55 protein-coding genes, 1 pseudogene and 1 riboswitch (1 of these 57 running past the window's edge) are annotated in these 57,671 nt (G+C 36.6%); of the genes and pseudogenes, 19 read left to right on the forward strand and 37 right to left on the reverse strand.

The annotated features are described in order from the left end of the window. Positions 1–420: 420 nt before the first annotated feature. The 3 genes and pseudogenes from KS419_RS07325 (at position 421) to KS419_RS07340 (ending at position 4,858) form a co-directional block, all read left to right on the forward strand. The gene (locus KS419_RS07325; protein ID WP_217065478.1) at positions 421–3,117 is read left to right on the forward strand and encodes a winged helix-turn-helix domain-containing protein; all 2,697 of its coding nucleotides are present in this window, start codon (positions 421–423) and stop codon (positions 3,115–3,117) included. A 352-nt stretch (positions 3,118–3,469) separates the two neighbouring features. Continuing rightward, positions 3,470–4,138 (forward strand): annotated as a pseudogene (locus tag KS419_RS24825) (DUF4386 domain-containing protein). A gap of 3 nt (positions 4,139–4,141) precedes the next feature. Further along, a complete protein-coding gene (locus KS419_RS07340; protein WP_217065483.1) occupies positions 4,142–4,858 on the forward strand; it encodes an NAD(P)-dependent oxidoreductase in 717 nt (238 codons plus the stop codon). 375 nt (positions 4,859–5,233) lie between these two features. Here KS419_RS07340 and KS419_RS07345 read toward each other — a convergent pair whose 3' ends face one another. The 3 genes from KS419_RS07345 to KS419_RS07355 form a co-directional block, all read right to left on the reverse strand. After that, positions 5,234–5,434, reverse strand: a complete 201-nt coding sequence (locus KS419_RS07345; RefSeq protein ID WP_217065484.1) for a cold-shock protein — start codon at positions 5,432–5,434, stop codon at positions 5,234–5,236. A 203-nt stretch (positions 5,435–5,637) separates the two neighbouring features. Then, positions 5,638–5,817, reverse strand: coding sequence for a hypothetical protein (locus KS419_RS07350; RefSeq protein WP_217065485.1), 180 nt, complete (start codon positions 5,815–5,817; stop codon positions 5,638–5,640). 51 nt (positions 5,818–5,868) lie between these two features. Beyond that, complete coding sequence (locus KS419_RS07355) at positions 5,869–7,314, reverse strand: DEAD/DEAH box helicase (protein WP_217065486.1); 1,446 nt, start codon at positions 7,312–7,314, stop codon at positions 5,869–5,871. A 134-nt stretch (positions 7,315–7,448) separates the two neighbouring features. Between KS419_RS07355 and KS419_RS07360 the strand changes: the two genes are divergently transcribed. Then, positions 7,449–8,177 carry a YqcI/YcgG family protein gene (locus tag KS419_RS07360; protein ID WP_217065487.1) on the forward strand — a complete coding sequence of 243 codons (729 nt, stop codon included), beginning with the start codon at positions 7,449–7,451 and terminating at the stop codon, positions 8,175–8,177. A 274-nt stretch (positions 8,178–8,451) separates the two neighbouring features. Here KS419_RS07360 and KS419_RS07365 read toward each other — a convergent pair whose 3' ends face one another. The 4 genes from KS419_RS07365 to KS419_RS07380 all read right to left on the reverse strand — a co-directional run bounded on the left by KS419_RS07365 (position 8,452) and on the right by KS419_RS07380 (position 12,440). Continuing rightward, positions 8,452–9,405, reverse strand: coding sequence for a GGDEF domain-containing protein (locus KS419_RS07365; protein ID WP_217065488.1), 954 nt, complete (start codon positions 9,403–9,405; stop codon positions 8,452–8,454). An 18-nt stretch (positions 9,406–9,423) separates the two neighbouring features. Further along, positions 9,424–10,257, reverse strand: coding sequence for an EAL domain-containing protein (locus KS419_RS07370; protein ID WP_217065489.1), 834 nt, complete (start codon positions 10,255–10,257; stop codon positions 9,424–9,426). A 247-nt stretch (positions 10,258–10,504) separates the two neighbouring features. Continuing rightward, the gene (locus KS419_RS07375) at positions 10,505–11,350 is read right to left on the reverse strand and encodes an MBL fold metallo-hydrolase (protein WP_217065491.1); all 846 of its coding nucleotides are present in this window, start codon (positions 11,348–11,350) and stop codon (positions 10,505–10,507) included. A gap of 784 nt (positions 11,351–12,134) precedes the next feature. Continuing rightward, positions 12,135–12,440 (reverse strand): DUF4405 domain-containing protein, encoded by a 306-nt coding sequence (locus KS419_RS07380; RefSeq protein ID WP_217065493.1) that lies wholly within the window; start codon positions 12,438–12,440, stop codon positions 12,135–12,137. Between the two features lie 315 nt (positions 12,441–12,755). Between KS419_RS07380 and KS419_RS07385 the strand changes: the two genes are divergently transcribed. The 3 genes from KS419_RS07385 (at position 12,756) to KS419_RS07395 (ending at position 15,274) form a co-directional block, all read left to right on the forward strand. Further along, on the forward strand, positions 12,756–13,481 hold the full coding sequence (locus KS419_RS07385; protein WP_217065495.1) for an AAA family ATPase: 726 nt from the start codon (positions 12,756–12,758) through the stop codon (positions 13,479–13,481). Positions 13,482–13,610: 129 nt separating this feature from the next. Beyond that, entirely contained in the window at positions 13,611–14,624 is a 1,014-nt protein-coding gene (locus KS419_RS07390) for a phosphotransferase (protein ID WP_217065496.1), read from the forward strand. Positions 14,625–14,662: 38 nt separating this feature from the next. Next, positions 14,663–15,274: a YczE/YyaS/YitT family protein gene (locus tag KS419_RS07395; RefSeq protein ID WP_217065497.1), complete on the forward strand. Its 612-nt coding sequence runs from the start codon at positions 14,663–14,665 to the stop codon at positions 15,272–15,274. A 56-nt stretch (positions 15,275–15,330) separates the two neighbouring features. Here the strand turns inward: KS419_RS07395 and KS419_RS25455 are convergent, their stop codons facing one another. Continuing rightward, positions 15,331–16,260: a CobW family GTP-binding protein gene (locus tag KS419_RS25455; RefSeq protein ID WP_217065498.1), complete on the reverse strand. Its 930-nt coding sequence runs from the start codon at positions 16,258–16,260 to the stop codon at positions 15,331–15,333. 368 nt (positions 16,261–16,628) lie between these two features. Between KS419_RS25455 and KS419_RS07405 the strand changes: the two genes are divergently transcribed. The 3 genes from KS419_RS07405 to KS419_RS07415 all read left to right on the forward strand — a co-directional run bounded on the left by KS419_RS07405 (position 16,629) and on the right by KS419_RS07415 (position 19,113). After that, positions 16,629–17,237 (forward strand): flavodoxin family protein, encoded by a 609-nt coding sequence (locus KS419_RS07405; protein ID WP_217065499.1) that lies wholly within the window; start codon positions 16,629–16,631, stop codon positions 17,235–17,237. A gap of 227 nt (positions 17,238–17,464) precedes the next feature. After that, positions 17,465–17,722: a hypothetical protein gene (locus KS419_RS07410; protein WP_217065501.1), complete on the forward strand. Its 258-nt coding sequence runs from the start codon at positions 17,465–17,467 to the stop codon at positions 17,720–17,722. A gap of 686 nt (positions 17,723–18,408) precedes the next feature. Next, positions 18,409–19,113 (forward strand): DUF1104 domain-containing protein, encoded by a 705-nt coding sequence (locus tag KS419_RS07415; RefSeq protein ID WP_217065502.1) that lies wholly within the window; start codon positions 18,409–18,411, stop codon positions 19,111–19,113. A gap of 394 nt (positions 19,114–19,507) precedes the next feature. Here KS419_RS07415 and KS419_RS07420 read toward each other — a convergent pair whose 3' ends face one another. The 3 genes from KS419_RS07420 to KS419_RS07430 all read right to left on the reverse strand — a co-directional run bounded on the left by KS419_RS07420 (position 19,508) and on the right by KS419_RS07430 (position 20,908). After that, complete coding sequence (locus tag KS419_RS07420) at positions 19,508–19,732, reverse strand: hypothetical protein (protein WP_217065504.1); 225 nt, start codon at positions 19,730–19,732, stop codon at positions 19,508–19,510. 281 nt (positions 19,733–20,013) lie between these two features. Continuing rightward, entirely contained in the window at positions 20,014–20,313 is a 300-nt protein-coding gene (locus KS419_RS07425; protein ID WP_217065506.1) for a MazG-like family protein, read from the reverse strand. A gap of 31 nt (positions 20,314–20,344) precedes the next feature. Further along, complete coding sequence (locus KS419_RS07430; RefSeq protein WP_217065508.1) at positions 20,345–20,908, reverse strand: LOG family protein; 564 nt, start codon at positions 20,906–20,908, stop codon at positions 20,345–20,347. A gap of 216 nt (positions 20,909–21,124) precedes the next feature. On the opposite strand from KS419_RS07430, the gene KS419_RS07435 reads away from it, so the two are divergent. Further along, entirely contained in the window at positions 21,125–21,331 is a 207-nt protein-coding gene (locus KS419_RS07435) for a hypothetical protein (protein ID WP_217065509.1), read from the forward strand. 343 nt (positions 21,332–21,674) lie between these two features. On the opposite strand, the gene KS419_RS07440 is transcribed toward KS419_RS07435, so the two are convergent. The 12 genes from KS419_RS07440 to KS419_RS07495 form a co-directional block, all read right to left on the reverse strand. Beyond that, positions 21,675–22,040 carry a hypothetical protein gene (locus tag KS419_RS07440; RefSeq protein WP_217065512.1) on the reverse strand — a complete coding sequence of 122 codons (366 nt, stop codon included), beginning with the start codon at positions 22,038–22,040 and terminating at the stop codon, positions 21,675–21,677. 200 nt (positions 22,041–22,240) lie between these two features. Continuing rightward, positions 22,241–22,678, reverse strand: coding sequence for a GNAT family N-acetyltransferase (locus KS419_RS07445; RefSeq protein WP_217065514.1), 438 nt, complete (start codon positions 22,676–22,678; stop codon positions 22,241–22,243). A gap of 481 nt (positions 22,679–23,159) precedes the next feature. After that, on the reverse strand, positions 23,160–24,275 hold the full coding sequence (locus tag KS419_RS25460) for an NAD-dependent deacylase (RefSeq protein ID WP_343215035.1): 1,116 nt from the start codon (positions 24,273–24,275) through the stop codon (positions 23,160–23,162). 19 nt (positions 24,276–24,294) lie between these two features. Next, positions 24,295–24,738, reverse strand: a complete 444-nt coding sequence (locus KS419_RS07455; protein ID WP_217065516.1) for a hypothetical protein — start codon at positions 24,736–24,738, stop codon at positions 24,295–24,297. A gap of 89 nt (positions 24,739–24,827) precedes the next feature. Further along, positions 24,828–25,532: a DUF1643 domain-containing protein gene (locus tag KS419_RS07460; RefSeq protein ID WP_217065518.1), complete on the reverse strand. Its 705-nt coding sequence runs from the start codon at positions 25,530–25,532 to the stop codon at positions 24,828–24,830. A 151-nt stretch (positions 25,533–25,683) separates the two neighbouring features. Next, complete coding sequence (locus tag KS419_RS07465) at positions 25,684–26,997, reverse strand: DUF4139 domain-containing protein (RefSeq protein ID WP_217065520.1); 1,314 nt, start codon at positions 26,995–26,997, stop codon at positions 25,684–25,686. Positions 26,998–27,077: 80 nt separating this feature from the next. Then, a complete protein-coding gene (locus KS419_RS07470; RefSeq protein ID WP_217065522.1) occupies positions 27,078–28,082 on the reverse strand; it encodes a helix-turn-helix transcriptional regulator in 1,005 nt (334 codons plus the stop codon). Between the two features lie 255 nt (positions 28,083–28,337). Then, positions 28,338–28,652 (reverse strand): hypothetical protein, encoded by a 315-nt coding sequence (locus KS419_RS07475; RefSeq protein WP_217065524.1) that lies wholly within the window; start codon positions 28,650–28,652, stop codon positions 28,338–28,340. An 87-nt stretch (positions 28,653–28,739) separates the two neighbouring features. Further along, the gene (locus KS419_RS07480; protein WP_217065526.1) at positions 28,740–29,396 is read right to left on the reverse strand and encodes a PDDEXK family nuclease; all 657 of its coding nucleotides are present in this window, start codon (positions 29,394–29,396) and stop codon (positions 28,740–28,742) included. Positions 29,397–29,486: 90 nt separating this feature from the next. Then, positions 29,487–29,834 carry a hypothetical protein gene (locus tag KS419_RS07485; RefSeq protein ID WP_217065527.1) on the reverse strand — a complete coding sequence of 116 codons (348 nt, stop codon included), beginning with the start codon at positions 29,832–29,834 and terminating at the stop codon, positions 29,487–29,489. Positions 29,835–29,902: 68 nt separating this feature from the next. After that, a complete protein-coding gene (locus KS419_RS07490) occupies positions 29,903–30,265 on the reverse strand; it encodes a hypothetical protein (RefSeq protein ID WP_217065528.1) in 363 nt (120 codons plus the stop codon). A 628-nt stretch (positions 30,266–30,893) separates the two neighbouring features. Beyond that, the gene (locus tag KS419_RS07495) at positions 30,894–32,033 is read right to left on the reverse strand and encodes a DUF4362 domain-containing protein (RefSeq protein WP_217065529.1); all 1,140 of its coding nucleotides are present in this window, start codon (positions 32,031–32,033) and stop codon (positions 30,894–30,896) included. A 477-nt stretch (positions 32,034–32,510) separates the two neighbouring features. Between KS419_RS07495 and KS419_RS07500 the strand changes: the two genes are divergently transcribed. Next, complete coding sequence (locus KS419_RS07500; protein WP_217065530.1) at positions 32,511–33,425, forward strand: HD-GYP domain-containing protein; 915 nt, start codon at positions 32,511–32,513, stop codon at positions 33,423–33,425. Between the two features lie 222 nt (positions 33,426–33,647). On the opposite strand, the gene KS419_RS07505 is transcribed toward KS419_RS07500, so the two are convergent. The 10 genes from KS419_RS07505 to KS419_RS07550 form a co-directional block, all read right to left on the reverse strand. After that, on the reverse strand, positions 33,648–34,436 hold the full coding sequence (locus KS419_RS07505; RefSeq protein ID WP_217065532.1) for a type II secretion system F family protein: 789 nt from the start codon (positions 34,434–34,436) through the stop codon (positions 33,648–33,650). Between the two features lie 150 nt (positions 34,437–34,586). Continuing rightward, positions 34,587–35,552, reverse strand: coding sequence for a type II secretion system F family protein (locus KS419_RS07510; protein ID WP_217065533.1), 966 nt, complete (start codon positions 35,550–35,552; stop codon positions 34,587–34,589). 5 nt (positions 35,553–35,557) lie between these two features. Next, positions 35,558–36,901, reverse strand: a complete 1,344-nt coding sequence (locus KS419_RS07515; RefSeq protein WP_217065534.1) for a TadA family conjugal transfer-associated ATPase — start codon at positions 36,899–36,901, stop codon at positions 35,558–35,560. Positions 36,902–37,030: 129 nt separating this feature from the next. Further along, positions 37,031–38,227 carry a CpaE/TadZ family protein gene (locus KS419_RS07520; protein ID WP_217065535.1) on the reverse strand — a complete coding sequence of 399 codons (1,197 nt, stop codon included), beginning with the start codon at positions 38,225–38,227 and terminating at the stop codon, positions 37,031–37,033. After that, entirely contained in the window at positions 38,224–38,778 is a 555-nt protein-coding gene (gene cpaB, locus KS419_RS07525) for a Flp pilus assembly protein CpaB (protein WP_217065536.1), read from the reverse strand. Before cpaB ends, KS419_RS07520 begins: the two co-directional genes overlap by 4 nt. Positions 38,779–38,817: 39 nt before the next feature. Beyond that, entirely contained in the window at positions 38,818–39,714 is an 897-nt protein-coding gene (locus KS419_RS07530; RefSeq protein ID WP_217065537.1) for a TadE/TadG family type IV pilus assembly protein, read from the reverse strand. Between the two features lie 2 nt (positions 39,715–39,716). After that, entirely contained in the window at positions 39,717–40,100 is a 384-nt protein-coding gene (locus KS419_RS07535; RefSeq protein WP_217065539.1) for a TadE/TadG family type IV pilus assembly protein, read from the reverse strand. Beyond that, positions 40,097–40,588 (reverse strand): A24 family peptidase, encoded by a 492-nt coding sequence (locus KS419_RS07540; protein WP_246593704.1) that lies wholly within the window; start codon positions 40,586–40,588, stop codon positions 40,097–40,099. The genes KS419_RS07535 and KS419_RS07540 overlap by 4 nt, the downstream gene beginning before the upstream one ends. A 73-nt stretch (positions 40,589–40,661) precedes the next feature. Beyond that, positions 40,662–40,829 carry a Flp family type IVb pilin gene (locus KS419_RS07545; protein WP_246593705.1) on the reverse strand — a complete coding sequence of 56 codons (168 nt, stop codon included), beginning with the start codon at positions 40,827–40,829 and terminating at the stop codon, positions 40,662–40,664. 56 nt (positions 40,830–40,885) lie between these two features. Continuing rightward, positions 40,886–41,053 (reverse strand): Flp family type IVb pilin, encoded by a 168-nt coding sequence (locus tag KS419_RS07550; protein WP_217065540.1) that lies wholly within the window; start codon positions 41,051–41,053, stop codon positions 40,886–40,888. 83 nt (positions 41,054–41,136) lie between these two features. Continuing rightward, positions 41,137–41,220: riboswitch (cyclic di-GMP riboswitch) on the reverse strand. Between the two features lie 309 nt (positions 41,221–41,529). Here KS419_RS07550 and KS419_RS07555 point away from each other — a divergent pair. The 3 genes from KS419_RS07555 (at position 41,530) to KS419_RS07565 (ending at position 46,233) form a co-directional block, all read left to right on the forward strand. Next, on the forward strand, positions 41,530–41,883 hold the full coding sequence (locus tag KS419_RS07555) for a DUF192 domain-containing protein (RefSeq protein ID WP_217065542.1): 354 nt from the start codon (positions 41,530–41,532) through the stop codon (positions 41,881–41,883). 488 nt (positions 41,884–42,371) lie between these two features. Further along, positions 42,372–43,508, forward strand: coding sequence for a glucosaminidase domain and LysM peptidoglycan-binding domain-containing protein (locus KS419_RS25620; RefSeq protein ID WP_217065545.1), 1,137 nt, complete (start codon positions 42,372–42,374; stop codon positions 43,506–43,508). Between the two features lie 298 nt (positions 43,509–43,806). Further along, positions 43,807–46,233 (forward strand): sensor domain-containing protein, encoded by a 2,427-nt coding sequence (locus tag KS419_RS07565; RefSeq protein WP_217065547.1) that lies wholly within the window; start codon positions 43,807–43,809, stop codon positions 46,231–46,233. Positions 46,234–46,586: 353 nt separating this feature from the next. On the opposite strand, the gene KS419_RS07570 is transcribed toward KS419_RS07565, so the two are convergent. Then, entirely contained in the window at positions 46,587–48,839 is a 2,253-nt protein-coding gene (locus KS419_RS07570) for a bifunctional diguanylate cyclase/phosphodiesterase (protein ID WP_217065549.1), read from the reverse strand. Between the two features lie 307 nt (positions 48,840–49,146). On the opposite strand from KS419_RS07570, the gene KS419_RS25165 reads away from it, so the two are divergent. The 3 genes from KS419_RS25165 (at position 49,147) to KS419_RS07585 (ending at position 52,930) form a co-directional block, all read left to right on the forward strand. Continuing rightward, positions 49,147–51,330, forward strand: coding sequence for a muramidase family protein (locus tag KS419_RS25165; protein ID WP_217065550.1), 2,184 nt, complete (start codon positions 49,147–49,149; stop codon positions 51,328–51,330). A 307-nt stretch (positions 51,331–51,637) separates the two neighbouring features. Beyond that, the gene (locus KS419_RS25170) at positions 51,638–51,736 is read left to right on the forward strand and encodes a DUF771 domain-containing protein (RefSeq protein ID WP_343215037.1); all 99 of its coding nucleotides are present in this window, start codon (positions 51,638–51,640) and stop codon (positions 51,734–51,736) included. 120 nt (positions 51,737–51,856) lie between these two features. Continuing rightward, a complete protein-coding gene (locus tag KS419_RS07585) occupies positions 51,857–52,930 on the forward strand; it encodes a GGDEF domain-containing protein (RefSeq protein WP_217065552.1) in 1,074 nt (357 codons plus the stop codon). A 333-nt stretch (positions 52,931–53,263) separates the two neighbouring features. Here KS419_RS07585 and KS419_RS07590 read toward each other — a convergent pair whose 3' ends face one another. From KS419_RS07590 to KS419_RS07600, 3 genes are all read right to left on the reverse strand, one after another. After that, the gene (locus KS419_RS07590; protein ID WP_217065554.1) at positions 53,264–53,851 is read right to left on the reverse strand and encodes a GNAT family N-acetyltransferase; all 588 of its coding nucleotides are present in this window, start codon (positions 53,849–53,851) and stop codon (positions 53,264–53,266) included. 113 nt (positions 53,852–53,964) lie between these two features. Further along, a complete protein-coding gene (locus KS419_RS07595; protein ID WP_246593706.1) occupies positions 53,965–56,070 on the reverse strand; it encodes a glycoside hydrolase family 36 protein in 2,106 nt (701 codons plus the stop codon). 305 nt (positions 56,071–56,375) lie between these two features. Further along, entirely contained in the window at positions 56,376–57,401 is a 1,026-nt protein-coding gene (locus tag KS419_RS07600; protein WP_217065556.1) for a LacI family DNA-binding transcriptional regulator, read from the reverse strand. A 210-nt stretch (positions 57,402–57,611) separates the two neighbouring features. Between KS419_RS07600 and KS419_RS07605 the strand changes: the two genes are divergently transcribed. Continuing rightward, positions 57,612–57,671, forward strand: the start of a protein-coding gene (locus KS419_RS07605; RefSeq protein WP_217065558.1) for an AraC family transcriptional regulator. It continues 852 nt past the right edge of the window; only the first 60 of its 912 coding nucleotides appear in the window; the start codon lies at positions 57,612–57,614; its stop codon lies beyond the right edge, outside the window.

Genomic DNA, 57,671 nt, shown 5'->3' on the forward strand with positions numbered 1-57,671 from the left:
GCACCGAGGAGGCTCCCGAACCGCCCGCGGCTAAGAAGACACTGCGAAGAATGAGCAGATGTCGCACTTGTGCCAGTGGTGAAAGGGAGTGAATTCCGCAAAAATCAACATTGAACGATAACAGAGCCTTATTAAAAGAAGTAATATACTGGCTATTTTACAAACAAATGTTTCAGCATATTCCTTTGCCAGGTAATGACCCTACACCACATATTGATAAAATAGTAGAAAATCACTCATTAGACAAGTGGAAATCAGGTTGGATTAGTTATAAGTGTTTTGAAGGAGTTTTTAACATAGAATTGTGGGAGTTGCGAAAAAGAACGAAGTAATGCAGGATTGTTTATGTAGAATAAAGAATAGTGGTTCATATGACTAATATCCAGTCGGATATAATATGGTATGAAAAGAGGAAAGGGAATGACTACTCCAATTCTAGTTACTAAGCTTAATATGCCACACAATCCAACAAAGCTGGTACTACGACCTAGATTGTTAGAATTGATGAATGAGGGTTTAAACAGAAAACTTTCCATCATATCTTCGCCTGCTGGTTTTGGGAAAACAACTCTCGTGACAGAGTGGATCACAAATAGTAAAGTTTCTGTAGCGTGGTTATCTCTAGATGAAAAGGATAATGACATAACACAATTTATAACTTATTTAGTTGCATCCTTGAGAACACTTAAGGTGGGCTTATTTGAAGAGTTTTCGGAAGCATTTCAAAATCTGAAAACACTCGGCCTAGAATCAGTTTTGACTTTATTAATTAATGAAATAGCAACTGTTTCTGAGAGGTTCATGCTTATTCTTGATGATTACCATGTCATCCAAAATAAATTGGTGAATGATTCTATTATATATATACTCAATCATATGCCAGCCAATATGCATATAGTTATGACAACCCGCGAAGATCCGCCTTTGCCCATTACAAGTCTTAGGGCTCAAAATCAATTGATAGAAATACGCACGAAGGATTTACGGTTTACATATTCAGAAGTATTAGAGTTTATTAATGGGGTAATGAGTCTAAACTTGGCTGATAAGTATATTTCTATTTTAGAAGCACGTACTGAAGGATGGATTGCAGGGTTACAGTTGGCCGCTATTTCAATGAAAAGACGAAAGGATATTGTAGGGTTCATTGAATCCTTTACCGGCAACCACAGTTTTATAGCTGATTATCTTTTAGAAGAAGTTCTTAAACAACTTGATCCGAAGATACAATCATTTTTATTGCAAACCTCCATAGTAGATCGATTATGCGGATCCCTATGTGATGCGCTTTTCCTAGACAAGAGAACTTCTGGACAGGAAAACCTAGAATATCTTCACAAGGCAAATTTATTTGTTATTCCTTTAGATGATGAACAGGAGTGGTATCGCTATCATCATCTATTCGTCGATTTTCTTAGAAAAAGACTAACAAAAAATTACTCTAATAGTACTTCTATAGAAGGCAGAAGTGTTGCTACACTACATGTTCGTGCAAGTCAGTGGTTTGAAAATAATGGCCTGACAAGTGAAGCTATTTATCATGCATTGGCTGCAAAAGATTTTCAAAGAGCGTCTATCTTAATCGAGTTATCATGGTCAACGATGGACAAAAGCCTACAAGCAACAACATGGCTTAGTTGGGTGAAAAAGCTACCTGATGAAATGATTAAAAATAGACCAGTCCTTAGCGTAGGATATGCCTGGGCCCTTCTTGATACAGGTGAAATGGAAGGATTTGAACAAAGACTTCAAGATGCTGAGAGATGTTTGAAAATAGCATCTGATGAAATGAAGGGTGAAGGAGATATTCAGGATATTGTTGTTTTTGACCATGAAGAATATAGTATTCTACCTGCTACAATTGCTACAGCACGTACTTACTATGCAGTGGTTAAGAGTGATATGGAAGCTACAATAAAGTATTCGCAAGAAGCATTAGATTTCATCCCTGAAAAAAATAATGATAAGAAAGGTATTATTAGTGTTTTGCTAGGCTTGGCACAATGGGCAAAGGGAGAATTGGAGACTGCCTATACTACAATAACCAAAAGTACCGTGGATCATAGAATGTTGATAGTTCTTTTAGCAGAGATTCGGGTAGAACAAGGTAAACTTTATGAGGCTATGAGGCTATATGAGAAAGGGTTACAGACTTCCATTAAGAGCCAAGGAATTACGCTCAGTCATTATTTCTTAGGTCTAAGTAAATTGAAGCATATGATGGGTAATTTAGGTGAAGCTAAACGGTACCTTCAACAGAGCTTAGAGGAGGGTAAAAATAGAGCTTTACCAGGTTGGCGATATCAATGGTATCTTCAACAAGCACAATTATTGGAAAGTAATGGTGAATTTGACAAAGCCCTAAATAATTTTCACGAAGCTGAAAAGTATTATATAAAGGGTCCTATCCCAGATATCCAGCCACTATATGCATTAAAGGCTAGGACACTAATAAAACAGGGAAACATCTATCAGGCGAAGGAATGTATTAGAGAAAATGGTCAGTCTATAGAAGAAGAATTCTGCTATCTCGAAGAATTTAAGCATATCACCTTAGTCAGAATTAAAATTGCGTCTTTTAGACAATATAGAAAAAGAAAACTCTTCATTGAGACAATTGAATTGCTAGAATCCTTACTACTAGAAGCTGATAGGGGTAACAGAATAGGAAAAATAGTGGAAATCCTTATTTTACAGGCTCTTGCTTATGAGGCTAATGATGATGTAGAATCAGCAAAGGTAAGCCTTAAGAAAGCAATCAACCTAGCAGAGCCTATGGGGTATTTACAGGTTTTTGTGGACGAAGGGATGTCTATTTACAAGTTATTATTGGAGCCATTAGTCTATGAAACAAATCCAGATTTTGTAAGTAGATTACGATTGGCCATAGAAGCCTCTTCTTCTCAATCGGCCCCAAAATTACTGGAACCATTAAGTGAACGTGAACTAAAGGTATTAAAGCTAATTGCTGAAGGCCTCTCTAATCAAGAAATTGGCGATAGGCTGTTTTTAGCATTAAGTACAGTGAAAGGATATAATCAAAATATATTTGGGAAACTCCAAGTTAAAAGAAGAACGGAAGCTGTTGGGAGAGCTCGCGAGTTGGGATTATTATAATAGATAGGTTGTTTTTTATTTTGGTGCCTCTATTACTTGAGGTACCTTATTTTATTACATAGAAGGTTTTCTGTATTACTATAAGATCTTTCAACAATACTTTTATTAGTACTTAAGTATCTAATGATTTTTGACTTTACTTGATAAATTAGTATGCAGGGAGTAGCTTTTTATTGTGACTGGATGTTTAATTCATCGTCCACTTTCAATTCGATAGATAGTACTCAAATGTTTCATTATCTATTTGAATCAATTAAAAGAATGTTGAAAGAAACATAAAGCCCTTCGCGTTAGGACTAACTTGTTTTTAAAAAAAGGAGTGAATATCATTAAATCGGACAGAAGAACAGCTATGATTCTAGGGGTATTATTAATATTAAGTTTTGTATTTGGAATACTTAGTTCAGTTACAGCGTTAGAATCTCCAGATTACCTAGCAAAATTATCTGAACTAGAAATGCAAGTATTGATTGCAAGTTTTTTTCAGGCAGCAATGTCCTTGGTATATGTATGTATAGCAGTATTATTCTATCCAATACTAAAAAATTACAATGAAAATCTAGCGACAGGATACTTAGGCTTAAGACTAATCGGGGCCGGGTTTCTCTTTGCTGGCATAGGACCACTTCTTCTTATATTAGGTTTGAGTTAGAATTATGTAGTTTCCAGTGAGGTTAACTTATCTTATTTTTATACATCAGGTGAATTACTAAGACAAGGCAGAGACTTTCTAAATCATATAGTTATGATTTTGCCATGGAGCATAGGTGGATTGATACTCTATTATTGTCTATATAAAATTAGAGTTATCCCAAGATGGTTATCGATATGGGGTATACTAGGTTCTACATTTACTCTCCTAGCTACGTTAATGTTAATGTTAAACATCATAGAATTAGTGAGTCCAGTCTACTTTATTCTAAATGCACCATTAGCTTTTGGTGAGCTAATTCTAGCTATATTTCTAATAGTCAAAGGGTTCAACCGCCCTACAATTACATTTAAAGAAAATGAGGGATAGACGATGAGAGTATTAGTTCTTGGAGCAAGCGGCGCTACCGGTAAACTAGTAGTCAAACATTTAATTGAAAGACAAATTACTACTCGGATTCTCATTAGAAAAACGGCAGTTCTACCACAAGAAATAAAAGAAAATTCATTAGTGGAAATGGTAAAAGGGAATATTAACGACTTAAAGGAGTCTGAGCTCAATGATCTTATCCATGAATGTAATGTGATTATCTCGTGTCTTGGTCACAATGGTACGCTTAGAGGGATGTTTGGTAAACCTCGTTATTTAGTATTCGATGCAATTAAAAGAATAAGTGAGACAGTTAAAGACAAGGCCAATCAAAAAGTAAAGCTCATACTTATGGGGACAACAGCGTATACGAACACCTTATTAGGAGAGGTAAATTCAATGGGGGAAAAAATAATCCTTACTTTATTGAAGCTTTTGATCCCACCTCATCGAGATAACATCGAGGCCGCAAATTATCTGATTACCGAAATAGGTAAAAAGGAAGAAAATATAGAATGGGTAATAGTACGACCCGATACATTAATCAATCAAGATGAAGAAAATCCATATAAAGTATGTGAATCTCCTGTAAGAAGCCCTATATTTAATGCAGGTGAAACTAGCAGAATTAATGTAAGTCATTTTATGACTGAACTTGTCACGGATGGTGAAACATGGAAAGATTGGCATTTTAAAACTCCGGTAGTTTACAATAAGTAGTGATCGCAGTTTCTTAATCAGGACGCATTTCCCACTACTTAAAATTTTATTAGGTTTTTTGGCGAGTACATGGTATGCTCTATCTAACCATTTAATACCTGTATCATGTTTTCTCTGAGGCTGGCTAATATGTCTAATCCATTAAATACGAAAATATAGACTTTCATTCGTCTATTTTAGTATTAAATAGGATACGGCATTCATTAGTCAGCTTTTTTGATCCTTATTTATTTTCTTGGCAGCGATCAGATATAGGAAAAAATGCTGGAGCTAGTCGAAAATTCAACAACAGTTAGCCACATTCGGTATAGAGCCAAATATATATCTTTTCCGAACAATAAAAAAAGGACCCTATAATAGAGTCCTTTTTAATAATTATGCTTTGTTTACGTTAGTAGCTTGTGGTCCACGTTGACCTTGCTCTACGTCAAAAGTAACGCTTTGGCCTTCATCTAAAGATTTAAACCCTTCACCTTGGATAGCTGAGAAATGTACGAATACGTCGTCTCCGCCTTCTACCTCGATAAATCCGAATCCTTTTTCTGCGTTAAACCATTTTACTGTACCTTGTTGCATGTTTGTTTCCTCCTGTGTGGATCTATTCCACTTTTTAATACTATTATTGCTCAATTATCAAAGGGGAAAAGTTTAAATACTAATTCTTACCTTAACGACACGAACAAAAATAATTCTTATTTAGAATACCAATTAATATTCATAAAGTCAAATTTTTATTAAATACTTAGTGAGAAAATGACTAGAACCTAGAATCAGACCAACTAATCAAGTGCCCGGTATTCTTTCTGGTACTTCCCTCCGTCTGCAACTTCTGCATGATACAGTGCTTTTACAGCGTAAATCTTCTCCAGTTCGTGCTCAGCCATTAGTTCCTTTAGCTTTTGTTGCAATTCCTTATTATTTTGAATTAGTTTTTGCATTTGTGGTTGGGAATACCTCATAGTGGCAACTCCTTTTTTTATGAACAGCTTACACAAGTACACAAATTTCAACTATTTAATCGCTAAGCTAACCTTCAGTTTCTTTCCTTTGATTGTTGTATTTTCCATTGCTTCTAACACTAACGAACCTTTCCCATTATGAATATCAACGTAGGTTAACGTATCTTGAATAGTAATGATTCCAATATCCTCTGCAGTCACCCCAGCGATATTAGCAATTGTTCCAACAAAATCGACTGGTCGAAGCTTCTTCTTTTTTCCACCACTAAAGTGGAGCTTCATAATATCTTTATTTACCCGTGCCGTTTTATTATTTCTAACAACACGTCGGCCACTTATTTTTTCGTCAAAAGCAGCCTGTCCCCTTGCCACTTGTTCCTTACTAGGTGCTTCCATGTTTGGTATGGGAAAACCAATGTACTTCTCGATGGCCTTGAGATACTTCCCATCGTTTGGTGTGGCAAATGTAATGGCTTTTCCTTTATTGCCAGAACGGCCCGTTCTTCCAGTTCGGTGAACATAACCTTCTTTTTCCAATGGAACATCGTAGTTAATGACTAGCGTTACATTGTCCACATCAATTCCCCTTGCTGCAACATCCGTGGCTACAAGATAACGGAAATTCCCCCGTTTAAAACCATCCATGACGGAAAACCGGTCTTCTTGCTCTAATCCACCATGAAGTTTTTCACACGAATAATTGGCCCTCTCTAATTCGGAAAACACCGTATCCACATGCTCTTTCGTATTGCAAAAAATGATACAACTGTCTGGATTCTCCACGACGGTTAAATCTTTAAGGAGTGATAACTTCCCTTTTGGGTTCACCTCCAGGACATGATGTTCAATGGAAGCAGTGGTAATCCCTGAAGACACTATCTCAATGTGCTGGGGATTTTCCATATATTTATGACAAAGATTCTCCACATCTTTAGGCAAGGTCGCTGAAAACACCATCGTCGTTCTGTTTGCAGGAAGTGCTTTTATTATCGCTTCCACATCATTAATAAAACCCATATTTAACATCTCATCGGCTTCATCGATAATAAGATATTTTATTTCCTCTAAGGCAAGGGTTTCCCTTTCCATATGGTCCTGCACCCGACCTGGTGTACCAACAACAACATGATTTCTTTGTTTCAATTCCTCTTTTTGTTTCGCGAAAGGTTCTTTTCCAAAAACAGCCATGGTTTTGATCAACTTAAACCTACCAATATTGGCAATATCCTCACGCACTTGAACGGCAAGCTCTCTTGTTGGTGTGAGAATGAGTGCTTGCGGTTTTCTTTCCTCCCAACTCATCATTTCACAAATAGGGATTCCGAAGGCTGCTGTCTTTCCACTTCCCGTTTGAGATTTGACTACTAGATCTTCCTTATTCATGGCAAGTGGAATGACTTCCCTTTGAACCTCTGTTGGCATTTCATATTTCATTAATGTCAGTGCTCGATTTATTTCCTCACTTAACTGATACTCCTTAAAACTACGTCCATTCATACCGTAACCCCATTTTTTTATAGTTATTTTACCTTTATTTGCATTCTAACATACACAGTAGTACATGGTTATCTAAACGATAACCGGGTATAGAGTTAATAGTAGAGTAGAATTTTTTCCTAGGAGGATTTATCGTGAAAACAAGCCAATCCCTACTATTGTCTCAAGAAGATATCCGAGAAAAACAAACATTTCCTAGCTGGTTTTATTCTGAATATGATAATTTTCGTGAAGTCGTTACGAAAAAAGACTTTCCCTGCTATTTTGGTCAAAGTGCGGAGAGAAAAGGAGAGCTTCGTTATTCCTATATTACCAAAGACGATTGGTCAACACTTCCAGATACATTAGGTGAGTTTTTACGTCTTTTCGATGGTACTCACAAGACACGTCATGGCTTGTTTGTCTTCGTCGAACCAGAGAAGCACGCAAGAAGTATTGAATACTATCGAGAGTATTTTTGGGAGATCCTTCAATACATTCATCGACAAGACAAAGCTGGCTGGCCAACTGATCAACCGACAGACCCAGATCATTATTTATGGGATTTCCACTTTCAAAAGGAACCTATTTTTGTTTTCGGAAATGCCCCTGCCTATAAACAAAGGAAGACACGGGATTTAGGAAATAGCCTTATCCTTGGATTTCAGCCTAGAAGAATCTTTGAAGGCCTCGAGGGAACAGAACCTGGTGGAGCGATGTCCAGAGAAAAAGTGCGTGAAAGGGTAGAAGCGTGGGATCAGTTGCCTACACATCCGGATATTAGTCATTACGGTGACCCAACCCATAACGAGTGGAAACAGTTTTTTATAGGGGATGATGCTGAACCAATTAAGGGTAAATGCCCATTCCATGTGGAAAAATAAAGAGTGGGTCCCCGTCACCACCTGTATAAAGTTGATTCCCAAAAGGGGATGACATAAATAAGGTATGGTCCATAGCGCAGTGCTAATTCCTGTACTCTGGGCCATCATCCATTTATACAGACACAAATATTCCTTCGTCGGCGGTCAGGAACCTCAATCAGGAACCTCAATCGGGGGGATTCTGTTGTCCTCAACTGGGCACCACGAGCACAATAGAAGCGAGGAATTTGATTCTATTTGAATATAGCCATTAGCAAAAGACCATTAATCTCCATTAACAACCCTTTACTTGATCTACATAATAACAACTGTATTGATAGGATTTACAGTATTTCTTTACTTTTGTAGCGTATTCTACTAATTCATCCGCATTAAAGTAGGTGCGATGTTGATTTGTGGCAACAGCAACAGATAGAGAGAATAAATTCGTTTTTTTTCTAGTTCCGTTTCGATCATTGGAGATGATATATTTTTGCTCCAGATGAATCGGGGAATAGGCATTTTCCACAATTTTTGTAAAATCGCGAATGAGGTCCGTACAGATCGTTTGATACTTATAATGCTCTAGAATAATGAGAAAATCATCTCCCCCTATGTGACCAAGAAATCCATCCACATTCTCCATACAACTTTGCAATAGTGCAGCAGTTGCTTGAATAACTCGGTCTCCTTTTAAGAATCCATACGTATCATTGTAGGATTTGAATCGATCAATATCCACATATATTACACAGAACTGATTACAAGTCAGGGTTTCCTTCAGCTTTTTATCAATCATCTGATTACCTGGCAGACCAGTTAGTGGGTTTTGATAGCTAGCTAGTTTTGCTTGAACCTCTGCCATTTTTATCAGTAAATCTTTTATACTTACCACACCAAAGTACTCATCATTTTTCGTTACAATAATATAGTCATACAGTTCCTTGTTATCTCGAGCCATTGCTTTTTGACTCACATCCACGATTGGTGTAGTGAAGTCCACCACTAAAATGGAATCATTCATAATATAACTAATAGATCTCCCCATATACAGACTGTATCCATACAACGTTCCTATTTTTTGATAAAACTGGTTCCTTGTAGTAATGGCAATTGGTTTGTTCTTATCTTTGACAACAATTCCTTGGCATAATGAATCACTACTAAACAATTGGTCAATGTCATGGTTGGTGGATTCAACTGTGACTGCAGGCGCTGGAATGGCCAAATCACCAATTATATTATTCATATTTGGTCCTCCATTTTGTTATGAGAAAATGATTTCACTAGGCTTAGCAAGGGCATATCCTTGACCATAATGGACGCCCATTTTTTTTAAATAAAGCAAATCTTCCTTTTGCTCGATACCTTCTGCAATGAGTTTTGTTCCCGTTTCGTTGGCAAAATCCAGTAGTAAGCTTACCATCTTCTGCTGTGATTTACTTATGTGAATGTTATGTATTAACGAACGATCAACTTTGAGAAATTCAGGTGTGAGGTGTACTAGTGCTTTGAGACTGTTAAACCCACTTCCAGCATCATCTACTGCAATGCGAAATCCTTGGGAACGATAGTTTGATAGGACACGTTCAAACATCAAATAGTCAGTAACCGATTGTTTTTCTGTAATTTCAAAAATGATTTGGTGAGGTTGGATGTTGTAATCTTGAAGTAGTTTCATTGTTTCCCCGGTTTTATAATCAGAATCCATTAGCACTTGAGGGTGGACATTTAAGAATAATAGTCGGTCTTTGTGCCATGGATTCGAAAGACTACTTTGATAAAACTTTGTTAACGCTTGATTCCTACAAAGCAAATCTATCTTAAATACTTGGTTAGTTTTGCCGATAAAATCATAAAATTTCTCAGTAGATGGGAAGGATTTTGACAATGGTGGTCGATTTAACGCTTCGTATCCAAGTGTTTTCTCTTCTTGAAGGGAGAATATCGGCTGAAAAAAAGTAGTCATACGCTTATATCTTATAATCTTCATTAATGTAAGATATTTGTTTATTTCAATAGAGGTTATACGATTGAGTTGATTTGAGCGAATGTAGGAAAAGATATCCGTTACGGGCTGGTAAATATTTATTGTTTTCATTAATATAATTACCTTTCTACAAGAAAAATATCGAAATATGTCATCATAAGGATAGCATGCTAAATTAAACAAAAGATAAAGGAAATGTAAATGTTTCATTAAGAAATGGAAAAGGAGGGCCTTAAGTCAAATATCACTTAGGCCATAGTAAGGTAGCTTTTCCTTCCTATGGCCTAAGTGATATTAGGATACTTTGACAGGCATAGTGGGGGTTCTTTTCGACTAACCATACGTTATTATCTGTTCCCTAGTTAACATATCTTCCATAATCAGGTTTAGCAATATCATCAAAGTTTTTGACCAATTTATTTAAACTCTTTGTTAACAATTCACCAATCATAGGTTGACCATGTCCTGTAACTGCGACAGATGGTTTTAATTCGGCTAACTTAATGACAGATTCCTTGGCAGATTTCCAATCTGGTGTCAAATACCTTGGAGGTCCACTGATCTCTAATTCTTGGGTTAAAACTTTGTAGAGGTATTCTTGTTTAACAGTAACAAAAGCATCACCTACGATTAACGCTTTATCATTGTCTCTAAACAAAGAGACATGACCTGGTGAGTGGCCAGGAGTATGTATCCATTTAAAACCAGGCGTATTAGGTACAGAACCATCAGAAGGTAAAGGTTTAACATTGTTTCCTAAGTTAATTGGTTCATTAGGAAACAGCGGTGACAATTTAGCAACCATCCCCCCTTCGACAGTGGAATCTGGTTCTGGATAGCTCTTTTGCCCAATTAAGAAGGGCATTTCTAACTCATGTGCATAGACAGGTACGTTCCAATGTTCTACTAGTTCAATTATAGCCCCCACATGGTCAAAGTGACCGTGCGTTAATATAATTGACTGTGGGCGACTGCTTTTACCGAATCGACTTTCAACCACTGATATAATTTCTTTTGCTGAATTTGGCATCCCCGCATCAACTAATACAAATTCATTTGTTATGGGGTTACCAATCAAATGAATATTAACTATTTTTACTGTATAACTGTAAAGGTCTGATAGTACCTCTAAACCTACGCCACTCCCAATAGAAGTTGTCGGAATGGATTTATAATCACTTCCATAATTCATTTGCTCGTCCATAAATATTCCCTCCCACAAAAGTTAATCGAATATAATGTTTCCTTAAATAATTTTTATATGAAATAAATTGAAAAATTGGAGTGGTATATTATTGAATATAGATGAGCAATATCTGAACAAAAAATGAAAGCGATAAGCAAATTAGCAACCAGTGGTAGTGTGTAGTGAATATTTAGCAACATAAAAACAATGGCACGAATAATCTTCGTACCATTTTCGAAAATATTTTTAATAATCAGTCGTATATGAATTCCAATAACCTACCCAAGCTGGATAGGGCCTTATAAAGGCATAGTAACGGTCACTGCCATTATACTGAGACTCCACCTAATTAGAGGCCACTGAAAAAGTTTAAAACCACTTTTTCAGTGCCTTTTATTTGTATGGCAATGGCTACGCTCATTGCTTAGAGGGACTGTAAAAGTGGAAAAGCACCACTTTTTCAGTGCCATCCCTAATTAGGGCTACTTATCGAAAATCATTAAAATATCCCCTTAAAGAAACTAGCCACTACCCTCGGGAAAAATAAAGCGATGTCTATCAAAAAATCAAACCACAACCAAGCAGAAGAATCTTTATCCCGTTTTCTTTTTTTGCCCATGCGAATTACCTCCTCAGAAATGCACTTTATTTCCCATACGAATCAAGGGAAATGAGGTTTCACCAAAGTTCCCTACACATAAGATAGGAAACACGGGGACAAGGCTCCAACAACTGAGTTGTGGTACTCAGCATTTACTTGAAGAGGCATTAAAGGTAACGTTTATCCCTGCTGCCCACTGAGTTATTTACTGGCACTTCTACGAGAATAGAGAGACTTCATTTCATGGAAAAGTGTTTTATAGTTTAATAGGAGGTGGTTTAATATCAGAGCTGTCATAGTAAATGCAAAAAACGTATGAATTTGAATTAAATGATGTTTATCAAATCCCAAAAATGTCCAACCAGTTTCCCGTGCAATTCTTCCTGTTGGTGATAACCAAAGAGAAAAGCCAGTTGAGAATAGAAGTAGAAACAGGACAACCAACAAAGTGGAGATAACACCTTTCAACAAAAGTCTATTCCTTTTCATATTAATTCTCCGTTCCATTTTTATTTGACACCTTTGTTTATAACAAATAATTGACTGGAACTTTTACCGCCACTAGTTACTCCCCCATTAAACTGCTATTCCAATTTTCTTCATTAAAAATACTCCTTTTCATTCTAAAGGAGGGGGTGTGGAAAATACCATGGAGTATACCCGATTTCCTCTATATAGTGTAGACGCTAATCATTTCAACTTTGTTCCATTGCATAAATATTGAGAAATAGTCAGGTTAAATCCTTCCACGCCCGACACCACACGGGACAAAGTTCCCTCCTGTCCCAAAATGATATAATCGTATAAAAAGTAGGTGATTCGATGTATTTGAAGAGAATAACCCTTTTACGTGAAAACATTCCTTCCTTTGAGAAGTATCCCTTTTCGATTCCTTCCATAAAGGAACTAGATACGATTCATTTTACTGGCAAAGTGACTTTTTTTGTGGGGGAAAACGGATCCGGGAAGTCGACCTTACTGGAGGCGATTGCCGAAAAGACCGGGTTCAACACGGCTGGTGGAGGGCGGAACAATAGCTACAACATCCACGCCGCAGACGCTGATCTTGCCGATTTTTTAAGACTTTCCTGGATGCCGAAGATCACAAATGGATTTTTCCTACGGGCAGAATCCTTCTATCAATTTGCTACCCACATCGATGAGGTCGCAGAGGAGGATCCGATTGTCCTTGATGGTTATGGTGGACGATCATTGCACCAACAGTCCTATGGCGAATCTTTTCTTTCCCTTTTCACGAATCGGTTCGGTGGGAAAGCAATCTATTTACTAGATGAGCCAGAGGCCGCCCTGTCCCCGCAGAGACAACTATCCTTTCTGCGAATCATCCATGACCTGACCACTCGGGAGAACTGCCAGTTTATCATTGCCACCCATTCCCCAATTCTTTTGGGATATCCCGGTGCAACAATCTTGAGCTTTGATGATGAAAAAATAGAGTCGGTCGAATACGAGCGGACGGACCACTTTCAAATCACGAGCTATTTCTTAAACAATCGAGAGAAATTTTTGAAGGATATTCTGGAGTAGGTTGATCGGAGTCCCAAAATAGCTTGTTCCTTTGGTATAAAGGAGACCTTTTTTGCCATTGCAAGGAGCAGTTATTTCGTTTACCCTTGGGTGGAGAACGTATGATTAATGATGTAAGGAGTAGTTATCTTGCCTGTAAAAACTGAATTTGACGAACTAATAAACTATTTTTTTCACAACAAAGAATCAGCACATGTGTATGAAGGTGCAAGGGGATACAACAATTCCACTCGTATTCTGGAACGAGATGCTAAAAAATATAGTATGCGTATCTATGAAACGCATAAAGACGAATCAAAAGTCCGTTTAGAGCATGAGGTATTGTTAAAATTGAATGATATACATGATCTCCCGTTTCGTGTGCCTGTTCCGTTGACGAAGGATGGCTCATCTTTCCTGAGGTTGCCATCCAATAAAATCGGATGCATTTTCAACTATATTGAGGGAGAGAATCCAGTTTTTGATACGAAAGATGTTCTTTTTTCCTATGGGGAAAGTGTGGGGCATTTAATGGATGCTTTGGGTAGTGTTGAGTTAGAGCAGCCCGTCATCTACAGGCCCTATTATGAAATTGAGCATACGCATCCTAGCTGCCCCATCAGCAAAGTAGAAGCGTGGTGTAGTAACCCGCCAAAACCGTTCATCACATTTAAAAAGGAACTTTCGTGGATTGCTACCCAACTTACCGATTTCAAACGGGGTATTCCAAAAATAAAAACTCTACCTCACCAGTTAATCCATGGTGACTTAAATGAATCTAATGTGTTAGGAAACGGGCAACAAACGATCCATGCCATTCTCGATTTCGAATTTGCAACGAGAGATGTTCGTATCATGGAAGTTGCCGTTTGTATTTCAGAAATCCTTTCTAAAGAAACGAACGAAACCGTGTTTTTAAATAAAATTCATCACTTTTTCTCAGGTTTATCAACGAACACGAGTTTGTTGGACGAGGAAATGGTAGCATTGCCTGTGTTAATTCAACTTCGGAGACTAGATGTCTTCGTTCATTTTTTAGGGCGTTATTTAGATGGAGTTGATGATAGCTCGATACTAGAAGAACAAATCATGATTACAGCTGCTAACCCGAACTGGTTAGCTACTGGTGCTAACAAAATGCTTCGTTTATGGGAATACGAGTAATTTTTCCCTTTGTGCATGTAGCTGAGAGAGGAGAAGCCATGTTTCGTTTTCTTTTGTATTTTTCAGGAATCTTACTATCCAGTTTAGGAATTGCCCTATTTGTAAGGGCGGATGTCGGAGTAGGATCAGGGGAAGTATTTGCTATTGGATTGTCGCTTCATCTCCCTATTTCAGTAGGGGTGGGGTATATGACACTTCATCTACTAGTTGTTTTATCCAACTCCATCCTTGGAAAAATAATCCCTAACCCGTTTTGTATTATCCCAATTTTTTTAAGGGGAATAACCGTTGATTTTTGGCTATATATTCTCGATCCCTTTCATCCTATAAATCTAGTATTTCGATGGTCCCTAGTTATTATTGGACTACTATTGATGGGGATTGGGTTAGGTTCTTACATTTTATCGAACCTCCCAAGGATCCCGGTGGACGATTTTATGTACACGCTAGCAAAAATGACAAAAATGAAAGTTCGTACGGCTAGAACTACATTCGAGGTGACCATTGCTTTTATTGGATTTTTGTTAGGAGGCCCCGTTGGATTAGGGACAGTTGTCATCGCCTTAGGTTTAGGCCCATCTGTACTATTCTTCGTTAACCTTTTTCAAAAATGGTATCGTGGTGTTCCAAAACCAGCAAAAAGTGCCTGATCGTGGAACACCTTTGTTCCCCTGTGATTCAATCAAACCTCTTTACCTTACACCTTTCACTTTTTGCTAAACGTCTCTAGTTGATTTAACTGATGATTTATTTCTTCTTTATTAAGGTTAGAGCCAATAATGACAATATTTGTGGGAAAATGGATTGGCTCCTTTATATAGTTCAAAACACCGTAAGCATACTGCACAATATAGGTTCCATTCGGGTCTGAATCAAGATTTATAAAGCCTTTCACTCTTAATATTGAATCTGGCATTTGCTTAAACCACTCTTCAAGACGTACCTTTTCAATGGGGACTGTAAACTGATAAGTCATTGTCTGAACCCGTAAGTTGTCTTTTAGATGAAATTTATCTGGCTGTTTGTCAAACGTTCTCTCCCTTGAGCTAAGTGCTGATAAGGTTACATTTGAATAATTGGTCATATGAACGTTCGCAGATGGATTTACTTCTTGAATCTCATCTTTCAATGTATTTAATTCTTTGATAGAAAACATATCTGATTTGTTTAAAATTAGATTATCTCCATGCTTCACCTGCTCAACCAATAGTCTTTCATACTGTTGTTTCATTTGACTCTTCTCCTGCCACCTTTTTAAATCAACAACCGTTACGATTGATTTCAAATGGATATAAGGTGCTATAGTCGGTGACATACATGCATCTAGTACTTCCATGGGATGTGCTACTCCTGTTGTTTCAATGTAAATAACATCTAATTTATGTTCTTGATATAAGGAAAGTAGTTGAATTTCCAACTCATCTTTCATCGTACAACAAATACATCCCTTAAGTAATTCTTTAAGTGGTGTCTTATCTCCTATAAGATTAGTATCCACAGAAAAATCACCAACTTCATTCATTACTACTGCTACATTTCTGCCTAGTTCTCTTTCTTCGATTAGTAAATTTTGAAGTAACGTTGTTTTCCCACTACCTAAAAAACCTGCTAATATAAATACTTCCACTTTATCCACGATAGACTAAACTCCCTCATACATTTTGTTTTGATTTATTTGCTAAGTGCCTGAATGTCATAGTGCACGATTACCCTCTAACCGGTCAAATATTCAGACGCTTTCTAAGCTTTTCAAAAACTAACACTAAATAATTCCTCATAAGGAATTGGTATTTAAGATCATTGTATCTTTTGCTAATGTCATTCATTCATCTAACTATACCACGCCTCCCGCAGCATTCGTTAATCAACTGAAAAAAAGCCCTCCAAAAAGTTATATGTGTTACTACCTGTTTCAAAATTGCTAGTTAGGTTATAGAAAAATAGAAGGGATTTCAAGACTGTTAGTTCCCTTATTTATGGAAAGCTATGAAAGGATGAACTCAAGTGAAAGCATTATTTTTAAATTGCTCTCTTAAAGCTAGTAATGAAGCCTCTCACACAAGTGCGCTTTTAACGGAAGCAGCAGAGTGGTTTAAACGTGAAAACGTGGAAACTGAAGAATTACGAATCGCTGACTATCATATTCTCCCGGGCATGGAGCCGGATATGGGAAATGGTGATGAATGGCCAAAAATCATGAAGAAAGTTCTTCATGCTGAAATTTTAATTGTTGGAACTCCCATATGGATTGGGGAGAAAAGCAGTATTTCCACTCTCGTCATGGAGAGACTTTCTGCCTCAAGTGGAGAAACAAATGATAAGGGGCAAGGAATTTATTACAATAAAGTGGCAGGAGCCGTCGTAACAGGTAATGAAGACGGTGCGAAACAATCCGCTAAGTCCCTTTTATACGGTTTGCAGCATATAGGGTTTACAGTACCACCAAATGTAGACGCCTATTGGGTGGGAGAAGCAGGTCCTGGACCATCTTATATGGATACAAACAAGGATAACGAGTTTACTAAGGAAAATACAAAAAAGATGGCCTATAATTTAGTTCATTTCGCCAACATGCTTAAAGAGCACCCCATCCCGACGAAGGGAAATACGTAAATTCGGTACCTGACCCCAAGTACGGAAGCTTGAAATTGTAAGAAGAGGCTGGGACATAACTAAAGTGTTTAATTGAAAATCCGAACAATACACATCGATAGCAAAGGAAATATACGAGCGTACTGTCTCTTCCTCTAAAAGCTAATGCTGACGAAGTGTATCCGTCGAGACAACTCGAAGCATTAGCAAGGAAGTAGACGCTCGTTCCTGCGGGATTAAAGGCAAGGGTGAGACCCCACAGTGCTAATAATACTAAAACTAATGATATTAATCCTCTTCTCGATGCGGCTGAAGTTGTTTCTAAAAACAAAAAGAAAAAAATAAATTTTATTGACACCCATACTAGACAAACATATTGGATACGCAATGATATCCTTGAAGCATTAACAAAGATTGCTGGAAATGAAAAAGGAGAAAAGACGAAAATTATTAATGCAGCTCTTGAAGAACATATCCTAAAGCTAGCCGAAAACAAAGATGACTAGGATTTATCTCTAGTCATCTTTGTTTTTTCTTTGATTAGTATTATTATAAGGTGTTGATTATTATAACGAAAATATCCTTTCTATTTTTAGGTTTCATTCACGTACCCTGTCTGCTTAAGTAAATTTTTATAAAGTTAATGCATTATCGGATAAAGAACCACAATATTAAATATATACTCCCTACTACAAACCAGACTGAAATTGTGACGAAACTTCTTGTTTTGCTATTTTCAATATATTTCGAAGCAAAAAATTCAGTTAAGCCACCTAAAAAGAAAAGTGAAATTAAAATAATCCAATCATTCAATTTACTACCTCCTTTTATTAATGTACTCATTGTGCAATCTTCAAGTTAGTCAAACGAGCAAAAGACTATAATCTGGTAAACTCTTATAATCTTAGTTTATCATATGCTTCCATATTTGGTATTAAACATCCTTATATGATCATTTATCTTATTGTTGTATATTGTTGTATTATCTTTATCCACACAAATATTAATGGTATATTTTTACCACTTTCACACAATTAAACAGAGCAATGATGATTATTTTTTGCCATTACTGGAAAATATTAATAGTATATTTTTATCATTTTTGGAAAATTCAGAAAAAAATACAAGGTTATTACGCATGAACGTAGAATAGTGAGAGTGTGCGCACATAAAAAATATTAAGGCGGAAAAAATGAAAAGTTCTAAAATCGGTCTCGCGTTGTCACTGTTAGCTTTTCTCATGGCATTTACGACTGTATTTTCACCCTACGCAACAAAAGCAAATGATTTAGACCTTCAATTTTTACCTGATGGATCACTAATTCTTACACCTGAACAAAAGGAATTTCAAGAGTTCGTAGACAAAGTAGATCCTTATGTTGAAGTTAACAAAAGCAACAAGAAGTTCCAGTTAACTAAGGATGCAAAAGAAAACCTTGATAGAGCTACACTAAAAGAGGCTCAAAAATTCCTTAATGAAAGAAACAAAGAACTAAAGCACCAACTTGACGAGTTTTCTATTTCAGCAGATGGAAATGCTTTAGAAGCCACGCTAGAGTCTGCGGACGAATTTGCTCCAATGTCGTCTGCACACATTAGAGCAACAAACAGATGGTATGGTTTCGACATATGGTTTTCTTCCAGTTTTGTTCAAGCATTTAGCGACAATATCTTATTATTTGGAGCAACTGTACAAGGAATTAACACTGCTCTGTTAGTCACTTTAGCTGCATTCAAAATCTCCCCTCCTGGTTGGGTGACTTCCGCAGTTACAGCTATAGCATTTCTCGGGGCTTGGTTATTTATATCAAGAGATCAAGGTTGTGGTGTTAATTTAAGAGTAATAACCATTTCTCCTATCGGTGCCCCTATACCAACAGTATGGAATGCTTGCTAATAATCTAATATCCAAATATAGTTTAGAAGTGAGTAGATAAAAAAACAAAATCGTCTACTCCCTATACTTTGGGTGGGTATAGTTGTAACTCTTTTTCTGTTGTGACTATTCACAAATTAACAAAACGAAATGAATATATGCACGATTACTGTTGATTTTCTTAAATCAACAGTTTTTTTCTATCCTTAAACTACAAATATAAACTCTCATAATAGTACGCTCATCAAAAGAAAAATTTGGATCAATTCCATAAAGGCGTGTGGACATATAATTTGTTAGTTAAGTTGCATAAAAATGAAACAAAAGTGAAACAGAAGTTAATTCGTGGCGTTATCTGGAGCAATAGAAGTTTAATTAACATTATTTCTCTCGATTACTAAATATTTTGTACAGATTAATCTCCTTTAAATTCTCTCTTTAAATCTTCCACTCTCCCATCCATTTCCTTTAAATGCCCTTCTAATTTGTTGAGATTATCCTGCGCCCTCATAATGGTTTCTTTTAAGTTCGTCGTAATTTCTGCGGTATATGTAGTTGTCCTGTCTCCTTTACCCCGTCGTTTTCTCCCTTTTATTGGCCGCACGTTGAACCCAACTCCTTTTTGACCAGTGTTAGTCATTTTTTTTTCCTTTTTCTTTATCTCTAAAAGAGGAATCATCCTTGAGTAAATCCATTTTAGCAAAACCTTTTGTATATTCGCCCTCTTCTTTTAATGTTGACGTTATCGAACGAACTAACGCTTCCTGCTTGTTTAATAAACCAATCTTTTTGCATGATTCGAGCCCACCCCTCCAAAAAAGAGTGGAGCCTTAGTAGCATAACGGACACAACGGCTTCTTCCACGGTCGCAACCCGTTAGCATTCCTGTTGTTTTTTACATTGATACCATTACATTATCATTCATTTGTAACTAATTTTACTTTCCCACTTATTCAACTTTTTGCTAACTAACTTTCCGAATTCTTCTTCATCTTCAGATAACTTATAATACATAGCTAAGGCGACCAAAACAACATCGATACATTCTTCTTTTACATCATCGATTCCTAACTGTTTATAGTCACTTCCACTTGCGTTATGATAGGATAATACAGCTTGAGCTGTTTCTCCAACTTCCTCGGTTAACTTTAATGCCATTTGTTCTATCGTTTTGGGTTCTTTTTCACTAAGTAACTTTATTTCTTTTAGCAATTGCTCCATGATTTTTGTCCTCTTTTAATTTATTTTTTTATTACCATTTATGTATATATGCACCCTCATATGTTTTGAGCTTATTAACTAACTCTTTTGAATCTCTATCAATAACTATTAAATCTTTATACTCTTCTTTAACAAACCCTTGTTCAATCATATGGTCAAAAAGCGATATTATAGGAGAGTAATAATCATTAATATTGAGTAATGCACACGGTTTATTATGGTACCCGAGTTGAGCCCATGTAAATACTTCAAACCATTCTTCTAAAGTTCCAGTACCACCAGGTAATGCAATAAATCCGTCAGCATATTCTGCCATAACTGCCTTTCTTTCATGCATTGTGCTAACAACATGTAATTCAGATAGTTGTTGGTGAGCTATCTCAACGTTTTTTAACTTCTCTGGGATAACACCTATTACTTTACCACCTGCATTCAGTACAGCATCTGCAACTGCCCCCATACAACCGACTTCGGCTCCTCCATAAACAAGGTCCATCCCATTATCTACTAATACTTTCCCCAGTTTTTCAGCTTCTTCCATATACATTGGATCAATTCCTTTACTAGAACCACAGTAAACTGCAATTGTTTTCACAAAAATTCATCCTCTCACAAGTAAAGTCAATACAATACAACTCTAAATATATTAGCATGATTTTCTGTAAAAAAATAGAAATGTACTACACTTAAATAAGAAAAGCGTAAGCGCCTAGGCTCAGATGGACTGTCCCCATTGGGGCTACACCCTATTTTCAAAAAGTATGTACCTTCTTTTTCACATCGACATATGAAAGAAAGAGGGGTGAGAATAATGGAACAGGAGGAAAGTAAACAACCAGATCAGTTAGTGATTACCAGCTCGTTAATTATATTGACCATTATCATATCCATCTTATTAGAAGCAGAAGTTATTCCAGCTCTTATTTACTCTGTTATTTTAGTTCTCATTACTGATGAATCGAATCAAAGTATCATACTTATCCTGTTAGGGATCATCTTAGTCATAACAAACCTTTAATAGGAAAATTGGATTCCTTTATAAATGGCTATCCTGAAAATAACTATGTTCCGTTGATACTCGTTACAGTTGTCTCGTACCAACTAGGCTTAGCCATATTTTCATTCTCAATGGTGCAAAATTCCCCTTTCATGGAGCTCTCTATTAGAAGAATGTGTTAAACTTCAGAAAATATAAAGGACTTCCATCATGTATGGAAGTCCTTTATACGTTTATTCATCTGTTTGAACAAACGTTACCCAATAGTCACAAAATTTATTAAACACTACTTATTTTGGGGCTCACATTATTTCAGAATCCCATCACCATCGTTTTAACTAGTAATCTCTTGTTTTGTTCTATTCTAGCCAATTATCGTCCTTCGATTGGAAGATATAACTTCTTCTCCATCCTTTATCACTATTATATAATCGCCTGTTTCGTAATCAAATGTTTGGTCACCAACAGTGTAAGGCTCAACGTCCCATTTGACAGTTACTATATACGTGCGAGTACCTTCTGTATCAGAATATCTATCTGGAGCAATCCTTACGATTTCAAAATCATCTAAAAAACTGCTCAAGTATGGTTCAATGACATTCTCTTCTAGTTGCTCTAACTGCTTCATTCCTGGATGTGGTATGATAAACGGCAACAGAAATAACATTACTAGTCCTATAATGAGAATAACATATTTTTTTCCAAGTTTCTTTTTCTTTGGTGCACCCATATTTATCCCCCTTACTATATTTTATCTAAATTTACGAATGATCCTGAGATAAGTTTCATATAGGGAGGGACAGCGAGAAACGGCGCCTGACCCCCAGTACGGTGATACAGCACCTTGCCGGGGGTCAGGCACCTCAAAGAGGAGTCGTTTTTCAGTGGTCTCAACCTGTCCCTGTCCCCGACACCCCGAGTCCTATGCAATTAAACTTTTAAATACATGATCGATTGTAATTCTGAAAAACCAAGCCTTTTATATACATCTTTTGCGAAGTTAGAAGCATACACATTTAGACGAACTTCACTATAGCCTTTGTTCTTTAATTCATTTACACTTTCTTTAATTAAAACTTTAGATAACCCTTTCCCTCGGTGCTCAGTCAGTACATGCAGGTCAAAAATAAAACCCACCTTTTTTTCAGAGATATAATCCATGTTTTCACCGATTAATGCCCATCCCTGGATTTCTTCTTCTTCATTACAATGGACGAGATAATAAGCTCCAGAATTTAAAACAGATGTGAGAAGTTCTTCTGCTTTTTCCTTACTAATACCAGGCTTTTTATTCATTCCTTCATTTAATGAATCTGCTGCTTTCGTTAATATAAACTCTTTTTCCATCTCCGTTGCTTGATGTAACATACCCATCCCTCCTCTTTAAAACTACTTCTAGCATACTAGGAACATCCAAAAGGAGGTGGGAAATATTGTGAAACATTTTTAACATTTTATGAAGGGAAGGGGAGGAGCTTAGGATTACAGTGGAGGGAATACCAATTTTAGTGGTCTTTTTTGTGAACCTAATTTGTCTCTTATTTTTCAATTATTGCAACTTTTTTAAACTCATAAACCCATTGTACTTGGAGATTTTTAGCATTGAAGTTATTTACTACGCAGTAAGGGTCCTTATACGACAAAACGATCACTTTTGAAGTGACCGCCATAAAGAATATATATTTCGTTACCAGTATTGTTGTACTCTGCAGTCGAATTGCTCTGTTGTTTTTCGTATTTCTTATTCAACATAAGCTACCTTTACTTGAACAACCCCAAAATAGCAATAGGAATTCAAAACGTAAATACTAACAGAACAACAAATGGATGGTTCTAATTAGAAATGCTGTCAGACCAACTCATCTACTAGCTTCAATATTTCTCCGGCCTTACCTTCAATCATAAGGTCAAAGTTGTGATGGGTAGTATCAACCTCGGCATTAATGTAGACGGTTTTACCATTTGTCATTTTGGGAAGTTGACTAGCTGGATAAACTTCAAGGCTTGTTCCGATCACTATTACAAGGTCTGATTTTTGAATATGGGTAAGTGAATCCCTCCAGCTCTCTTCAGGTAACATTTCCCCAAAAAGAACGACACCTGGGCGAAGTTTTCCACCACAATACTTACAATTACTTTCACTTAAAAAATCCTCCTCTTCCGCAGACATAGCGCAATTTCCACAACGAAATTTGTGAATCGAACCATGAAGTTCATAGATATTCTTGCTACCAGCTAGGGTGTGAAATCCATCAACGTTTTGTGTTGCAATCGCTTGAATCAGTCCTTTTTGTTCCCAATCTGCTAATATATCATGGCCTATATTAGGTTTGCATTGCTTAAGTCCATTGATCCGCATGCTATAAAATTCATGGAATAAGTCATAATCGTCCCTCAGTGCATCGGTAGTTGCAACCGTTCTCGGATCAATATTATTCCACCAACCTTCCTTGGAACGAAAGTCTGGGATATTTGATTCGGTGGACATACCTGCACCTGTTAGTATCGTTGTGTGAGTTGAGTTTTGGAGCCATTTGGATAAAGTATCAACTTTTGGTGAGTATTCCGGTAGACATAATGAAGACCATTTTTTTAATCGATAAGAGTTAATACGGTCACCGTACTTCCCCTTAACCTCCTTTTGTAATGCACTCCAAACACGTTTTCGAAAAGCAGGATGAACTTCACGAGGATTAAGCATTGGCCACGGATAATGATCTAGTAGCTTGATAGCTTTTTCCCAAGAGGTAGCCTCATTACCACGATTAGATATAGGAGATTTCAATGTGCAGACTTTTTCCGTTGACTTTGTAGGTTGAAAGGATTCGTCCTCTAGATCATCGAAGTTCATCTCATTAACAGCTTTTTTAAATACCCATTCTCCAGAATGTTGCTCTTTCCCCAGCAACGTAATACTTCCTCCCTCTGCGCCTAACGAAAGAATCGTTTGCCAGTCATTTTCCATAGCTTTATTCACTCTCCTCCTAGTTATTATCCATGTATGAATCGTAATGCTTTTTGAAATAAGGATCTGTTTTCATGATTTCTTTTAGACATTCCATTTGTTCATCATCAATTACAACCGTTCCATATTTCGAGTAAATATTTTTATATAAATTTACGGTTATATATGTTTCCCGCTCTGCTTCACATTGAATTGATTCAACGGCTTCTAATCTATTACTTTCTTCGATTTTAATTTCGTAATTACCAACTTTTCCATAGATATTGACATAATAAATCGGTTCATATTTTCCCGCTAGAATCCAGTTTTCGTTATTATCTAGATCACCAATATTCAGATAAATATAACCATCTTTTTTAATCTCTTGGCCTATTGTCTCTCCACGCCTATCAATATCTTTAGCCTCTTTTTGATACCTTTGCCAAAAGTAAAAACACACTATTGCAAAAAGAAACCAACCCATTCCTCACCCCCTCCATTTTCATTTGTACTTTTATTATAAATATCCTAGGAGAGTACACCTGATATATTTTTCAAAGGGGTTGATTTTCATTATTTGTTACACTCTTTAGTTGCAGCAATTTGAGTTTTGGAGTCAGAAGTATTTAATTGATCAAGCATATCTTTAAGCCATGCTTTACATTTCTCCTTAATCATGGGAAATGGATGGCGAAATGACCACTTTGATCTTCCGGGCAATCCAACAATTAATTTTGCTTTAGGTAGTTTAGCTAGGGCATCACAAGCTAATTTTCTAATTATTGAATTCCCTCCCCAAGCTAAGATTAATTTAGAGTTTGTATCAAATAATTTCTCCCTTTCTTCATTTCTATCTTCTGAAAAAATAGAATGTCCCTTGAAGTTATAGCCTTCTAATTCATTAAGCTTATTACGAAAGTCCTTCATATTACCTGAACATAAGTCACTTAAATTAATAATGGATAAAACATTCCAATCCATTAACTTCATCAATCGCATTAATTGCCGTTGTGTCTGATCATCTTCTACACTTACATAATCAACATTTTTAATAGTTCCTTGAACGACTGGTGCTTCATATGACTTATCACTAGGACTACAGCTACCGGGATTAGCCATTACAATCACTGCATCTGGTTGATCATCTCTTAAAAAATCATGTCGCATAATTACGGCATTGTTTCTGCACTGATATTTTTTATTACCTACTTTAATTTGATAAAAACTAGCTTCCACTTTAAATTCTTTTTTCAGTTTCGCAGCTGATAAAAACTCCATTTCCATTCTCCTTTACTCGATTAGTTTTTAATACGATGCTTTACATTAAATTGTATTAAAAGGGCTGTTCTGGACCCCAAACAATTTTGTTCGAGGTAAAAAAGACACCTACTCTTGTCTAAGAAGTGGGTGTCTGGGTGTGTATTTTATTCTAGTCTCTATTTTTTATATAAATTGTACGATCAATGACATATTTAAACGACACAACGACCACTTCGTCTGGTTTCACCTCTACGTTAAATAAAACATTTGTTGAAGTGGTCTTTTCATATTTGTGACTTGTCTCTACCATTTCCCATCCACGGTCAATAATCGAATGGTCTATCCTGATTGTTACTGTTTCTTCTTTTTGATTATTAAGATAGTAATGATATTCAACGAACTCTAAGTTTTCCTCTTCATAACGGTTCGTTTCCATTGATTCGCACACGATATCAAATGCTTTTCCGAGTGTGAGGATAAGTGGTTGTTTTTTGGCTGTATGAGGAATTTCATCTTCACCAATAAACTCTAAGAGATCGTCAGAATCAGCCTGGTACACTTTCACAATTCCTTTTGGCAACGGTATTTCAAGGTTGTTTTCTCGATTATTATCTATTTCAATTTTAATCTCAGGTTTAGTCGAGTACCGGTTCACCTCATAGATTCTTCGATAATTTCCACCTGTGATATTTAAGAAGTTTATTTGTTTTTCTTGCTCATCTTTAATTGTTACAGGGCGGTTTAAGGTGTACATATGTTGATCCGCAAAGCTCTTTTCTTCAAAGCTCGGCTCTGAACTGTAAACAACCATTTCATCATGATAATTGCGGTTATTTTCATAGAGAGATGTTACTTCATTTATTCGATTTACTTCACCTGCAATAAGCTTAAGTTCAGCATTTTCATACGGTGTACCTGATTGATTATTGATTGCTACCCAACCGGTAAGGGCAAAGTCTTTTTCCATTAGGTTCAATACATAATTAGCTTCCCAAGATATTCCTTTTGTAAGATAAGAGACGTTAATTTTTTGATTAAGAGGGGCTTTCGGAACTTTCCACAAAAGTGCTGGTTTAGCAATTAAGCCTGCTGGTAATGACGGTAAGACAAGTTCTCCTTCTGGATTGATGATTATTTCCTTTGTGTCTATCCGTTCTCCAATAATACCGTCGTTCACACTTAATAACCTTAAATTGAGCTTTTCCTTTGTTTTTTTGTCATAGATATAGATAGTTTCGTCTAAATATTTTTCTAATAACTTAGCCTTACTAACCAGATCAAAATCATAGTTCAATTCAAGAACATGAACGCCGCTAATTATAATCGAATCGGTTTCTATTTTTTTCGCAACATCTAAGTATTGAATTTCCTCACATGGTTCGTTGGAATGAATTTGTCTTTCTTCTTTCACAAGGCCAAAATGATCATTGTAAATGGTTATACTTAGCTTTTCATTATGCTCATTAGTTGATTGATAACGCATCAAAACTCCTCCTTTTTTCCTTCTTACCTTCTATTATAGTAAACCTACCTGTATGACCCCTAACAAAAAAATGCAGGGTATTATTGATACTTGTGATGCATTTTTTCAACTTCAACTTTTATCATCTCTACTAGTTTTGGTGGATACAATACCTTGGCATCACTACCCCATGTTAGAATCCAACGAACTAAACCCTCACTAATGATGCCACGGGTAAAAAGCTTAAACCTCGAATGATCTATTGGACGAATATCGGCCTTTCTGCCAAATCGATCAATAACAACATTTACAAGATCGGCTGCAAATTCCATTTCAATCGCAGTTTCCTCACCAGAATACATATGAAAGAGCTTATCGGTATACCCGGTAATATCAAAATTCACATCTGCCAGAAACGTTTCGTCCGTTTTAATGATCCCTTTATAAATCCTATCAACACGATAATGCCGAATTTGTTTCTTCGGTATGTATTCGCCTATTAAATAGTAATAATCATGATTCCATACTAGCGCATAAGGTTTAACACGGTAGACATTTCCATTATTACTTAATGCAAATTGTTTGTTCATGTTGTAACGACCATAGCGAAATTCAACAACGGTTTGATTAGAAATCGCATCATGAAGATCACTTATAATATATTTAACATTGTTATTTTCAGATTTAGAGTGTTCGGCAAGCAAAATCCGATTTTCAAGTTGTTCTGCAAGATAGGTGCTCGTTAGCTTTTTGAGGCTCCCAATAATTTTTTCCGTATCAGACTTTGTAATAAATTTAGCCGAGGAAATAGCATCAATCATTAAACGTAATTCATGAAATTCAAAAGGGCGATTTTGATAACTATAGTAGATTGGCAAACCATTCGCTTCTTGATCAGGGATCACCGAAAAACTATCAATCGCTTCTAAATCTTTAAGATCATTTCTAATTCCAACAGGGTTAACTTCTAATTCATAGTCCTCCTCAAACAACTCGACAATTTCTTGTATTGTTAATTGATGGTCAGAATCTGTATATTTCTTTAGTATCTCCATCAATAAAAGTAACCGCTTTCTATTGCTTAATGCAGAGCTTCTCTTTTTCATATATCATCACTTTCCTTTACATTCGCTCTATTATGCTTTCCATTCGTATTCATTTATCCTTTTTGCGATCTTATCTAAAAACCAATCAACTGTCGTGCTTTCAACATCTTTTGTATCTTATGCTAGCTTTGCACCTTTACGTTTACCGCCATAAATGATATCTGATAAAAAGGTGCCTGCCCCCAGCTCAGTACATCGGGGGTAAGGCACCTCAAACCTCTAGGTAAACTGGTTAAAAGAATAAAATTGTTTCCCTTAATCGAATTCAATTGAAAATGGCACTCTTAAATATTCTATCGTTTCCTTGTCTCTTAACTTACAAACAATGTTTTGGTTTGCAAACAGTCCCTTTTTCCATATTCCGCTATTTTTATTAACAGTTTTATACCAATGTACTCCAACAGTCCAATCTGCCCGTTCAGGATCATCTTTATCCTTCTTTATTTTTGGTTGCGAAAGTGGATTCTCAAATAAATAAGATCCATCCGATACTTTAAAGTCTTTAGCCATTACCGCAGTAGTTACTATTTCTCCATAACCTACGTACCCTTTCCCTTTAAGGTAAGCCAATACCTTGTCGCCAACTTTTAACTTTTTAATTGGCTTGCTATATTTAGGGTCTTGTCCCGCACTTAAAAAGTTGTATTTACTACAATCTTACCAGCTCCTATATTCTCCATCTCCAACATTGACAAAATACAAGCCTGTCCAAGGCGCTGTTTTATTAGTTAAACTTCTCTCTGTTACTTCCTCCGGATCCATCAACCATGAACGCCCAAGGTATTCATTGTCTCTGTCTTGAAAAAACTCGAAGAATATACAATTTATGTTTATTTTATATTCCGACGAAAGATATTGAACTATACGTTCAGAAGAAGCATCTAATTCTGAAGCTACAATAATGATACTGTGATGATTATTAACTTCTTCAGGAAAAGCGCTTTGAAATCTATTAGAAAACCTTTCACGAATGGGGCAATTGAGATATTTAGTAGCAATTTTCTCAATGTCATTATATGTAAGATCTCTCACCCAAGATGCATAATCTAGTGCTTGAGATACTACGTCACGAGGTGTTTTATCCTTTTTTAACTCTAGTATGATTAGATTACCATCCATATCCATTGCTAATAGATCGATTCGTCCTCCGTAAGTCGTTGACACTTGTTTCCCGATAACAAGAATATCCAATCCTAGAATACTACTATCCACTTCAATCCATCGTTCAAGTCTTTCTTCACTATTTAGTTTCGCCTTACCTAATTCCGTTAATTCAGCCCCATTAACCTTCCAAAGATTCATATTAATGGACATTCCTTTCCCTCCCTAGAAATGATGAGATATCATGATACGTTAAATTGTCTCTATATAAAAGTGACAGCTCTATTATCTGTTCCATATTATTTAATCGTCTTCTGGTTCTCCAACCGTTACTGTGAGGCTCCAACAGTCATTTCCATTTGCATCTTTAAACGCCATGATTTCAGTACTTCTATTTGAGAGAGGTGTTATCTTTAATCCTTGCTCATTTAAGTATTGAATAATTTCATATTTCGAGTGATTTTCTAAATCAACAATAGAAAGGAAATATGTAATTAGAGTATAACCGTCAATACCCCACGTTTCACTCATGACCGGTCTACCATCATTTAAATACATAACATTTCCACCTAATTCAACAATATCACCCCACTCAAACTTTTTACCACTGTCTTTTTTCACTGGAACTATATATTTCTTCTTCGGTTCCACAATCCCACGTCCTTTTTAAAAAAAATAGTAACTTATATTCATCGGATTTCATCTATGAAGTAACACTTTTATTTTCTTAACTTTATTTTTTCGAGTAATCCTTTGAGTGTTTCTCTTCTCAGCCCGTATAACTCTTTAATTGCTAATCCCATCGCAAGCCAAAGTGTTGTTCCGTCAGAGTTGGTTTCCATTGGACCAACTGTTGCTTCAAACAACGGAAATAAATACGCAGTTTGACTAAAGCGATACCGATAGTTAAAATCCTGCTGTGCAAGTAACATCTTTATAAAAGAATGAAACATGTCTTCTTGCAATAATTTCTTTGTCTCTGGTTCCAGATGATCATTAATTCCATAGACGCAATCAAAAATTGCTGTCATCGTCCTCGAATTAAGATAAACTAACCCATTATCATTCGTTCTAATCGCCACAAGTAACCCTCCTCAACATTTGCGCCTATTGAGTTATTACAATGCATTTCACTATTAAGAGTTTTAGTTATTTGAATTCTATGAGGTCATCAACATGGATAATCTCCATCACTTCCCCTTCCATGATTAGTCTATCATCCTTTAATGACGAAAATATGTCAGCGAATAAATGTTCTATTGTTAATGTTGCACCAACATTTGCTCTTTCGATTTTGCGTTAAGACAATACTTGGACAAAGACAAGTTCTCACCGTAAACTATACGAGGACTTTGAGTTTGCTTCTGTCCAAATCGATGACCAAAATGGCGATTTGCTAGAAGCTCAGGAATCTAATTGTTAGGTTAGTAACAAAAATAAAGCTGATCTAAATAGAATGCGGTTAGCATAAGGCATATAAATTGGGGATAACGGGGACGGATCCACTTCACCAGTTTCGTAATAACTGTAATACAATTTTTCTCACCACTGTAACGTTACTAATAAGGTGTCTGGCTCCCGGTGCTTTGAAGTTTTGGTGTGCTGGGGGGGGGCAGGCACTTTATACAAAACGAAAGAAGCGAGAGTTAAGCCCCTCGCTCCTCATGGTAAACTCCACATCATCTTATCCAACTAAAGGTACCTTGATCATTACTGTAACTCTATTTTTTTCATTTCCTTCACTTTGGCTCTGCCTGGTTTTTTGCCACTTATCTTATCTGCGATGGTGGCTATTATTTTTTCACCAGGATTAAATTCTGCTGTTTGAACTCCTTCTAGGACAGTAAAGTCAAAACTATAGTGATTAAAGTTGATGTCTTGTAATTCGTCTTTGATCCATTCGTAATCTAGCATCGTAAGCCCTTGCCCAATTAACAGTTCGTTGTCCTTTTTTTCCAACACATAGCCTTGAACTGTGACTTCGGGTTGTGTTTGTTGCTCCTGTTCAGATTGATCGATGATGTACTCCCCTATCTCCGTAAACTTCAGGCCATCCATACTCTGATCACAAGCACTCCATTGAAATTCACGCACGCCTCCATTGATGTATACCTTGAGGTAATAATTCATAGCATCTTCCGTATCACATGTAGTAATAAAATCCTTTTCCGCTAAATAATTCGCAAATACTAAACTTTTATAAACTTCTTGCTTTACATCTACCGCTATTCTAAAGTCACTGCTAAGTTGTGATCCGTTTTCACTGCTTTCTTTTTTCAATGTATTTGTTTTCGTGTTAATTTCGTTCTCCTGATTTACTCCATATTTCAATTCGAACTCAAATAGGTCTTGCTCACTCATATTGTAGTAGACTTGTAAGATTTGTTCCATTCCATGAAAACCACCGATACAATCCGTTGCTATATAAGTCGTGTTGGTTGGGTTAACTTCCTCTATTAATTTCCCGCAATTATTGGTGGTAATTGACCCGCTCCCAAAATTATCACGAGTGGTATCGTTCTTCACTTCAATCATTTCTCCATTATAACTTAGATCTGTTACAATGGGATCTCCTTCAATCGTGTAGTGTACGACTCTGAGATCAGAAGGAACTTCCCCTTTGACGTTGCCATAGAAACGAACCATTCTTTCTAATCCTTCAATACTTCCATGGGTATTTAGAACGTCAACATTTTTTACACCCTTCACATTAATGTCTGAATCGCCTTCTGCCGTTAATGGGGACTCTCCACTAGCATTAGGACTAGGATTACTATTGTCTTGAGTATTACATGCAGCTAGCAATACAATGATTACTAAATAGGAAAAAATGTGTGTTGTTTTTGACATTAGTATTTATACCTCCAATCTGAAAATGTTCTTCACCATCCCTTTCTACTATATAGACGTTTAGTGGAGGAAAAATGATCTACAATATGCTAGTCCGACTAATTGACAAACAGGAAAACCATATCCCATATAAGTTTAAAATTGCAATTTCCTTTATATTCCAAAGTTTAGGTATTGTCAATTAAGGGAAAAGGTTTCTGACCCCCGATGCATTATAGTTTTACCGTACTGGGGGTCAGACGTTGGGGTCCATTACCACTCAGTACCTTCTATTTACTCTATTATTAATTCTTTAAAAATCCTCTATGGTTATTTTCTTTTTACTTTTGTTTGTTCCTTCATCCATTTCATTTAGTGAACAAATCTTAGAATTCATCGCAATTTTCTATATGATAGGACATGCGTAGAATGCTGTTGGAATTTGTTATATAATGTAAAATTGTTACGTAAAATAACATTTACTGAGGTGTACATGAAATGACCAGCCTGAACTTAACAGAAAATAAAAAAAGACCTGCATATATTATCTTAACTATTTTGGCACTAGTAATCGGTCTTAGTTTTGATTTCTTATACTTTAATGAACCACTTATTTCAGCATATGTTCCATTCATGATCATGGTTGGGTTTATGTTTCGATCTTATCTCACTTCATTATTCTTATCAGGACTATTGGTGGGATTATTATATCTAGCTTCCTCCTATGGGTGGGGATTTGAACTACTTTTATTAAGATGGTTAATATTATTTATTGTACCTTCTGTCATACAGACATTATTGAAAAATATGAAGAAGGAAAGAGAAAATTTAATTAACTTAACAGCTGTATTAGCCGAATCATTAGATGCTAGAGATAAATATACCTCATATCACTCAAAAAACGTCGCATATTATTCAAGTGAAATCGGAAAAGGGATGGGATTACCTACTAAGATTTGTGAAATTTTATATGTAGGTGGACTGTTACATGACGTAGGAAAGATAGGTGTTCCTGAAGCTATTTTAAATAAACCATCTAAACTAACGGATGAAGAATTCGAAAAAATAAAACAACATCCAAGTATAGGATATAACATGCTTAAACACATCCCTGATTTCAGGAAAAATAGTATATTAGACATTGTATTGCACCACCATGAAAGGTTTGACGGTAAAGGGTATCCAGCCAGATTAAAGGGTGAGGAAATACCATTAGGAGCAAGAATTACGGCAATTGCCGATGCCTTCGATGCAATGACATCTAGGAGAATTTATCGAGATGATAAAGGCCTTGAATATGCCTTAAATGAACTAACTAATGGAGAAAACACTCAGTTCGACCCTGAAATAACAAAGACTTTTTTAAGTTTAATTCAAGCAAAAAAAATAATTGTTCGTGGTCATCAAGATTAAATTGTTAAAGACTCGTCTGATTGAGAATTGAGGATAATTTTTTAATAACTTTTTTACGCCGCCACAAACACCCCCTTAAACCATAATAAATCAAAGACAATACCATAGAAGGTATTGTCTTTCTACACCTGTATACAAATTAAGCTCATCAAAAAAAGCTACCTCAATCGAGATAGCTTCAACGTATTTATTCGACTTGACCGATTTGTAACACGTCTGACGTTATAAGAATTCAATGACTAAATTAACAATAACAGGTCCGAGAAGAACGATGAAAAGTGTAGGGAAAATAAACAAAACCATTGGTATTAGCATTTTTACTGGTGCTTTCATCGCTTGTTCTTTCGCACTAAATCGCTGTTTTTCCCGAATGCGCTGGGTTTGTGTTTTCAATACTTTACTCATGCCGATTCCCATTTGATCAGCTTGGATAATGGACGTCATAACGCTCCTAAAGAAATCGGATGGAACTCGTTCTCTTAATTCAATAAACGCCTGTCTTCTGGATTTTCCTAACTTAATATCCTCTAATGCATACAAGAACTCTTTAGATAATGCTGTATCAACTTGACTACAAACTTTTTTTATCGCACCATCAAATCCCATACCGGCTTCAATCGAAACATTTAACATATCGAAAAAATCAGGCATGGCTTTGTCAATTTTCTTAATTCGCTCTTTGCTTTTTGCAGTAAGATAAAAGCTCATATAACTATAAACAAAAACTGCAGTAGCTCCTGCTAAAAGAAAAACTTTTGCTGTTTCTTCAGAGTTTGGCAGGAACAATAATAAAAATACTAAAAATAACCCGATTGGCAGGAATACTTGCATTAAAATAAAATCTCCTGCTGTCATCCCTAATGGATGTCCTGCGGCATGCAGCTTCTTTTCGATTTCAGCTAACTTCTGTTTGGGCATTCGACCGATTGCGAAGCGGCGAATTTTTTCCAGCAAGGGCTGGATAAAGCGGACGGTTAGGGATTTATCCTTAATACTGTCCTTATGCTTCATAATTTCAGTGTCTTTATGAAATGATGTTAAAAAAGGAGCCACTCTCCGCTGAATGACTAATTTGTTTCTGTAAATTTTATAAAAAATTAAATACCCGACACTAGTAAAATATAAAAAGGAGAACACCGTTACGAGCAACATGATCATTTTTTACACCTCAATTGTTACTACCTTTTTAATAAATAGCCAACCAAAAAGTCCTGAAACCACCCCTCCACCTAATAGTACCAGGCCTAAAGGGTGGGATAACATTGGCGTAAAATAACCAGGATTCATAACATTTAGTACCAATCCTAACCCAATTGGTAATAGCGTAATGACTAAAGCCGACATTCTTCCTTGAGAAGTGAGCGCCTTAAGTTCATCTTTCATTCTGATTCGCTCTGTTATTGTTTCTTGAATCGTTTCCAAGATCGTTGCAAGATTACCTCCAGTCGATCGCTGAATTAATATTGCTTGAATAGCAACTTCTAAATCTTTATTAGGTAACCGTTGTAGTAGATTGGCAAATGCCTCTTCAGTTGAAATACCTAAATTAATTTCGTTAATTGTTCGTTGGAATTCCGTACCGATCGGATCTGGAACCTCTCTTGAAACTAATTGCATCGCCTGCATAAAGCTAAAGCCCGACTTCATTGCGCTAGACATCGTTTCAAGTGTTTGCGGTAAATAGACAGCTCCTGCAGCAACCCTTGACTCTTTTCGCTTTTTCAAAAAGATGCTTGGCAATTTCCAGCAAACAAATCCGATGATAATCGAACCTAATAACGGCAGTCCGAATACAATCGGAATAATTAATGCAAGTGCGAAAAGAACAACTCGAATTGTAATAAATTCTTCCACTTTTAAAGGAATGTCAGCACTCTCTAATTCCTTTTCTAATTTATTTCTTTTAATCTCCGAGGTGCTAATTCTTTTCGCTATCGTATTTATGATATTCTTTAAGATTGCCAGTTTTGATCGTTTCGTACCTAGTTCAGCATGTCGTTCGGCTATTTTTTCTTCACTAGGTAAGAACTGAGAAATTCTTTTTTTCACTTTATCTTTTTTATTTCGATAAAAAATAACGGTTAACGCAAAACTAATAGTAGATAGTATGAAAATGATAACAATCATAATAGTTATCCTCCAATAAACATCTCAGCAGGAAGTGTAAAGCCTTGTCTTTCTAACTTTTCAGAGCAGTAAGGGCGAATTCCTGTTGAACGATGTTCTCCAATTACTTTCCCCTCTTCCGTTGTTGCCGTTTGTTTAAATGTAAATATATCTTGTAAAACAATCGTTTCCCCTTCCATGCCAATAACTTCTGTAATGTTTACAATTTTTCTACTCCCGTCTTTCAATCTCGATTGTTGTATAATTAAATCAACTGCTCCAGAAATCTGTTCTCGAATAGCCCTGATTGGTAAATCCATCCCGGCCATTAGGACCATCGTTTCTAACCGCGACATCATCTCTCGCGGAGAGTTCGAATGCCCTGTTGCAAGGGAACCGTCATGACCTGTATTCATCGCTTGTAGCATATCTAACGCCTCACCACTCCGCACCTCACCAATGACAATTCGATCAGGTCTCATCCGTAATGAGTTTCTCACTAGATCACGAATGGTTACGTCGCCCTTTCCTTCGATATTAGGCGGTCGTGTTTCTAATGAAACAATATGATCCTGAAGTAATTGCAACTCAGCAGCATCTTCAATGGTTATAATTCGTTCATCATGTGGAATAAAAGAAGACATAATATTTAGTAAGCTCGTTTTACCACTCCCAGTACCTCCACTTATGAAGATATTAAGCTTTGATTTTACACATGCATCTAGAAATTGCGCCATTTCTTCAGTTAAAGAACCAAAATTTATTAAATCTTTCACTTGCAAGCGATTTTGAGGAAACTTCCGTATTGTAATCGCTGGTCCTACTAACGACAATGGAGGGATAATCGCATTTACCCTTGAACCATCAGGAAGACGCGCATCTACCATCGGACTGCTTTCATCAATTCTTCTTCCTAAAGGAGAAACAATTTTCTCAATCACTTGTAAAACATGATTATTATCCCGAAAATAATAATCAGTCATGACTAATTTTCCTTTTTTTTCGGCGTAAATCTGCTCTGCCCCATTTACCATAATTTCAGATACATCTGGATCATTTAGTAACGTCGTAATTGGTCCATAGCCTACCAATTCGTGGCAAACAATATCAATTAATTCCTTCTTCGCTTCGAATGAAAACCGGTCATTTTTTTCATTTATAAACTTCATTGCTTCTGTCTCAATTAAATATATTTGTTCTTCGTCAGATAAGTTCGGTTTCTTTTTTAATTCAGAGATAAGAAACTTTTGAAGTTCAATTTTTACCTCAGGTTCCTTTGGCCGGACTCCATCTTTTCTCGGGGAAGCTGCAGGATCTTGTTTCCCCTCGTTCGTAAAATCAACTTCGTTGATCCGTTTTAATAGTGACATAAATAAACTCCCCCGATGTAATTGTTAGTTAAAGTTGTGAACATCATAATTATCTTAAATCGAGTCAATGGTGAATCTTTTTTAACGCAACTACATCTAGTTCCTTCAGGGCCAATACAAAGAAAGTCACTATAAGAAAAAGAATTTCTTTTTCCTAGTCGTTTCTTTCTCTGTTTTATTCTTTGTCTCCTGTTCTTCTAATGAAAACGAATGAATTATTCCCTTCACAATTTTCAAGACAGCCTTAGCCACCGGAGTTCTCGTAGACATTTCCACAAATGGTTCCCCTTTATTAATCGATGAAATAACCGTTCGATAATCACTTGGAATGGTCCCATGAATAGCCAACCCTAAAACATCCTCAACCGTTTCTTTGGTCATTCCTTCCATTTCAGTATCCCTGTTCAAAATGACCTGAATTTTATCTTTAAAACCAAGTAAACTTAAGGTTTCAATGGCCAACTTACCATTTTTTAATGCAGGTAAATCTAATGATGCAATCAAGAGAATGACGTCAGAGTTCTCTAAAGCAACTAAACTTGTTTCCACGAATGCAGGCGGTGTATCAACAACAATGTAGTCGAACTCTTCTTTCATTGCATCTAACAAATAGGCGATATGCTCACCTTTAATTAATTCTGCAAATTCTGGGAGGAGCGGTGCTGCCATAATGTCAACTCCCGATTTATGCTTCAATAAGTAAGGTTTAAAAGACTTATCTCCATGTTCATAAGAGCCCTTTACCCAATCGTAAATTGTTTGTATCGGTTGTTGGTCAAATAGCAAGGCAATATCTCCAAATTGTAAATCAAGGTCAAGGACAGCAACTTTTAAATTGTCTTTCCTTAGAGCAACAGCTGTATTGACACTAATCGTTGATTTTCCAACTCCACCCTTTGAACTACATACCGTAATAATCTTCGCTTGTTTGTCTATGCTGTCACCATACTCTGCTTCCATTTTAAGGCGAGTAACAGTCTCAGCTTTTTGAATTGCTTCAATCACTTCTTCTTCATCACATTCAATGTCTAAAACATCAATCGCTCCTGCATACATTGCTTTTTTATAGTCTATATCGCTTTTCTTCAATAACAAGACTACAGACGTTAATGGGTACGTATGTGATATTTCTTGGCAAATATCATACGGGTTGTGCATTGAATTTGGACCAATTACAACAACAGTTCCTTTTACATGTTCAAGAGATGTTTTTAACTCTGTAAAAATATCAAAGATTCTACTGCTTTTTTTCAAGTCGTCAAACATTAATTTAATAGCAGTAGAGTACATTTGTTTTTCAGAAAGAATAAAATAATTCAATCTCATTTTGGCACCTTTCCTTTAACTAAATCTTCGAAGGAAACCTCCACAAGCTGGTCTTTGCCCTCATCATCCACGCCTATTAACATCAACGTAATCACACCGGCCTCTTTTGCAAAAGCGAGCGTAACACCTTCTTCTGGAGTAACTTCAAGTGTAATCTTATCGTAAGGCACATTTTGTTGGTCTTCTTCCACTACAACCGTTTTATCAACTGCTAATACTTTTACACCATGCAATAATATTCGTGAAGTCGTTTCCTCCCCCACTGGAATTGGTAAAATCGAGATAACATCAACGTAAGAACCTGGGGTAATTAAACCTGCAACACTTTGGACCTCATCTACTGGAATCGTGATTGCCCTTTTCCCTGATTCAATTTCCAACATTTCTTTATTATTCTCCTCAATAAGTGTTGCTTCTATCTCATCAGTTTCAAGCTCAGAATAAGTTGTCACATCACTGCTATTATCACTGCTAGCGGTTAGTACATATACAAACAATGACATAAACGTTCCGAACAAGACTGCTAATATCCATATCTTTTTCGTGGTCATTAGTATCACCTATCATCTTATAATAATGTAGCTTAACTTTTACTGATTAATGCGATAGCCAAATGTCCCAAAACTCGTTTGAGTTACACCAGTTGTTCCTGGATAGGTCATTTCAATAAAACGACCTGTAACGGCAGCACCTTGATTATTTGAAGACACATTTTCTAAAAAAAATGTGGCAAACCCAACAACTCGTACTTCCCTGTTGGAAATTGGTTCAATAACCGGCAAGAGCACTACTCTTGGACAATTTTTGGGGTAATTTAAGTAAGTAGCGTTTGAGCACTTACTAATACGTGAGCTTACCGCTCTTGATGTTGGACCGGCCATCTGTCCTGTTTCTGTTCTTAGCACGGTGTTAACACTCAATTCGTGTGTATAGCCATTTGTAAAATCAGCTTCAAAGCTGCTAGCTCCGGAACCGGTTAAAGCAACTGCTCCGAAGTTACCATTCGTACTATCAGTTACCATTAACGTTTGTAACATCCCAAACGAGAGATTCGATGTCGGTTGAACCCCTAAAGGTATCGCACCAGTTCCTGCAATTAATGCCTCCAGCTGAATTCTTGCCTTTGCTTCGATCTTCGGTTCGGTAATTCCTAGCGCTTTCGCAAAAAAGAGTGTTCCTTTTTTATTGCCAATTACCTCTACTACTGTATTGTTATTGGAAAGTGAGATATGAAAATCATCTAGGTCTCCGTTATTCGCCAAGATAGTTTTATTTATCTCTTGCACTGCTCTATTCCTGTTACTCGGTAACTCCTGAGCTCCTGCTAATACCGCGGCATCGACGATTTTTTGCAAACGGCTTTTCTCGAGATACAATGAGCCAAAGTCAACAACCAATGCCGTGCAGGCAATAAAGATGGACATACAAAAAGCAACGATGACAATAACTGAACCATCTTCGTTTTTAAGAAATGATTTACTCATCATGCTCATTCCACCCTCATCACCGTTTCAGCATGTAAAATAATCGGATCTGGTAAGACACTTTTTATCAAAGGAATAGAAACCGTTATTGGATATGTCAGTTGAACGGTGACATACGTACCCCTCGTACGATTTACTCTGTTCGGTGCTTGAGTAATTGTAAGCTGATTACTATTAAGAGAAATTGTATTCGTTCGAATTCGTTGGACAACTTCATCATCTGTCGCTCCTACACTTGCTAACCTCGCACCTTCACGACTCGCATGTTCTAGAGTTAAATACGTATGAAAGATCCGACCAAAATCAATAATCAGAAAGATAAAAAGCATAAGAATCGTTAAGGTTAACGCTAACTCTACAGTCGCTTGTCCTTTTTCTGATTTAATCATAGGAACGTCACCCCCGTATAACACACCGTTCCTAGTACGATCGCTACACCATAAGGAAACGCATGGTGCATTTCATTTTTATTTAAACCTTGTAATGTTTTAAGCTGCGCTGAGAAAATAATTCGTTTCATTGAATGCAACAATTCTTTTTTCACTAGTAAAATAAGGAACGCAATCATTCCACCAATAATTGCAATATATAAAAAGGAACCAAAAACAAAGACGGCTCCTTTTAATGCACCGATGGCCATTAATAGTTTTACATCACCCGCTGCCATGCCCCCTAAAGCGTACGGAATGACTAATAGAGCAAAACCAGTGATTAATCCTAATGTGCTAAACAATAACCCGTCCCAGCCAAGTAAAAAAGTATTAATTGTTAGTCCGGCGATCATCGCTGGGAACGTAACAATATTGAGGATTTTTCTCCTTTTTAAGTCTGTAACTAGTGAAATCGCAAGGGCCAAGAATAAGATTACAATGGTCATGATGATCACCTCAGTTTTCTTTGCTAAAAAAAATCCTACTTTCTATATGAAATGAAAGCAGGATTTTTTCGAATTAATTACCGAACACAGATTGTCTAACTTCATTTACTTTGTCAATTAACGCTCCACCGAATGCTGTAAATGCTGCAACAGCTCCGATTGCAATCACTCCAAGGATTAGACCATACTCAGTCATCCCTTGTCCTTCTTCTTCTTTAATAAACTTTTTTAATTCGTTCATTATATATACCACCTATATTTTTATTTTTTATATTATATTATTTGTGAATATTCTGATTAATTACCGAACACAGATTGTCTAACTTCATTTACTTTGTCAATTAATGCCCCACCGAATGCTGTAAATGCTGCAACAGCTCCGATTGCAATCACTCCAAGGATTAGACCATACTCAGTCATCCCTTGTCCTTCTTCTTCACTGATAAAACGTTTTAATTCGCTCATGTTGTGACCACCTTTTTCTTTTTTTTTTTGTATAAAAAAATACTAAACCCGAGAAACCCGACGAATAGTAAAGTGATCACTATTCCGGCAACTGGCTGGCAAATCAGTTCGATTAGCCCCTCTAGCTTTGCGTCCCATAGTTTCCTAATGGTTTGCCTTTTACTTTTTTTAAAACAACGGCGTAAACGATTTGTCGAAGATTGTCGTTGTTTGTAATGTCATAATAGCATTCCACATTCGTTTACAACAATGGTTAAATAATGTATGCACTACATGATCTTGGTAAAAGAGAGTACTTGACTGAGGACTTGCTATCTCCTAAGTGGCGGTTAAACAAAGAGTTATGCTGAGTTTCAGGAGCTGAGCTGTGTATGTTTTGCACAAATTACCAATAATATTCGAGAGGTGTTTTTTTTAAAAATTAGTAGTGGATATACATCACAGAATGAAGGAATACGAGATCGGGGTGATCTATTTTGTTTTTATTATTGTCAAATATCAAAAGTGATAATAATGAGCACGTGCTGATTGATAAATACGATTCATTTTCCTCTCGATTTAAAGGTTTGATGTTTCGTAAAATCCCCCTTGAAAATGAAGGAATTTGGATAATCCCTTGCAATTCAATTCATATGTTCTTTATGTTCATTTCCATTGATGTTGTTTTCATTAATAAAGATTTAAAAATTATAAAGGTATTTCCAAATGTTCAACCATGGACAATTATTCCCCCGGTAAAAGGGGCACACTCGGCTTTAGAACTGCCCATAGGAACAATAGAAAAATTTGAGTTAAAACCTTGTGACCAGGTTTGTTTACAACCCATGTAAGGACGAGGGGACATCACGGTCCCACCTCGCCGTGCCTTGTCCACTCGTCCCTCCCCGTCATTTAACTATTAGTAGACAATAAATTCAAGCCCCTATCAATATCCGTGAACTTCACACTTTATTTAAATACTCATTAATACTTCCCATTGATTATTCAAAATACTTTTTACTCCTCCTTCATTTAACGCATTTTGATGAATGTACCTTAGTACTATTTTATTGTCTTCGTTTTAAACACATCCACTTTTATACCTCTCCAGAAATAAACAAGGGACTTAGGTTATTTGTCCCAACCCACTCTACAATCCAATGGAACCGCCTGTCCCCTCGTCCCTCTGAAACTCCCAATTTATAAAACTTCCAATTTTTCACTACTAGGCAATTTCTATTAAATAATTATAATTAACCTTAGCGCTTCTTTTTAGCGTGTATCTCTTGTTTGTCCAACAGACAACAAACTTTTATCACATCTTGAAAGGAGTATTTATATGTTAATTAATAGAATAATAGTTTCTGCTATCATAGCTGCTTTTCTTAGTTTAGGAGTTTTCCAGTCTTCTTTCATTGTGCATGGACAAACAACAGAGGTGGAGGCTTCTAGTCTGTTTCGCCCTCTTCCATTTGAAGATACAGAATTAGGGAGAAATTCTCATGCATATTTAGGTAGAATTCAAGCCCCTACGGAACAAGAAAAAGAAAACTTTGTTAATCAAATTACGGAATACGGAATTCAGGCAAGCACACAATATGGAATACCGGCAAGTGCGATTATCGGTATGTCTATTATTGAAAGTGGTTATGGAACAACAAGAACAGCCCATTTTGCAAACAACCTTTTCGGCATTAAAGTGTGGGGATTTAACCCAGCTAATGCATGGCAGTTAAAAGGACAGCCTGATGAAGATTTTGATAGAGCTATACCTGTAATTGCAAACTACGGAACGGATCGCATCCTTTTTGATGAAACACAAAGAAGAGATAATTGGTATCGTAAATTCAATTCTTATGAGCATTCTGTTCAATTCTTAACTGGTACTCTATTAGTGAACCAGCGCTATGGTTTTGCAATCAAAAATTATCAAGATAGAATTGCAAACGGTTGGGTTGTGAAAGATGCGTCCAAGGAATATCTATATGAGATTGCAAACGCTGGATACAATCACTTAGGTGGAGATTATTATCGAAATGTCGTCGGTAAACTCATGGATCAATGGGATTTATACCGTCACGATGTAATCGAGCATGATAAAAAAGAGGATGAGACTCCGATCACAGGTGTGTATCACACCGTAGTTTCAGGTGATACATTATGGAGAATATCTCTTCAATATGGAACGACTGTGGACGCTATAAAATCTGCTAACAATTTAACCTCTGACATGTTATTTATCGGACAAGTTTTAACCATTCCTGTTAAACAACCTGTTTTAGAACCAATCGTTACGGAACCTGTTATACCAACAGAACCTGAACCAATAAAAGAAGAACCGGTTATTGTACCTCAACCTGTCGTTGTAGAAGAATTAATAGAAGAGCCAGTGGTTGAAAAAACAAGAGGAAATGGTAACAATAATGGCGGAAATAGTAATAGTGGCGCTAATGGTGGCGGTCCAAAGAAAAGGTAGTTCCATTTACCCTTTCTCCATCTCTTCCATATTGCCTAGTTAGAAAGAAGATAGCCTTTGTTGGGCTATCTTCTTTCTATTTTAGAGCCCAATTTGATCATTTGTACACCATAAAGTTATCAAATAGAACTGGAAATTCTACTCCATAGATTGCCACTTAAACTATATTTAAAATCGATGTTATGTACATAATTTATCTTTAAAACAGGTATTCTAATAATGATACAGCAAATCCACAATACAAATTAGTCTATGATATGAACGTTAATTCAATGGTCTCAGGTGGTGACAAGCATCCATGAAGAAGAGCGATTTAATTACAATCATTGAAAATATAAATGAAGCCCTCTATATAACTGCGTTAAATGAAAACATGGAAATGGACCATTTTACGGAGGTTAATAAAGCTGCCTGTGAACAACTCGGTTACAGCCGTGCTGAATTCCTTACCCTATCACCAATGGACATTATTGATCCCAATTACTTACAAGTCTTGGCCTATGGGAAGGAAAAGGAGGAATTTCTAGAAGGAAAAAAAGTAACTGTAGAATCGTACCATGTGTCGAAATACGGAAAGCAGATTCCTGTAGAGGTGAGCAGTCGCCTCATCACTTTGAGTGAGAATAGGCAATACGTCCTATCGACAGTGCGTGACATTACCACTCGAAAGAAAACGGAAAAGTTGCTCGAAACAACCCTCCAGCAGTTTCATTCCCTATTCAATTACAACCCAGATATCATTTTTATGTTAGATTCCATAGGGAAGTTTTCAAACATAAACACTGCAGGAGAAAAAAAAATAAAGTACTCCCTACAGGAGCTAATGAACATGAGGTACGAAGATCTGGTTTTTCCTGAGGATTTAGAAAAGACCATAAAAGAATTTAGGCAAGTAATACAAGGAAATACAACACAGTTTGAAGTAATTGTTTTTACTAAAGACCATCAAATGCTGAATTTAGATATTACAGCTGTGCCCGTTGTTATACAGAGGAAAATCTCCGGAGTCATTGGGATTGCGCGAGACATTACACTAGTAAAAGAAACAGCGAGAAACTTAAAAGAAAACGAACAACGCTACCGTTCCTTATTCGATTATAATATTGATGCTATCCTTAGTTTCGATTTAGATGGAAACTTTCAGTATATGAACCAAGCAACAGAACTACTTTCTGGGTATACTACTAAAGAATTGATAGGAAACTCCTTTTTACCAATCGTTGTGACAGAAGAAAAGGAAAAAATCTATGACCGGTTTTCCAAAGTAAAAGAAGGAAAGCCTCAACAATACGAAACAATTATCACTAATAAACAGGGAGAACGGGTATATCTTCACATTACCGCTATTCCCATTTATGTGGACCAAAAAATTACGGGTATCCATTGTATCGCTAAGGATATTACAGAGAAAAAGGCTATTGAGGCGAAAATACACCATATGGCCTTTCACGATTATTTAACAGGGCTACCAAACCAACGACTCTTCTATAAGGATATGAAGGAAAAAATAAAGAAAAGTCAAAAGGGAAATAACACCTTCTCCCTTCTCTTCCTCGATTTGGATCGTTTTAAATTTGTAAATGATTACTTAGGTCACAATTTAGGTGATTTATTATTACAGCAGGTTTCCTTACGTTTAAAGGAGACCGTCGAGGAAAATGGGAAGGTTTATCGCTACGGCGGGGATGAATTTATTATCCTTATCCATGAGAGTACGGAAACTGCCAGTCTAAAGCTTGCAGAAAAGCTGATTAAAAGGGTATCAGCTCCCTATAATTTAGAAGAATTTGAAGCAGTTGTTACGGCAAGTATCGGGGTCAGCTTTTATCCCACTCATGGAGAAGATGTGAACACACTTATTAAAAAAGCTGACAATGCCATGTATCATGCGAAAAGACAAGGAAAAAACAATTACCAGCAGTACAACGATAATATTCAGACCATTACCAATAATAATTTAAAAATGGAAACTTTGCTCCATCGTGCCCTCGAGAGAGATGAATTTCTCCTTGTCTATCAGCCACAAATCGATATTAAGACTAATACCATTTGTGGCGTGGAAGCATTGGTTCGATGGAATAGCAAGGAACAAGGTATGGTTTCACCAGGGGAGTTCATCACTATCGCCGAGGAAACAGGTCTCATCGTGCCTATTGGAGAGTGGGTTCTAAAAACGGCTTGCCTACAAAATAAAAAATGGCAAGACATGGGCCTCCCACCGATGGTAATTTCTGTAAATATATCCATTCGTCAATTTTACCACAGCAACTTCGTGGAGAAGCTCACGACCATTTTACAGGAGTCAAAGTTAGAGCCTAGATACTTGCAGCTAGAAATAACGGAATCCATAGCCATGGATGCAGAAGCAGCCGTTAACATTCTTAGGACCATTACCCATCTTGGCGTTCAAATTGCCATTGATGACTTTGGAAAAGGCTACAGTTCTTTAAATTACTTGAAACAGTTTCCTATCAACCATTTAAAAATCGACCAATCCTTCGTGAAAGACATCTATTCGGACAAAGGGATTATCTCCACCATTATTACACTAGGTCATAACTTAAATTTGAAAGTCATTGCAGAAGGAGTAGAAAAGTGTGAGCAGTGGGATCTCCTCGCAACTTCTGGTTGCGATATTTTACAAGGTTATTACATAAGCAAGCCACTCAACAGAGAAGATTTACCAGCATTTATTACCACCTACTATTACAAGCCGTCCTCCTAGTAAAAAGAAAAAAGGATTCTGATTGTGTGAGAATTAGGTTAATTTAAGAAAAATGATGGGTAAGACAAGAGTCAAATCACTGTCTCTCTGTCAGCGTGCTATGTTTCCTCTAACTCTTGGTACTAGCACAGAGCTGATAAATGGCAGGATGATTGGGTAAGAGTATGCCCTTTTTAGCAGCAAGTCCCGCAATTAAAATCGTTGTCTACGCAACTAATGACTTTGTTTTAATTATTTTTCTTGTTCAAAATAAGCGCACGTTAGTTTGTAGGTGTCACCAACCGGTGTATTTTTTGATCGGCCTGGCGCGGCAGTTCCTAAATTAAGAAGCACAAGATTTCCCACGCTTCCCCCTACGTTTTCTCAACTTTACCTATTAGTAAAGATTCTACTTCTGATACTGGTAATGGGGGGCTGAAGAAGTATCCTTGACCAAACTTACAACCATTTCCCACTAAAAATGCTACCTGCTCTTGTTCCTCTATCCCTTCCGCAACCAAGTCGAAATCTATATTCTCTCCCATCTGAACCATTGTTTTTACTAACGATGCTGTATTGGAATTAGTTAATATTTCATTAACAAAGGACTTATCTATTTTTACTAAATCAATAGGTAAATTATTTAACACACTTAATGAGGAATACCCTGTACCGAAATCATCTATGGCCACCTTTACGCCAACAGCTTTTAGTTCCTCAAGGATAGCATAGGTTCGGTTAATGTTTTGCATCACGCTTTCTGTAATTTCTAACCCTAAATACTTAGGGGGCATCTGACTTGCTGCTAATGCTATTTTTACTTTGTCCACAAAGTGACTGTCTTCAAATTGAATACTAGAAATGTTCACGTTCATCATAATCTTTATTCCGAGATCCTGCCAGATTTTATTTTGAATACATGCCTCTTCAAGAACCCATTTACCAATGGGAATAATCATGCCAATCTCCTCAGCAATGGGAATGAATTCGGTTGGTGGAATTCTCCCTAATTCTGGGTGATTCCAACGGAGCAGGGCCTCCACACCATATATATCCCCGGAGTTTAACACAACTTTCGGCTGATAGTGGAGCTCTAGCTCTTTGTTCACAAGGGCTCTTTTTAATCCTCGCTCCAATTTTATTTTTCTAGAAAGAATGGATTCATCTTCGTGAACATAAAACTGATAATTGTTTTTCCCCTGTCCCTTTGCCAAATACATGGCCTTATCAGCGTTTTTCATCAGTGTCTCTACATCTTCTCCATCCTTTGGAAAAACGCTGATACCAATGCTTGGAGAGATATAGAATTCGTCTTCATTTAATGTAAAGGGAAAAGAAAATAGCTCTAAAATCCTTTTCGCAGTTATACTTACTTCCCTCTCTTTAGTTTTTTCCACTAAAATAATAAATTCATCTCCCCCTTGGCGGGCAACCACGTCTCCTTCACGAACACACTTTACAAGTCTGGCACTAACTTGCATTAATAAATTATCCCCTGCTCCATGTCCCATCGTATCGTTCACAAATTTAAATCTATCTAAATCGATAAACATAACTCCAAGCTTTTCCTTATTCCGTTTACTTCTGGCCAGTCCTTTTTGCAGTTGTTGATGAAACATTAATCTGTTAGGCAACCCCGTTAACGCATCATGATTAGCAAGATGTTTTACTTTTTCTTCTGCTTCTTTTCGTTTCGTAATGTCTATAGCTACCCCGTGAAATCCAACTAACTCCTCACTATCGTTAAAAACAGGGGTACAACGGTCTTCAATCCATCTCATTTCACCATTATCTGGCCGGATGATTCTGTATTCTATTTGTCGATAGTGGCCACGAAGCAGGGCGTTAATATCAGCGGTAAGATTCTCATAGTCTTCTGGATAAATAACTTTTTTCAAAAAGGAAGCATTCCAAAGAAATTCCTCTTGAGGGACACCGAATACATTTATCGTACTTTTGGAGCTATAAATTGTGTTTAGATTGTTATCAGCCTTGTATATACATGCATTAATATTATCTAATATGGTTTGAAATTCACTTTTTGTCTCCTTCAAATCTAATTCCAGCATTTTTCTTTCAGTAATATCTAACACAAACCCATGGGACAGGATGAAATCTCCCTGTATATTATAGGTAGGGAAACATTTATCTAAAATCCAGCGTTGCTCCCCATCTGATCTAACGATTCGGTACTCCACCTCAAGCTCTTTTCCATATTTCATGGCGCGTTCCATTTGCAGGGAAATTTCTATGTCATCGGGATGAATATCCGCTTTCCATAAAGCTGGATTATTGGCAAATTCTTCTGCGGTATAACCATAGAGTCTTTCTACTCCCGATGAGATCCATGCTTCCCCGGTTTTTGGATTTACTGACCAAAAAAATATATCAACGCTATTAATTACATCATCTAATTCCTTTTTATTGGACTCTAAAGTTTTTTGGTAAAATTGAGCCTTATCATACTGTTTCCCTAACCACCAAACGAGGGGCTGAATTATTATGAGCAATATAAACGTCTCATAATGGTAATCTGAGGCCTTTCCCGTAATTAATAGGTATACAGTCCATCCTAATGTAATTAAAATCGTAGTTAATGAAGTTAATACTCTTCCTGTATATTTCAAAAAAACACCTCTTCTTAGAAACTCCTGAAAACATTTTTACCTCAGTTGCCGTGTTAGGTCTGAATTGATTGGTTGATTGCCACGTCTAGTACATTCTTATATTGCACCAATAGTTGTACGGTTAATTTTCCAATTATCTGCGTTTATTATTCCTTTCGACCAAAGCTATGGATTTATTTCGTTGTCTGCAATCGAACCTATCTTATAAGGATTAAAAATCCTGTATTATTTAATGTTTTGGAAGAAAACTAATACATATGTTCCAACATGGCTACCCAAATCATATTTAAAAAGGAGTTAATACAACATGAATTTTAGTAGGTTTGAGTTACAGAGACTCCAAAACAGTGAAAATGAATTTGCCCTTGTCCTTCACATGGATGATCAATGGACGGAGTTCGCTAGTGAACTTGGCAAAGAGCCTCAACAAAGACGCGACATTCTTTATTCCTCAAGGTTATTAATCGAAACTTATTATCCAAAAGCAAAGGTAACCGTTATTAAAGTGCTGGTCGGTGGTATGTTAATCACTTCGATCCCGTTCGCAACAAGCGCTAATACGGCAGAAGCTTCTGCAACAGGAACACAACAAGCATCTTCTATTCACTACAAAGTTGCTCCAGGGGATTCCTTATGGACTGTTTCAAGAGAATTTAATACGACGGTGGACAATATAAGAAAAGCGAATAAATTAACGACAGATACATTACAACTAAACCAACCCCTTATCATACCTAGAGTTTTTCACACGGTTAGAACAGGGGATTCTTTATCTGTCATTGCTCGAGATTACAATACTTCAGCTACATTCATAAGAGAAGCAAACAAGTTAACTTCTGATACAATTCGAGTTGGTCAAGTATTGGTTATCCCCGCCGTCATCGGACAAACAACTACAACACCACCTCCTAAAACGAATACTATAACGCCTTCTCCTTCAATATCAGTAACCTACACTGTTGTATCAGGAGATAGTTTAACTGTTATCGCACAACGATTCAGCACAACTGCCGCATCCATTCGAACCACTAATAACTTAACATCAGATGTAATCCGAGTGGGACAAACGTTAACCATTCCATCATCAGGAGAGGGAACTACTACTCCTTCGGCCCAGATTATCAATTCTGTTTATAGCGTAGTAGCGGGAGATAATTTGTCAGTAATCGCTCAGCGTTTCGGAACGACAGTGAATGCTATTCGAGAAGCAAATAGTTTGACGACAGATGTGTTACAAGTTGGACAACGTCTTGTCATTCCAAACGGTAATACAGATTTAGTTAAGTCAACTCCTGAACCAGATCGCACGCCTTCCACGTACACAGTTATTACAGGTGACAGTCTATCTATCATTGCAGAGAAATATGGAACAACAGTTGCAGCTCTAAGGAGTACCAACAATTTAACTTCTGATATCATTCGAGTTGGACAAACATTAACGATACCAACTGGTGCTACGACTGAAAATGGTAGTCCTGCTCTAGCTCCAACGGTTAGTTCTCATACAGTGGTTTCAGGAGATAGCCTTTGGGGAATTGCAAACCGATACGATACAACAGTTGATGCGTTACGAGTAGCAAATAATTTAAGTTCGGATACGCTTCGAATAGGCCAGCGACTTACTATCCCGACTAGTAACTCAAGTACCGTTCAACCAGTACCAACGGCACCAACCGAAGAACGAACAGCGTTTACTTATCGTGTCGTATCAGGAGATAATCTCTCAACCATCGCCCAACGCCATGGAGTAACGGTTGATGCTATTCGAACAGCTAATAATTTAAGAACGGATATCTTACAGATAGGGCAAACACTGAGCATTCCAAGTGGATTGAATGCTCCAACTAGTTCTACCGCACCAGCACCAACTCAGAATGGCTCTCTTGCTCCTGTAACAATTACAAATGTTCAACACACGATTCGTTCAGGCGACAACATGTGGAACTTAAGTCAACAATACGGAGTCCCTTATCAAGATTTACTGAGACATAACAATTTGACTGAAAGAAGTTTCTTAAGTGTTGGCCAGGTCATTCAAGTTCCCCAATACAACGTACCTGTTCGACCTGTTGTTTCTGCTAGGCATGGTGAGGTTTTAGATTGGTGGACAGAAGCAAGATACGTGTTTTCAACTGGAAAGGTCGCTACGATTACGGATTTTCAAACCGGTAGACAGTTTCAAGTTAAGCACACTATGGGAGGAAATCACGCTGACAGTGAACCTCTAACTGCGAGGGACGCTCAAATTATGCAAGAAATCTGGGGAGGGAATTATTCGTGGACTCCCCGTGCCATTATCGTTGAAGTGGACGGCAGAAAATTAGCAGCTGCGATGCACTCGATGCCACATGGAGATCAAGTCATCCGAGATAATAATTACAACGGTCACTTCTGTATTCACTTCCTCAACAGCCAAAGGCATAGCGATGGTCAAATCCAAGATTCTATGCAACGTCAAATTGAGATTGCAGCAGGAAGAATCATACGTTAGGCACGATTTTAGCCTTGCCTGAAAAGGATAACAACTTGAAAGGGTCAAAAGGGCTATAACAACTTAATTAGTTATAAATGTATTTTTACCGCCGAAGCACTATTAATCCATTTGGTAGAAAATGCAGCTATTTGCGACCTTCGAAATTTTTCACTTCGGACCGATAAGGCATAGTTTCAGCTGATTAATTGTTAATCCACATGTGGAAATACATCTTTTTTGGTCTATGAATGAACTTGAACAAAAAGTAAATCGGAAATCGTGCTGAATCAAAGAGAACATCCTCCATTGAACGAAATTTGAGGAAATCCTTGATTCAGAAAATGGTGAATTTGTTTTCTACCCTAAATCCAAAGGACAGACTTGGTCATTTCATGCTGTAGGAATGGCAAAATTTTTTGGATGAGAATATTGAACGTTTTTTTCCTTAACGTACAAGTGTTAAGTAAACCGCATTTTTACCTTATTTTGTTTAATTTCACTTACATGTAAAATTTGTTAAACTAACCCTTAAAGGAGGGTTGGCATGGGAAGGATATTAGCAACTAAACAAAATACTTTCAATAACATTAAGAAGAAAATTTACTTAGCAACAATTCCAATAATTATCCTTGCTACTATATCTGGATTACTACATGATTCAGTAGCTCCTATGCAATATTATAGTCTGCTTGCACTGGTAATTTGGCTAATTATTTTTTTAGGTGTTACCCTTTTTTTCAATCGCCTAATACCCTTATTTGAACTAATTACTTTTATTTTTTTGATTATCTATCATAATGTTAGATTTTACTTATTATTGTCAGACGGTATTTTCTTAACTGATTACAACGTGATAGACATATATGTTTTTTGGTATCCAATTTTTTATATCTTCATTTTTCTAATATTTAGACATACTAAGGCATTAATAGTGTCTTTTATCCTTTACGCTCTTTCCATTACCGTAGGAATTTTTGTCTATTCATTTTATTCTATAGAAAACATTGGAGATAACTTCACTCTAATACACCTATATTTGTCTAACCTTGTTATCATTGTTGCACTGTATGTCCTACTTAGTATTGTGGAGTCCTATAATAAATCCAGAGATTTTGAAAAAATGGCTTATACAGATTTACTAACCGAAATTTATAATCGAAGAAAACTATACGATTTAATTAATACTGAAATAAGTAATAAAAAGAATTTCCAAAATGGTTCCTCAGTCATTATTTTCGATATAGATAATTTTAAGAAGATAAATGACAAATATGGTCATATGGCTGGAGACCATGTGTTAATAGAGTTTTCAAGAATTGTCCAAAATATTGTAACTGATAACGAACACTTTGGAAGGTGGGGAGGAGAAGAGTTCTTAATCCTCTGTCCAAAGAAAGATAAAAATCAAGCAAAAGAATTAGCAGAAAAATTAAGAGAGAAAACGGAAAAACATCACTTTCAATATGTAAACACTGTGACAGCTAGTTTTGGCATTACACAATTTCAAAAAGGTGATAATATTTCATCTTTAATTAATCGCGCTGACTTAGCACTCTATACATCAAAACAAAATGGTAGAAATCAAGTAACAATATACGAAGATCCAGATTCCCATTAACACTTTTTTCAATTTAGAAAGAGCCGACTACTCATTGAGTGTGTCGGTTTTAGTGTTTTGAATATTGTTGAGATTAAAATGAATAGATACTTTCTTGAATTAGACAAAAGGCTGGAATTTTCTTGACAGCTTGCCGTTAAATTCTTCAGTCGAAGCAACTATTTGATCGAAATCTATGTAAAATAAGTCTATAGAGAATTATTATCTCTATGTAGAAGAAAGACGATTACATAAAGCATAATCGTCTCTTAATAGTTGTTTGGAAAAAGGTGCCTGCCCCCCAATACGGTGATACTTTACCGTGCCGGGGGTCAGGCACTTTAAATGACGAGATTACGCATTCTCATACATTGAGTAATCAATATATCCGGTTATTTTATCTAAAGCGCCTTCATACATTTCCTGTACCATCATACAATCTGGGTGTTGCTGCGGGAATACACAGTTTTCAGAAGGTAAAATTCCGTATCTGCTGGAGGTTACAAACCCTACTTTGTTGTAAAAATCCGGATTACCTTCTACTGTCACGGCACGATAGCCCTGCTTTCTGACTTCTTTCATCCCAAGCAGCAGCATCTCTTTTCCAATACCTCGTCTAAAATAGTTTGCGTTCACTGCCACCGGTGCCAGCATCACAATATCCGTTTTTACAATATCTTTATCATAATTACCTGCTTCAAATGTTCTTCCCAAGGGGAAATGAGAAAATAAAAAATGTCCGACAATACTCCCATCAAGCTCTGCAACAAATGACAGATCAGGAATGTAGTAGCGCCCAGCCCTTATTTCATTAATAAAAGCGATAATATTCGTGCCATCTGAGTACTCTGTGCCTTTTTGAAAGGATTCCATAACCAATGATGCAATGTCAGTATAGTCGCTATCCTTTTCCGGCCTGATAACAACTCCGTTCTCCCCCATATCCTCTACCTCTCTCCCGTTTATTGAAGCTCTCTTTAACTAATTTTACCATATTAATAATAGATAGCCTCTTCCCGACCGCAATATTGTAGAAATAGTTGGTCTCTATCTACCTAATTAGAAAGTTTTTCTATTTCAAACAACCTCGCAGTAAATCTATTTTTCATAGAAACAGATAGTTCCCCATTCGCTTTATTCCAACGCCAAGCTGAATTACCGTTTCGAGGATATGCTAGATCTACCTTGACATCCTCTCCCATCAAATCCTTTAATGGGATCGAGATAACATGACTATCACTATTCATTCTCCAAACCGCCAAATAATATTTATTTTCGAATACAAGCCCAACTGAATTCCAGCCGGAATAAAAAGATGGCATACCTAAAGGCCATAGGGATTTGGATTTAGGAATGTGTTCGCGAATGGTTTTATAATAACTAATAGCTTCTGAAACGAGTTTAAATCTGTCTTCTGAAATTTCAGCCAAATGTCCACTTTGATGAATCCGTAAGAGAATAGCATTAATCATGTTAAAAATCACTTCTTCCTCATCGCCATCTTGAAGTGGATACGACCAAACAGCACATTGTTCAGGGGTAACTAATGAAGAGGAAGCGGCAGCAATCACACCATTTTTCACATATTCAGTTTGATCACTTGTTGATTGAATACTATGTCTGCTTAAAAGGGCATAATCCATTCTCATTCCGCCACTGCCACAGTTTTCAATAATTAAATCTGGATACTTCATAAATAGTTCATCAAGCCATTTCAGATATGCTCTATTATGTTCTAACAATCCATCACCAAAACTATCAGAGTTCCTTTCCGTTCCGACGCCCGCGTTTATATTATAGTCCATCTTAATATATCCAACACCATAGTCAGAAACTAAGCGGTCTATTACCTTATTAGCAAAATCTATTACATCAGGATTCCTAAAATCCAACTGATATCTCGAGTGATCTATTACCCTTTTTCCATGCCGAAGAAAAAACCAATCATCAGGAACCTTGGAAGCTATATTAGAGTTAATACCCATAACCTCTATTTCGAGCCATAACCCTGGAATCATCCCTTTGTGTCGGATATAATCCATTACTTCGTGAATACCATTAGGAAAGCGTACTTTTGAAGGTAGCCATTCCCCTACACCATCCCACCATTCTCCATCCGAATACCACCCAGAATCAATACAATAGATTTCACAACCAGCCCGAGCTGCTGCATCGATTAGTGGAAGAATTTTTTCCGTCGTAGGATCGCCGAACAGGCAATTCATATAATCATTGAAAATAACAGGTAGAGTTTCGTTGTCTTTATTCGCACGACGAATTCTTCGTCGATATTGATTTATTGCGTTTACACTTTCTTCTAACCCTCCCTCAACCACTCCAATTGCAACAGGTACTGTTTCAAAACTTTCTTCAGGATGAAGAGACTTCCACCATTGATTTTCCGCTTCTGTAGGTCCGCTTAACTGTAAATATAATAACTCCTTCCTATCACTGATTTCCCAGTGCCATGATCCATGATGTTCAATTTGCCAAACTAAACTTGTTCCTACTTCTTTATTTTCAAACACTGCCATTGGGGCATACTCAGATGTTGACCATGTCCCCGTACTACTGTAAGCGATTCGTTTCATTGAAAACTCATTAACGGAATGAAATCCTAATTCCGGTAATGTATATTCTTTCCACTGCGCTTCACCAAACCATGTATTATGGGGTATATGAAGTCTAACTTTATCATCACGTGTACTTAATCCTTCTTTATCAATACCGGTTAATGCAAACGAGGATATATACTCTAACCCTAATGGCTTCGAGCCAGAATTTGTAACTACTGACCAACTTCTGATCATTGGAACTTTGTCAAAAAATTGTATATGGTAAGTCACATCCAGGTTAGTTAATTCGTCAATAAGGTAAATCTCTATCTTCCGCCCTTGGTCATTCCGTCCATCAGACCAATTAGAAAATGTTAATCGGTTACCTGGATTAGTACCAGTATGTTTTGATCCATGATGATCATTTTGATTTTCACCTGATAAGTGAAGTTCGATTAGTCTAAATTTACTCCTTTTATTATCATTCCATTCTTTCTCTTCTATAAAAGGTTGAGTTCCAAAATGTAACAGTCTAATATCTTTATCACTACTAATCTCCATTACTAAATATAGCTCGTTTTCATAAATGGTAATTCGCTCTGTCATGAGTTCCACTCCCAATTTATCCTTTTACTGCTCCAGCGGTCCATCGTCTGTCACTCGTCCCTGTTCCTTAAATACCAACGTATATAAATTAGTAGACATATTATTATCAAAAAAATAGCTGACTCCGTACGAAAACACAGAAGTCAGCTAGAATGGATGGTTTACAATACATAAATGGACAAGTGGATTCCATATTCTTTATAAAATTTTGGAACCGCTTCTCTCATTGGTTATCAATCCATCTGATTAAAGATGATCCCATTCCACCTGTATTTTTTTCTGCTTTCCTTTAATGTAAATTTTAACTAACCTAAACTTACTGCACTTTCTCTAATTATTAGTTTTGATGGAAATAACACATTTACCGGAATTTCCCTACCTTCAAAGCGGTCTAATAGCATATTCACCGCATACCTCCCCATTTCTTCTGTGTAAACCCTAACGGTAGTTAGCGACGGTTGAGTATACTGTGCTATATCAATGTCATTAAAGCTGACGATACTAATATCACTAGGTACATTTAACCCATCTTCATGAATGGCACGTATTGCACCAATGGCCATAGCGTCACTTGCAATAAAAAAAGCGGTTGGTATTGATTCTTTTTGCAATACATTTTTCATACTTTCATAACCATCATTAATGAGAAAGCCTTCTGATAAATGTACATGATCAGGGTTATAAAGATTATTTTCGTTCATCGTTTCCTGGAAAACATTTTTTCTTGGATTTGCTATTTCAGGACCTGATTGCCCACGATGCTCAATACCACCTATATAACCAATTTGCTGATGCCCTAATGAAAACAAATAGTTTAGTGCATTTTGGGTTGCATTGTAGTAATCAATTCCAACACTATCGAATTCACCATTATTGGAAAGATTATTTATATAAACAATATACGAACCGAACAACTCATATAACTCTCTTTCCTCATTTTCATCTGGTCCACCAACAAATATGACACCATCTAATTCCCTTAGTTCATTTTCGTCACCTATCTTGCCATCGCCAAGATGAATGATTTTTCGAATAGAGATTCCTTTACGATTACATTCCTTTTCAATCCCTTTACGTATGGACATAAAATAAATATCTTCCCACTCATATTGTTGAGAACAATACATTAAAATACCAATATTTTTTTTCACTTTCTGGTTTACTCGTTGTGATTTTCTTTTTCTAATCGGTACATATTCCAGTTGTTTTGCTAAGTCCAATATTCGCTGACGTGTTTCCGTTGATACGCTCATATTCTTATCGTTGTTAAGAACCCTTGAAACGGTAGCGGTAGAAACCTTTGCAGCTTTTGCAATATCGTTTATGGTCACCATCCAGCACACCTCATTATTTAGTAAACTTTACTTAATAGTATCATGTAGGTAAAAAGAATTAAATAATAATTTCCAATATATCCAAATGTTCTACATTTTCTTTGTTTCTTATCATAAATTTACTGTTTTTTTAAGAGAAACTCTACATCACATATAAGAACACGTTTATGGTATAATTTACTTAAAATTCTCTAGGGAGAAATGTAAATGAAGACCAAATTTACTAATTCCGCGCGATATAAATGTTTAGAATATTTGAAAAAAAAT

It is taken from the genome of Evansella tamaricis, from assembly GCF_019042215.1.
Lineage (GTDB): Bacteria > Bacillota > Bacilli > Bacillales > Salisediminibacteriaceae > Evansella > Evansella tamaricis.

Coding starts and splice junctions, on each gene's coding strand:
- KS419_RS07350 (WP_217065485.1), bottom strand. CDS start 5,817: ATGAGGTATTCCCAACCACAAATGCAAAAACTAATTCAAAATAATAAG.
- KS419_RS07590 (WP_217065554.1), bottom strand. CDS start 53,851: ATGGGGGAGAACGGAGTTGTTATCAGGCCGGAAAAGGATAGCGACTAT.
- KS419_RS07460 (WP_217065518.1), bottom strand. CDS start 25,532: ATGGAGTTTTTATCAGCTGCGAAACTGAAAAAAGAATTTAAAGTGGAA.
- KS419_RS07445 (WP_217065514.1), bottom strand. CDS start 22,678: ATGTTACATCAAGCAACGGAGATGGAAAAAGAGTTTATATTAACGAAA.
- KS419_RS07495 (WP_217065529.1), bottom strand. CDS start 32,033: ATGTCAAAAACAACACACATTTTTTCCTATTTAGTAATCATTGTATTG.
- KS419_RS07340 (WP_217065483.1), top strand. CDS start 4,142: ATGAGAGTATTAGTTCTTGGAGCAAGCGGCGCTACCGGTAAACTAGTA.
- KS419_RS07425 (WP_217065506.1), bottom strand. CDS start 20,313: ATGGAGCAATTGCTAAAAGAAATAAAGTTACTTAGTGAAAAAGAACCC.
- KS419_RS07455 (WP_217065516.1), bottom strand. CDS start 24,738: ATGGGTTGGTTTCTTTTTGCAATAGTGTGTTTTTACTTTTGGCAAAGG.
- KS419_RS07395 (WP_217065497.1), top strand. CDS start 14,663: ATGTTTCGTTTTCTTTTGTATTTTTCAGGAATCTTACTATCCAGTTTA.
- KS419_RS07345 (WP_217065484.1), bottom strand. CDS start 5,434: ATGCAACAAGGTACAGTAAAATGGTTTAACGCAGAAAAAGGATTCGGA.
- KS419_RS07415 (WP_217065502.1), top strand. CDS start 18,409: ATGAAAAGTTCTAAAATCGGTCTCGCGTTGTCACTGTTAGCTTTTCTC.
- KS419_RS07420 (WP_217065504.1), bottom strand. CDS start 19,732: ATGACTAACACTGGTCAAAAAGGAGTTGGGTTCAACGTGCGGCCAATA.
- cpaB (WP_217065536.1), bottom strand. CDS start 38,778: ATGACCACGAAAAAGATATGGATATTAGCAGTCTTGTTCGGAACGTTT.
- KS419_RS07465 (WP_217065520.1), bottom strand. CDS start 26,997: ATGCGTTATCAATCAACTAATGAGCATAATGAAAAGCTAAGTATAACC.
- KS419_RS25460 (WP_343215035.1), bottom strand. CDS start 24,275: ATGGAAAATGACTGGCAAACGATTCTTTCGTTAGGCGCAGAGGGAGGA.
- KS419_RS07370 (WP_217065489.1), bottom strand. CDS start 10,257: ATGAAAACAATAAATATTTACCAGCCCGTAACGGATATCTTTTCCTAC.
- KS419_RS07375 (WP_217065491.1), bottom strand. CDS start 11,350: ATGGACGAGCAAATGAATTATGGAAGTGATTATAAATCCATTCCGACA.
- KS419_RS07535 (WP_217065539.1), bottom strand. CDS start 40,100: ATGATTAAATCAGAAAAAGGACAAGCGACTGTAGAGTTAGCGTTAACC.
- KS419_RS07500 (WP_217065530.1), top strand. CDS start 32,511: ATGACCAGCCTGAACTTAACAGAAAATAAAAAAAGACCTGCATATATT.
- KS419_RS25165 (WP_217065550.1), top strand. CDS start 49,147: ATGAATTTTAGTAGGTTTGAGTTACAGAGACTCCAAAACAGTGAAAAT.
- KS419_RS07440 (WP_217065512.1), bottom strand. CDS start 22,040: ATGGGTGCACCAAAGAAAAAGAAACTTGGAAAAAAATATGTTATTCTC.
- KS419_RS07520 (WP_217065535.1), bottom strand. CDS start 38,227: ATGAGATTGAATTATTTTATTCTTTCTGAAAAACAAATGTACTCTACT.
- KS419_RS07545 (WP_246593705.1), bottom strand. CDS start 40,829: ATGAACGAATTAAAAAAGTTTATTAAAGAAGAAGAAGGACAAGGGATG.
- KS419_RS07515 (WP_217065534.1), bottom strand. CDS start 36,901: ATGTCACTATTAAAACGGATCAACGAAGTTGATTTTACGAACGAGGGG.
- KS419_RS07385 (WP_217065495.1), top strand. CDS start 12,756: ATGTATTTGAAGAGAATAACCCTTTTACGTGAAAACATTCCTTCCTTT.
- KS419_RS07530 (WP_217065537.1), bottom strand. CDS start 39,714: ATGATGAGTAAATCATTTCTTAAAAACGAAGATGGTTCAGTTATTGTC.
- KS419_RS07585 (WP_217065552.1), top strand. CDS start 51,857: ATGGGAAGGATATTAGCAACTAAACAAAATACTTTCAATAACATTAAG.
- KS419_RS07510 (WP_217065533.1), bottom strand. CDS start 35,552: ATGATTGTTATCATTTTCATACTATCTACTATTAGTTTTGCGTTAACC.
- KS419_RS07435 (WP_217065509.1), top strand. CDS start 21,125: ATGGAACAGGAGGAAAGTAAACAACCAGATCAGTTAGTGATTACCAGC.
- KS419_RS07480 (WP_217065526.1), bottom strand. CDS start 29,396: ATGTCCATTAATATGAATCTTTGGAAGGTTAATGGGGCTGAATTAACG.
- KS419_RS07470 (WP_217065522.1), bottom strand. CDS start 28,082: ATGAAAAAGAGAAGCTCTGCATTAAGCAATAGAAAGCGGTTACTTTTA.
- KS419_RS07380 (WP_217065493.1), bottom strand. CDS start 12,440: ATGGAACGGAGAATTAATATGAAAAGGAATAGACTTTTGTTGAAAGGT.
- KS419_RS25620 (WP_217065545.1), top strand. CDS start 42,372: ATGTTAATTAATAGAATAATAGTTTCTGCTATCATAGCTGCTTTTCTT.
- KS419_RS07540 (WP_246593704.1), bottom strand. CDS start 40,588: ATGACCATTGTAATCTTATTCTTGGCCCTTGCGATTTCACTAGTTACA.
- KS419_RS07355 (WP_217065486.1), bottom strand. CDS start 7,314: ATGAATGGACGTAGTTTTAAGGAGTATCAGTTAAGTGAGGAAATAAAT.
- KS419_RS07325 (WP_217065478.1), top strand. CDS start 421: ATGACTACTCCAATTCTAGTTACTAAGCTTAATATGCCACACAATCCA.
- KS419_RS07365 (WP_217065488.1), bottom strand. CDS start 9,405: ATGAATAATATAATTGGTGATTTGGCCATTCCAGCGCCTGCAGTCACA.
- KS419_RS07550 (WP_217065540.1), bottom strand. CDS start 41,053: ATGAGCGAATTAAAACGTTTTATCAGTGAAGAAGAAGGACAAGGGATG.
- KS419_RS07565 (WP_217065547.1), top strand. CDS start 43,807: ATGAAGAAGAGCGATTTAATTACAATCATTGAAAATATAAATGAAGCC.
- KS419_RS07595 (WP_246593706.1), bottom strand. CDS start 56,070: ATGACAGAGCGAATTACCATTTATGAAAACGAGCTATATTTAGTAATG.
- KS419_RS07505 (WP_217065532.1), bottom strand. CDS start 34,436: ATGAAGCATAAGGACAGTATTAAGGATAAATCCCTAACCGTCCGCTTT.